The sequence below is a fragment of the Marichromatium sp. AB31 genome (genome assembly GCF_003718685.1).
GTDB lineage: Bacteria > Pseudomonadota > Gammaproteobacteria > Chromatiales > Chromatiaceae > Marichromatium > Marichromatium gracile.
The window spans coordinates 1-53,294 of the sequence record NZ_RHFI01000022.1 but is presented as its reverse complement, the minus strand read 5'-3'; the positions used below and the strand labels follow the sequence as shown (position 1 = coordinate 53,294).

Below are 53,294 nucleotides of genomic sequence, written 5' to 3'. Positions count from 1 at the left end.
GGCCGCGCCGCGCGCCGGGTCGCCCGCGCCCGCACCGCGGCTGCCGCGACGCCGGGTCTGGCCGGACTGATCCGAGCCGTCGCCAGGATGCGCGGCCCGGCATCCATCCGTCAGCGCAGCCATCGGGGTGCCCCATGTTCGATCCCATGCTCAACCTCGTCCGTCATGTCAGCCTGCGTCAGTTGCAGGTGTTCGAGGCCATCGCCCGGCTCAAGAGCTTCACCAAGGCCGCCGACGAGCTCTATCTCACCCAGCCGACGGTCTCCACCCAGATCAAGCGGTTGAGCGATGCCATCGGGTTGCCGCTGTTCGAGCAGATCGGCCGCCAGGTCCATCTCACCGAGGCCGGTCGCGAGCTGGAGGTGGCGGTCAAGGAGATGTTCGGCACCCTCGACCGCTTCGAGATGAAGGTCGCCGATCTCAAGGGGCTCAAGCGCGGCTATCTGCGTCTGTGCGTGATCAGCACCGCCAAGTATTTCGCCCCCGAGGTGCTCGGACGCTTCTGCCAGCAGCACGCCGGGGTCGACGTCTCGCTCAAGGTCACCAATCGCGATCGGGTGTTCGAGCGCTTGCTCGCCAACAAGGACGATCTCTATATCCTCGGCCAGACCCCGGATCGCGAGATCGACCTGTGCTCGCGGGTGTTCGCGCCCAATCCGCTCTATGTGGTCGCCCATCGCGACCACCCGCTGGCGCGCGAGCGCGCCATCCCGCTGGCGCGGATCGCCGAGGAGCACCTGATCATGCGCGAGCCCGGCTCGGGCATCCGCGACGTGGTGCTGCAGACCTTCGAGCGCGCCGGGTTGCGGCCGCACGTGCGCATGGAGCTCGGCAGCAACGAGGCGATCAAGCATGCCATCTACGGCAAGCTCGGACTGTCGATTTTGTCGCTCCACACCCTGACTCAGGAAGGTGCGCGCTCGCAGCTCGCGCTGCTCGATGTCGAGGGTTTTCCGCTGCAGCGCCAGTGGCACGTCGCCCACGCCAAGGGCAAGGAGCTGTCGGTGGTGACCAGCGCCTTCATCGAGTTCCTCGACGCCGAGAGCGAGCAGCTCATCCGCCAACTCGACAAGACCCGCGCGCGATTGAGCCGCTGGGACGCCGCCGCCTAGCGCTCCCTCGTTCGGGTGCTCAGCGCGCCGGGGCGGTCAGTCGTTCGAGCAGCTCGAAGTCGATCGCCCCGCGCGCGGGGTCTCCCCGGTCACGCTCGAAGGCGCGGATCGCCGCGCGGGTACGTGGCCCGATCAGCCCGTCGACCGGCCCCGGATCGAACCCCAGCGCGACCAGCCAGTGCTGCACCCGGCGCACCAGGGCGTTGCTCAGCTCGGGCGCGTCGAGTGTGCTGCCCTCGCTGTCGCAGCGGGGCAGTCGTAACAGGTCCTCGGCGTCGTCGGGGGCGGCGAGCAGGAAGGGGCGCGCCGGGTCGCAGGCGCTCGCTCCCGGCGTCGATCCCGGCTCGACCCGCGGCGTGGCCTCCGCCTCCTGTATGGACTCGATCTGCGGCGAGGGGTCATCCGGCGTGCTCTCGACCTCCGGCATGGCTTCGATCTCCGAGGTGGCCTCGATCTCCGAGGTGGATTCGATCTCCGAGGTGGATTCGATCTCCGAGGTGGATTCGATCTCCGAGATGGATTCGATCTCCGAGATGGATTCGATCTCCGAGATGGATTCGATCAGGGGGTCGGACTCCATGGGCCTGGCCGCGATCTCGACCGGCACACGCCACAGTGCGCCGATCAACAGCAGCAGCAGGGTCAGCCACAGCGCCCCGGCAACCGGCCAGCGGCGTAGTCCGTGCTCGCCGTCGGCGACCGCCGGGCCGAGGGTGAGTGTGTCCTCAAGGCGGGCGACGAGAGGACGCGTCAGCGCCAGCCACGCTGTTGCCAGGCGCTGCCAGACGTGTGTGATGACACGCCACGGAGGAGCGAGCAGCGCCAGCAGGTCGCCGGGCGGGACCTGCCCGGCGAGACGGCGCAAGGGGCCGGGCCAGCGCCAGACCAGTAACGCCAGCACCACCCCGGCGCCGACCAGGAGGGCGTCCTTGAGTTCGGGGGGCGCCGGTACGAGCAGCGGGAACAGCACCACCAGCGCGACCAGCCCACCCCAGCTCGCCAGCGCCCAGCCCTGAGCGGGGTGGGGGCGCGCCTCGATCCCGGCCACCAACCACAGCAGCCGCGCCATCAGCAGGGTGGTCACCACCACCGAGGCGCTCACCAGGGTGAGGATCCACGGCCAGCGCGCGTGTTCGAGCAACGGCGCCACCGCCGCCTTGGCCGCGGCCCCGCTGGTCAGCGGCGCGCCGGCCATCGCCAGCGCCAGCAGCGCCATGCCGGCGAGGATCAGTGGCTGCGCCGGCGCGCCCGCCTTGCGCAGCCCCACCCCGAGGAAGAGGCCGCCCTTGACCAGGGCATGGTGGACGACATAGAGCGCCAGTGCGCCCACCCCGACCTCGGCCAGCGTCGGCTCGGCGAGCATCGCTCCGAGCAGCGCCGCCAGCAGCCCCATCTTGGCGATGCTCGAGTAGGCCAGCACCGTCTTCGCCTCGGTCTGCATCAGTCCGATCGGCAAGGCCAGCGCCAGGGTCAGCAGCCCGATGCCGGTCAGCAGCTCGCCCCAGCCGGGCAGGGCGATCACGCCCACCGGGAGATAGCGCAGCCAGCCGAGCAGCGCGACCTTGATCATGGTCGCGCTCAACACCGCGCTGGCCGCCGCCGGCGCCGCCGGGTGGGCGAGCGGCAGCCACAGGTGCAGCGGCATCAGCCCGGCCTTGACCGCGAGCCCGGCGAGCAGCAGTCCGATGGCCGCAGGTCCGAGCGTGGCGAGCTGTTGCGGCGCCGGGGCGAGCGTCCCGCTCTCGCTGGCGATCAGCACCAGGGCCGCGAACAGGGTGACCTCGCCGAGCAGCGCCATCGCCAGATAGACCCGCCCGGCACGCAGCGCGCGCGCGTTGCCCTCGTGGATCACCAGTCCGTAGGCGGCCAGCCCCATGATCGCGAAGCCGGCATAGAAGCTCGCCAGATCCTGGCCGACGATCAGCCACAGGTTGCCGGCCATGGCGAGCAGAAAGAGTGCGCGGAAGCGCCCGGCAGCGGGACCGAGACCGGCGCTGCCGGCATGGATCCCGGCGACCAGCCACAGCAGCGCGGTGAACAGCAGATAGGTGCGTCCCAGTGGATCGAGTCCGAGCTGGGTGCCGAGCAGCAGCCAGGGCAGCTCGATACGGGTGCCGAGCGGCACCACGAGCGTTGCGCCGAGCGCCGGCAGGGGGCCGAGCGCGGCGAGCCAGCGGCCATGGCGCGTGCTGGATGCGAAGGGGGCCAGCAGCAGCGGCCAGATCCAGGCGGCGAGCAGCAGCCAGGCGCTCATCGATCATACTCCCGGCGCGCGATCAGCTCGGCCCACTCCAGCGGGCTGAAGGGTGCGGCGGCGAACAGACCGGCGAGCAGACAGAGGGTCGCGGTGATCAGCGGCGGCCACAGCAGCGCCGCGCGGGTCTCGAGACGGCGCCGCGCGATCCGCTCCTCCGGCCAGTGTTCGGGTGGGGGGCGGAACCAGGCGCGATAGAGGATCGGCAGGAAGTAGGCGGCGTTGAGCAGGCCGCTGGCGGCGAGCACCGCCAGCACCCAGTCGGCACCGCCGTCGATCGCGCCGAGCCCGAGATACCACTTGCTGACGAAGCCGGCCAGCGGCGGGATGCCGATCATGCCCAGCGCGCCGGCGCTGAAGGCCAGCGTCGTCCAGGGCATGCGCCGTCCGACCCCGTCCATCTGGCTGACCCGGTGGATGCCGAGGGTCTCGGCATAGTTGCCGGCGCAGAAGAACAGGGTGATCTTCATGATCCCCTGGTGGACCAGATGGACCAGCCCGCCGACGGTGGCGATCGGGCCGAAGATCGAGGTGCCGAGCGCGATGTAGGAGACCTGGCTGACGGTGGAGTAGGCCAGCCGGGTCTTGAGCCCGTCCTGGACCAGGGCGCGCAGCGAGCCGTAGAGGATGGTGACGGAGGCCAGCGCGCCGAGCAGCGCGAGCAGCCCGAGCGCGTCGGCCAGCCCCACGCCGTAGACGTCATAGACCACGCGGACGATACCGAAGGCGCCGGCCTTGACCACCGCCACCGCGTGCAGCAGCGCGCTCACCGGCGCCGGGGCCACCATCGACTGCGGCAGCCAGCCGTGCAGCGGCACCAGCGCGGCCTTGACCCCGAGCCCGGCGAGCAGCAGCACGAAGATCACCTGGAACTGACCGTGCAGCGTCGCCGGCAGATCGCCGAGGATGCCGCCCTGGACGAAGTCGAGCGGCCCGGCGAGGGTCTGCAGCCAGACCGCGCCGAGCAGCAGCAGGGCGCCGCCGCCGACGGTGTAGTAGAGATAGATGCGCGCCCCGCGAGTCGCCTCCGGGGTGCCGCGATGGGCCACCAGCGGATAGGTCGCGAGGGTGAGGATCTCGTAGCAGATGACGAAGGTGAGCAGGTTGCCCGCCAGGGCGATGCCGACGGTGGCCGAGACGCAGAGACTGAAGAAGCCGAAGAAGCGGCTGCGGTTGGGGGTGCGCTCGAGATAGCCGATGGCATAGATGGTGGTCACCAGCCAGAGCACCGAGGAGAGGGTGACGAAGAGCACCGAGAGCGCATCGGCGGCGAACACCAGATCGAGTCCGGGGGCGAGGCTGATACGGCTCTCGTAGTCGTGCTCGTGATAGACCCCCCAGATCATCACCCCGACCAGCGCCAGCTTGGTCAGGGCGCCGGCCATGTTGAGACTGGTGCGCAGCAGATGGCTGTCCTCGCGCACCAGGAAGATCGCCGCCCCGGGCACCAGCGAGGAGCAGACGATCAGCAGCGGCAGCAGGGTGTCGAGCGCGCTGCTCATCGGTCGATCTCCACCGGCTCGAGCAGCCCCCACAGCGCGCCGGTCGCCAGCCCCAAGCCGGCCACCGCGAGCAACGCCAGCACCAGTCCCGGCAGCTCCGCGCGCACCTGGGTGACGAAGTGCAGCGGCGTGGGTTCCTGGTTGAAGGCGCGCGCCAGCACCCGGAACACATAGGCCGCGGCGAGCAGGGTGCCGGCGAGCACCGGCAGGATCCACCACCACTGGCCCTGATCGATGGCCGCCTCCAGGAGCAGCCACTTGCCGATGAAGCTGCCGCTCGGCGGCAGCCCGATCAGCGCCACCCCGGCCAGTCCGAGGGTGAAGGTGGTCGCCGGCAGTCGCTGCGCGGTGCCGCCGAGGGCATCGATGCGATCATGCCCGGCGAGCTGCTGGACCTGACCGGCGGCGAGGAAGAAGGCGGCCTTGGCGAACCCGTGGGTGAGCGCCATCAGCAACAGGGCGCCGAGCAGGGCGGTGCGCTCGGGGCCTGGGTCGAGCCCCTGGATCAGGGGGACGAAGAGGAACAGATAACCGATCTGAGCGACCGTGGAGTGGGCCGCGAGCAGCTTCAGCCGCTCGGCGCGCAGCGCCCGCCACGACCCCCAGATCACGCCGCAGGCGCCGAGCAGACCGAGCAGGGTGGCCGCGGCGGGTTGGGTCACCGCGGCGAAGGGGCCGAGCCAGAGCATCAGCAGCAGCCAGGCGGCGACCTTGCCGACCAGCGCCGAGAGCGCGGCGCTGACCGGCGCCGGGGCGTTGGCGTGAGTCGGCGGTAGCCAGAAGTGCAGCGGGAAGAGTGCGGCCTTGAGCGCCAGCCCCAGGCTCAGCAGCGCCAGCGCGGTGGCATCCACCAGCCCGGGGCCGAGCCGGGTGCCGAGCAGCGCGAGGTCGAGCTGACCGTGGGCGGCATAGATCAGCGCCACCCCGAGCAAATAGGTCATCGAGCCGAGCAGGCCGACGAGCAGATAGCGCAGGCTCGCGGTCAGCGCCGCGCGACCGCCGCCGAGCGCGGCGAGCGCCGCGCCGGAGAGCCCGAGGAGTTCCAGCCCGACATAGATGTTGAACAGATCGGCGGCGAGGAACAGGGCGTTGAGCGCGGCCCACAACAGCAGCCACAGCGGCCAGAACTGGCGCAACCGCTCGGGGTCGCGGAAATACCCTCCGGCATGGATGCTGATGGCCAGCGCGACCATCGCGGTCATCGCCAGCAGCGCGGCGACCGCGCCGTCGGCGGCGAGGGCGATGCCGAGCGGCGCCGACCAGCCGCCGAGGCTGGCGCGCAGCGGCCCCTGCTCCCACACCCCGACCACCAGCCAGAGCACGACCCCGCTGCTCGCCAGCGCCGCGATCAGTCCGAGCGCGCGGGCACGAGCGGGCGCGAGCGTGGTGGCCAGCGCGCCGAGCAGCGGCAGGCAGACCGCGAGCGGCAGGCTAGCGTTCATCCTCGGGCACGCCCCCCTGCTCATCGAGTCGTCGGCCGAAGACCAGGGCCAGCGCGGTGGCGCTCACCGCCACCACGATCCCGGTGAGTACCAGCGCGTGCGGCACCGGATCGGGGGGCGCGCCGTCGCGCTCGGCGAGCGCGATCAGCAGGTGGAAGACGCCGCTGCCCATGATGTTGATCGCGATCAGCTTGCGCAGCAGCGGCCTATGGACCAGGAAGGCCCAGAGCCCGAGCACGCAGAGCGCGACGCCGGCGCCGCCGTAGAGCAGTTGCGTGCTCATCGCCCCTCCCCCGGTGGCCGACCGCCGACATAGGCCGCGGCCAGGGTGGCGCCGATGGCCAGGGTGGCGGCGCCCTCGATGGCGAGGATCAGCCACTTCGACCAGTCCGTCGGATAATCGAGCAGGTCGCGCCCGAACGCGAGCACCGTCAACCCGACCAGCAGGAAGGCGCCGACGCCGAGCACCGCGAGCAGCCGCTGGAGCGACTCGCCGGGCAGCCCGGCGCGAGGGTCGCCGGCGAGACGCAGCACCACCCCGGCGGCGCCGAGCAGGGCACCGCCCTGGAAGGCGCCGCCCGGCACCTGGCCGCCGGCCCAGAGCAGATAGCCGCCGGTGAGGATCAGCAGCGGCACCACCCAGGCGACCATCGCCCGCAGCGCCGAGCCGGCGCGCTGATAGGCCGGGGCCGGCGGGCCGAGCGACCAGATCCCGAGCAGCGCGGCGAGCAGCACCGCCAGCTCGAGCAGGGTGTCGTAGGCGCGGTAGTCGAGCAACACCGCGGTGACCGGGTTGCCGACCCCGGTGAGCGGCAGCGCGGCGAACGCCGCCTCGGCGAGTGCGGGCTCGGGCCGCGCGGCGAGCGCGGTGGCCAGCACCCATAGCAGCAGCCCGCCGAGTGCGGCGGCGAGCAGGGCGACGAGCAGGCGTGCCGGGCCGTTCATCCCTCCCCCCCGGTCCGTTGCCGACGGCGTGCCGCGCGCCGCGCCGCGGCGAGCATCAGCGCGCCGCCGAGTCCGGCGCCGATCGCCGCCTCGGCGAGCGCCACGTCGGGCGCGCCGAGCCGCGCCCAGACCAGCGCCAGCCACAGCCCGAAGGCGATGAACAGCATCACCGCGCGGCGCGGCTCGACGCTGGTCAGGGCGGCCACGGCCAGGGTCAGCAGGGTGGCGATCAGCACCAGGTCGAACAGCAATAGGGTCATTGCAGGTCCTCGCCGTCGCCGCGCAGCGCGCGCTTGGCGACCAGATGGGCGCCGGTGGCGCCGGCGAGCAGCACCAGCAGCCAGATCAGCACCAGCTTGAGCCCCTGCCAGGGCGACTCGACCCAGGGCAGCAGGCCGCAGATCAGCAGGCCGAGACCGAGGTTGTCGGCCTTGGTCAGGGCGTGCAGCCGGGTGAACAGGTCGGGCAGGCGCAGCAGCCCGATGCTGCCGGCGGCGAAGAACAGACAGCCGAGCGGCAGGGTGATCGCGGAGAAGAGGAACGCGGCGGTCATTCGGGTGGCTCCTGGAGCCGGCGGCGGGTGAGCGCGGCGGCGGCCACCGCGGCGAGCAGCGCGAAGATCAGCGCGACGTCGATCAGCGCCGGCTGCTCGATGGCGACGGCGAGCAGCAGGAGTACGCCGATCCCGCTGGTGCCGAGCAGTTGCACGCCCATCATCCGGTCGGCGGCGCCGGGGCCGCGCAGCACCTGGATCAGGCCGAGCGACATGCTGGCGAGCAGGGCCAGGGCGGCGAGCAGCGCGAGCGTCCTCATCCGTGACCCTCGCGCGCGAACAGCGCCGCGACCCGTTGCTCCAGCGCGATGAGCTCGGGGCGGACGTCGACCCCGGTGTCGATGGCGTGTACCCGCAGCCGTTGACCGTGCATGTCGGCCCCCAGGGTGCCGGGCAGCAGGCTCACGGTGTCGAGGAAGATCACCCGTGCGGCGGGATCGGTGAGCCGGGAGTGGTAGTCGATGAAGCCTGGGGCAATGCGTGGTCGCGGCGCCAGCACCCGCAGTGCGACATCGAATCCGCCGCGCAGCGACTGGGCGACGAAGTAGGGGATGAAGGCCAGTAGCGCCAGGACCCGCGGTCGTCGTCGGCGCGGGGGCGAGAGCGCAAGGCTGGCATGGGTGGCGAGCGCCACGCTCGGCAGACCGATCAGCCAGGACCAGGGGTCGGTCCCGGCGAGGATCAGCCAGAGCAGTGAGAACAGTGCGCCTCGGGCGAGGACGGTGGTCCAGTGGCGATGCACGATGGCTGGCATCCTTGTGCGTTGGGTTCTGGGCCTGGATATGTTCGGCGCTCCGCGCCGGTGATCCTCATCACTGACCAGTGGGGCGCGCCCCGAGTTCCGTCCCGGGGCGCCTTGGCGGTTCGAACCAACTTCCAGCGATCAGCTTCCAGCCTCCAGTCGGGGAGGCTGGTGTGCATGATCGGCGATTGACGGGCAAGACGGTATCTTGGCGGTCAGACCTTGAAGCGACCGACGCGTTCCTGCTGACCGGCGGCGAGCTCGGCCAGTTCTCCGGCGGCGTGCTTGATCTGGGTGGCGCCGGCGCTCACCCCCTCGATCGCCTGGGTGGTGTTGATGAGATTGCGGTCGACCTCCTGGGAGACGGCGGCCTGTTCCTCGGCGGCGCTGGCGATCTGGCTGTTCATGTCCTTGATGGTGCTCACCGAGCGGGTGATCTGCTCGAGCGAGCTGCCGGCCTCGCCGGCCATGGCGACGCTCTCCTGGGCCTGGGTCCGGCTCTCCTCCATCGCCGCCACCGCCTGGCTGGTGCCCGACTGCAGGCGCTCGATCATCTGCTGGATCTCGGTGGTCGAGGCCTGGGTGCGGCTGGCCAGGGTGCGGACCTCGTCGGCGACCACCGCGAAGCCGCGCCCCTGTTCGCCGGCGCGCGCCGCCTCGATCGCGGCGTTGAGCGCGAGCAGGTTGGTCTGGTCGGCGATGGCGCGGATGACGTCGAGCACCTTGCCGATCTCGGCCGAGTCCTCGGAGAGTCGGGCGATGACCTCGGTGGCGCCCTCGACGCGCTGCGAGAGCACCTCGATCGAGGCGATCGAGCTGGCCACCACCTGACTCCCGGCACTGGCGTCCTGGTCGGTCTGCAGGGTCGCGGCGGCCGCCTCGGTGGCGTTGCGCGCGACCTCGGCGACGGTGGCGGTCATCTCGTTCATCGCCGTGGCGACCTGTTCGAGCTCGGCCTGCTGACGCCGGACCTGGTCGTCGGTCTGCTGGCTGGTGGCGGAGAGCTCCTCGGCGGCGGCGGCCAGTTGCTGATTGCCGCCGGCGACCTCGGCGATGAGGTCGCGCAGCTTGCTCTGGAACAGGTTGAAGGCGGCGGCCAACTCGGCCAGCTCGTCCTTGCCGTGGATATCGATGGTGCGGGTGAGGTCGCCCTCGCCCTCGGCGACGTCGCGCATCATCCCGGTGAGCCCCTGGATGCGGCGCACGATGGCGCGTGTGACCATTAGCATCAATAAGATACCAACCGCGATGCTCGTTACCGAGACCGCGACCATCACCATCGCAGAGTGCTGCGCGGCAGTGGCAGCGCGATCAGCCGTCTCGGTGATCGCCTTGAGTGGTACCGCCACGACAATGCCCCAAGGTCGGTCGTTGACGCCGAGCTGGATTGGAGTGAAGGCGAGCAGCTCGCGCTCGTTCTCGATCAGTAACGGGTCACCGCTGCGCATGTTTTTGAGGACGCGATCACTGGTGTCGATGAGTTCAGCGAGCTGTTTTCCGACCAAGTCCGGACGGCGGCTCGAGCCGATGATGGTGCCATCGTTGGCTATCAGCGCGACCTCGGCTTGTCCGTCGTAGAGGCCAGCGGCGGTTTCCTCGGCGAGGCGTTGGAAGTGGCCAAGTTCAATGTCGATAGCGACGATGCCACGGAATTTTTCTCCTTGCAGCACGGGCGCAACCATTGACGTGATCAAGCGTTCCTCGCCCTGGACTGGATAGAAGTAGGGGTCAATGACCTGCTCCTGACGCGTCTGGCGAGGCAGCATGTAGTAATCCCCCGCGCCTAGCGTCTCGTAGTCAACCAGGGGCTCGACCTGTGGGGTACCAGTGGCGTCGAGGCTCCAGTAGGGGATGAAGCGGCCGCTGGCATCATGACCTGCCGTCTCGGCATAGTCGGAGTCGGCGCCGTCGAATGCATTGGGCTCCCACCCAGTAGTGATGCCGAGGAAGTCAGGGTGCTCCAGCAATACGGTACGCAGTATCTGATTGACGTCGCTGCGCGAGAAGAAGGCCATCTCGTCGAGCCATAGTGAGGAGGCGACGACCCAGTTCCATTCAGGTACCAGGCGCGCGAAGGCGAGCTTGGGGCGGGCGGTGTCCTCGCCCGGCGGTGTCCAGTCGTAATGGATGTGGCCCTCGCCGTCGTCGGCGACCTGCTCGTCGATGGCGACGAACAGGTTCTTGTCGACATCCATGGCGGTGTCGTAGCTCGGGTCGTCGAGCACGCGACCGTCGAGTGCGGGTGCATTGGGGTCCATCACCATCCGCGGATAGGGGCTGGAACGGTCCTGGATCCAGATGTAGTCGCCCTCGTCGGAGTGCATCCGGCGGATCGCGGCGATGGCCTGTTGCTGGGCCTCGGCGCGGGTGAGTTCGCCACGCCGCGCGGCGGCGACATAGTCGGCGATGGTGGCGCGCGCGATGGCGGTGGTCGCCTCGATCTGGCGATAGCGTTCGCTCAGCCGTTTCCAGTCGGCGTCGGTCATGGCGTCGGCGTCCTTGCGCGCGGCCACTCCGAGCGTCTGGGCAAGGGTGCGGACGACGCTCAGTGGCTCCTCGGTGTCGGCCTCGATGATCGCGGCTTGTTCGTGGGTCGCTTTAACGATCAGCTCGCGCGCGGCCTCGATCGCGGCTTGGCGTTGCCCTTCGGCCATCGTGCGCATCTGTGAAAGTGCATAGAAGGTGATCCCGAACCCGAGTATCACCAGGATCGAGCCCGACCACAGCGCGATCCTGAAACCGATCGAGTGCCTGTTGAGCAACGTCATGCCTGTCCCCCTTTGCTTTGCCTATACCGGATCGGCGCGGGACATACGCAAGGGTCGCCACGCCTGGCTTGGGTGTGCGGACCGTTCGCGGCAGTTATTGATGGTCGACGAGCACAGTCTTGAGTGTGCTCGCCTGGATGGTGACCGGTAACGGCTTGCTGTTCGAGTAGTTGGGGTGATCTCCCGCGGATCCAATGGAGCATGCGCGGACGCCGAGGGTCGGGCGCGGCCTGCTGTGAGCCTGTTCTTGTCGACCGGCTCAGGCGGCGCTCCGATCGATGGTGGCCGTGGGCGTTTGTTGTTCGATGTCGGCGCGAATGCTGTCGAGGATGAGAAACACCTGACGGCTGTCGTCCTCCATCTCCTCGAGCGCGGCGCGTAGCGCGGCATAGTCGAGCGGCGTCTGGGCGAGCAGCTCGAAGATCTGGCCGGTGGCCTGGTGTACGCGCGCGTGCGGCGGCTCGAGATCGCGGTAGTGTGCGGCGGCGGAGAAGAAGGCCTCGCCGTCGCCGTGCTCGTACCATTGGCCGAGACGGCAGTGGTGATGGTCGACGAAGTCGAAGGCCGGGGCACGCGCGGCGACCGAGGCATAGGTGTTGACCTTCCAAAGCACGTGATCGAGCTTGGCGAGGCTCATGAAGACGCTGTCGGAGACCCGACGAACGTCACCGAAGGCGGTGTCGACCTCGCCGTACAGACGATCGAGACGGTGCTTGAAGCCGCCGACCTTGCCATCGACCTCGCGCACGCCGTCGACCAGGGTGGTGGAGATCCGCTCGACGCTGCCGACCGCCTCGATCATCTCCTGGATGTCGTCATGGGTCTCGGTGATCGCCGCGCGGGTCTTGTCGGCGAGCGCGCGCACCTCGTCGGCGACCACCGCGAAGCCGCGCCCGGCCTCGCCGGCGCGCGCCGCCTCGATCGCGGCGTTGAGCGCGAGCAGGTTGGTCTGCTCGGAGATGGTGCGGATCAGACCGAGCACGGCGTTGATGCTCGCAGCATGGGTCGAGAGCCGGCCGACGACCTGATTGGCCTCGCCGGCGGTCCCGGCGAGGCTGGCGAGGAAGCCGGAGATGCTCACCAGCTCGTCGGCGACACCGGTGAACTCGTCGGTGACGCCGGTCACCGTCCTCAGGGTGTGCTTGGCGTCCTCGACCGAACCGGCGAGATTGCCCTGGATGTCCTGCAGGCTGGCGCGGGTATGGGTGTTCTGGCTGGCCATCAGGGTATTGAGCTGGTCCTCGCGAATGCTCGCGTCGCGGGCCTCGGCGAGCGCCGCGCGGGTCTGTTCGAGCTCCTCGCGCAGCCTGCTGTTCTCGGCCTGCAGCGCCGCATGCTCCTCGCGCAGTTGCTGGACCATGCGCTGGTGGGTGGATTTGGCGACGAACATCCTGCCTCCGGTGGTCTCGTTGCTATGATTGAAGCGGCGGCCGCGGGGCCTGGAGCTGTGGTCGATGCCCGTCGGCGAGCGCATTCCGGCTCGATGTGTCGGTGTTTTCGACCACGTCTGGTGTTTGGGGCGCGGCGGGGATTGATTGCGAAAACGCAATTACGCCCCGGATTCTATATGGTTTTTTGGCCGTCGCGTACTCGGGCCGGGGATCCGCCGGGACGCGACGGAAAGGTCACCGACCGTCGTGGTCGTTGTCATCTGGTCCAGCTGGATGCTGACTGGTGCGCGGGAGTCGCCCCAGCCGTTCCCGCTCGGGGCCTGTCTAGCTGGAAGCCTTTCTCATCTCATGAAACTGATCGACAACGCGAAGGTGAGCACCAAGCTCGCGGTCCTGGCGCTGATTCCCATCGTTGCCATGGTGGTCTTGACCTGGGGGGCGACGACCTTGCTGCAGCGCGTCAATGGCGGGATCGACCGTATCTACCAGGATCGGGTGGTTCCCCTGCAGGGGCTCAAGGACATCGCCGACGACTATGCGGTGTTCGTCATCGACGCCGTCAACAAGGCCAATGCCGGGCGTTTCACCGCCGAGCAGGCGCTCGCCAGCATCCGCGAGGCGCGCGCCGAGATCGAGGGCAACTGGACGGCCTATCTGCAGACCGAGCTGACCGAGGAGGAGCAGCGGCTGGTGGCCGAGGCGAGGTCGCTGTTCACCGTGGCCGATCGCGCCATCGGCGCGCTCGAGCGTGAGCTGGGCGGGATGCGCGGCGTGGTCGCCGGCCGGCTCGATGCCTTCGACGGCCCGCTCTACGAGCAGATCGACCCGATCAGCGCCAAGATCACCGAACTCGTCGAGCTGCAGCTCGCGGTCGCCGGCGAGGAGCGAGAGCGCGCCAATACGCTTTATGCCAACTCGCGACTGCTGTTCATCGGTCTGGCGGTGCTGACCACCCTGGTGCTGGTGGTGCTCGGCTGGGTCACCTATCGCTCGATCACCAGCCAGCTCGGCCAGCTGCGCGCGACCATGGTGCATATCGCCGAGCACTCCGATCTCTCGGTCGCCATCGATCTGCGCACCGACAACGAGATCGGTCAGATCGCCCATGCCTTCGCGCAGATGCTCGAGCACTTCCGCGAGCTGGTCGAGCGTCTCGGCGGGTCGGCGATCAGTCTCTCGTCGGCCGCCACCCAGATGTCGGGCAGTCTGGTCGAGGCCCGCGAGGGGGCGGCGCAGCAGAATGTCGAGTCCGAGCACGTGGCCACCGCGATGCAGGAGATGACCGCCTCGGCCGAGGAGGTCGCGCGCAACACCGCCAGCGCCGCCGACTCGGCGCAGGGGGCCAAGTCGCTCTCCGATCAGGGGCGTACCCAGGCGCACGAGACGGTGGAGGCGATCACCGGTCTGGCCGCGCGCATCGAGACCGCCGCCGGGGTGCTGCACTCGCTCGAGAACGACGCCCAGGACATCGGCAAGGTGCTCGACGTCATCCAGAGCATCACCGAGCAGACCAATCTGCTCGCGCTCAACGCCGCGATCGAGGCGGCGCGTGCCGGCGAGGCCGGGCGCGGCTTCGCGGTGGTCGCCGACGAGGTGCGCACCCTCGCCAGTCGCACCCAGTCCTCGGCGCGCGAGATCGAGGCGATGGTGGCGCGACTGCAGCAGAGCTCGCAGCAGGCCGCGCAGGAGATGGGGCAGAGTCAGGAGGCGGCGGCACTGTCGGTCGAACGGGTCGGGCGCGCCGGCGAGTCGCTCGAGGCGATCACCGGCGCAGTCGACGGGATCTCGGAGATGATGAATCGCATCGCCACCGCCGCCGAGGAGCAGACCGCGGTGGCCAACGAGATCAACCAGGGCGTGGTGGCGATCAGCGATGCCAACCACAGGTCCAGCGAGAACATGACCGAGCTGGAGCACGCCGGTCAGCAGCTCGAGCGGCTGGCCGAGGAGCTGCAGGCGGAGGCAACCCGATTCAAGACCTGAGCCCGCGCACGACGCCGGGCGGGGAGGGTGGATGGAGGTGTTCATCGGCAACCTGCCGGGGCGCGCGACCCTGCAGGAGCTGCATGGCTGCATCGGCGAGGTCGGGCTGCGCGCCGATTTCCGGCGCCATGTCGGCGAGGACCGTGGACGGCGTCGCTATCACTTCTTCGTCGCCCGGACCGCCTCGCGCGTCGAGGGTGAGGCACTGATCGCGCGGTTGCACGGACGCTGTCTCGGCGGACGTGCTCTGGTGGTGCGGGAGTATCGCCCGCGCTCGCCCGATCCGGCATGGCGCGGCGCGGAGCGGCGGATCAACCCCTGGTGACGCTCAGCTGAGCACGCGCAGCGCCGCCTGCAGCGGGGCGAGCAGGGCGGCGCGATCGAGTGTGGGGTTGCTGATCGCACGCGAGGCCAGCCCGTCGAACAGCGCCATGATGATCTCGGTGGCCGCCGCCTCGTCGCCGCGCGGCGTCCCCCGGGCGCTTGCCAGCAGCCGACAGAGCCGCTCGCGCTTGGCCGCATCGGCCGCCTGTACGATCGCCGCGACCCGCGGGTTGCGCGCGGCCTCGGCGAGGATCTCCAGCTCCAGCGCGGCATGGTCGAGGTCGGTGCGCTCGTTGACGCCGGTGTCGACGCGCTCCTGCATCGCCTGATGCACGTCCTCGGCGCGCTCGAACTGCTGCACCATGCTCAATGACTGTTCGAGCTTGTGCTCGACCAGCGCGGCGATGATCGCCTCCTTGTTCTCGAAGAAGTGATAGATGTGCCCAGGGCTCATCTCCGCGGCCCTGGAGATCTTGGCGATGCTGGCGCCGTGGAAGCCTTCGCGGGCGAAGCAGACGGCGGCGGCCGCGAGGATCTGTCTGCGTCTGGCCTCGCAGCGTGGCTCGGGTGTCGCCGTTGGTTGCGGCATCGTCCTCTCCTCCCCTCTATCGGTCGGCTGGTGTCGGGAATGTCTCGGCGCATTCTACGCTTGACGTCGGCCGGACGGCTGACTAGATTGAACGCTCATTCTAGAATGAACGTTCAATCCACTTCCTCCCGAGGTTGTCATGACACTCGACGGTCGCCGTCTGGCTCCGGTGCTCCTGTACCCCTTCGCACTCGCCCTGTCGCTGACCGGGTGCGGTCCCGCCGGTGCCCCGGGTGGGACACCCGGCGCCAGTGGCGCCCCCCCCGAGGTCGGCGTGGTGACGATCGCGGCGCGTCCCACCACCCTGGTCACCGAGCTGCCGGGACGCACCAGTCCCTATCGCATCGCCGAGGTGCGCCCGCAGGTCGGCGGCATCATCGAGGCGCGGCTGTTCGAGGAGGGCGGTGACGTTACCGCCGGGCAGGTGCTCTACCAGCTCGACGCCGCGCTCTATCAGGCCGCCTACGACAGCGCCGAGGCGGCGCTCGCGCGCTCGCGTGCCTCGCTCGAGCGCGCCCGGCTCAAGGCCGCGCGTTATGCCGACCTGCTGACCGCCGATGCCGTCAGCCAGGAGGATCACGACGACGCCCAGGCCGCGCTCAAGGAGGCGATCGCCACCGTCGCGGTCGACGAGGCGGCGCTCGCCACCGCCCGTATCAACCTCGCCTATACCCGGGTGACCTCGCCGATCGATGGCCGGGTCGGTCGTTCGGTGGTGACCCAGGGCGCCCTGGTCACCGCCAACCAGTCGCTGGCGCTGGTCACGGTGCGTCAGCTCGACCCGATCTATGTCGACATCACTCAGTCGAGCGCCCAGCTGCTGAGATTGCGCCAGGCGCTCGACGATGGTCGGCTGTCGCGCCCTGAGGGCGAACAGCCGCGGGTGCGGTTGATCCTCGAGGATGGCTCGGAGTACCCGCTGGCCGGCCGTCTCGCCTTCTCCGAGGTGACGGTGGATCCGGGCACCGGCGCGGTGACCATGCGCGCAACCTTCCCCAACCCCGATCATCTGTTGTTGCCGGGGATGTTCGTGCGCGCCCTGGTCGAGGAGGGGGTGCGCGAGCAGGCGATCCTGGTGCCCCAGCAGGGGGTACGACACGATCGGCGCGGATTGCCGACGGCGCTGGTGGTCGATGCCGCCGGGCAGGTCGTCAAGCGCACCCTGACCGTCGATCGCGCGATCGACGGGCAGTGGCTGATCGATGCCGGGCTGGAGGACGGCGATCGGGTGATCGTCGAGGGCGTGCAGAAGGCGCGTGCGGGCGCCGAGGTGCGCGCCGTCGAGATCGACTCGCCCGCGCCGGCGGGCGACTAAGCCCCGTTCCGTCCGCTGACGGCGTCGGTCCCGGCGCCGTCAGCCCTTGCATTCGCGCATTCGTCCATCCTGGAGCAGAGGTCGCCCGTCATGGCCCGTTTCTTCATCGATCGCCCGGTGTTCGCCTGGGTCATCGCCATCGTCATCATGCTCGCCGGCGTGCTCTCGATCCTGGGGCTGCCGGTGTCGCAGTATCCCAACATCGCCCCGCCGGCGATCACCATCACCGCGACCTATCCGGGGGCCTCGGCGCGCACCCTGGAGGACTCGGTCACCCAGGTCATCGAGCAGCAGATGAACGGGCTCGATGGTCTGCGCTACATGTCGGCGACCAGCGAGTCGACCGGCATCGCCGCGATCACCCTGACCTTCGACAACGACATCGACCCCGATATCGCCCAGATGCAGGTGCAGAACAAGCTGCAGCTGGCGTTGCCGATGCTCCCGCAGAGGGTGCAGCAGCAGGGCATCCAAGTCGCCAAGTCGGTGCGCAACTTCCTCATGGTGGTGGCCTTCGTCTCGCGTGATGGCCGGCTCGATCGCACCGATCTCGGCGACTTCGTCGCCAGCCGCATCAAGGACCCGATCAGTCGGGTCAAGGGCGTGGGCGAGGTCACCGCCTTCGGCTCGCAGTACGCGATGCGCCTCTGGCTCGACCCCAATCGGCTCAACCAGTACGGCCTGACCCCCGCCGACGTGGCCGCTGCGGTGCGCGCCGAGAACGCGCAGATCTCGGCCGGCGAGCTCGGCGCGCAGCCGGCGCTGCCGGGGCAGCGCATCACCGCCACCATCAACGTCCAGGACCGGCTGAGCACCCCGGAGGCGTTCGGCGCCATCCGGTTGCGCACCACCAGCGATGGCGCCACCGTCCATCTGCGCGACGTCGCCCGCATCGAGCTCGCCGGTGAGACCTACGGCAAGATCGCGCACCACAACGGTCAGCCGGCCTCGGGGCTGGGCATCCGTCTGGCCACCGGCGCCAACGCGCTGGAGACGGCCGACGCGATCAGGCACAAGCTCGACGAGCTCGCGGCCTTCTTCCCCGAAGGGGTTGAGGCGGTCTTCCCCTACGACACCACGCCCTTCGTGCGCATCTCCATCCACGAGGTGATCAAGACCCTGCTCGAGGCGGTGCTGCTGGTGTTCGTGGTGATGTATCTGTTCCTGCAGAACCTGCGCGCCACCCTGATCCCGGCGATTGCGGTGCCGGTGGTGCTGCTCGGCACCTTCGGCGTGCTCGCCGCCTTCGGCTACTCGATCAACACCCTGACCCTGTTCGCCATGGTGCTGGCCATCGGGCTTCTGGTCGACGACGCCATCGTGGTGGTGGAGAACGTCGAGCGGGTGATGCATGAGGAGGGGCTGGAGCCGCGCGAGGCGACCCGGCGTTCGATGGACCAGATCACCAGCGCGCTGATCGGCATCGCCCTGGTGCTCTCGGCGGTGTTCGTGCCGATGGCCTTCTTCGGCGGCTCGACCGGGGTGATCTATCGGCAGTTCTCGGTCACCATCGTCTCGGCCATGCTGCTGTCGGTGGTGGTCGCCCTGACCCTCAGCCCGGCGCTCACCGCGACCCTGCTCAAGCGCACCGATCACGCCCCGGATCGCGGTTTCTTCGGTTGGTTCAACCGCAACTTCGAGCGCAGCGTCGGCGGCTATACCCGCAGCGTCGGCGGCATCGTCCGCCGACGCTGGGTGTTTCTCGGGCTCTATCTGGCGCTGGTCGGCGTGCTCGCCATGCTCTACATGCGCATGCCCACCGCCTTCCTGCCCGACGAGGATCAGGGCATCCTGGTGGTGCAGGTGGTGCTGCCCTCGGGGGCGAGCCAGGAGCGCACCCTGGAGGTGGTCCGCGAGGTCGAGCACTACTTCCTCGAGGATGAGCAGGAGACGGTCGAGCAGCTGATCACCGTCGCCGGCTTCAGCTTCGCCGGTCAGGGGCAGAACATGGCCATCGGCTTCGTCCAGCTGAAGGACTGGGAGCTGCGGTCGCGCCCGGATCAGCAGGTCAAGGCGTTGGCGGGGCGGGCGATGCAGCGCTTCGCGCGGGTCCGCGACGCCCAGGTGTTCGCCTTCGCGCCGCCGCCGGTGATCGAGCTCGGTAACGCCACCGGCTGGGATCTGCAACTGCAGGACCAGGGCGAACTCGGCCACGAGGCGCTGATGGCCGCGCGCGGCCAGCTGCTGGCGATGGCCGCCGAGCACCCCGCGCTGGTGGGGGTGCGGCCCAACGGTCGGATGGATGAGGCGCAGTACCAGATCGAGGTCGATCGCACCAAGGCCGGGGCGCTCGGGCTGTCGCTGGCCGATATCAACGACACCCTGTCGAGTGCCTGGGGCAGCGCCTATATCGACGACTTCGTCCACGCCGGGCGGGTGAAGAAGGTCTACATGCAGGCCGATGCCGGCTTCCGCATGCAGCCCGAGGACCTCGATGCCTGGTACGTGCGCAACGAGCACGGCGAGATGGTGCCCTTCTCGGCATTCGCCGCGGGCGAGTGGACCTATGGCTCGCCGCGCCTGGAGCGCTACAACGGCCTGGCCTCGGCCGAGGTGCTGGGTCAGGCCGCCCCTGGGGTCAGTTCGGGCGAGGCGATGGCGGTGGTCGAGTCGCTGGTCGACAAGCTGCCGCCGGGCATCGGCATGGAGTGGACCGGGATCTCCTTCGAGGAGCGCGCCGCCGGCGCCCAGGCCCCGGCGCTCTACGCGCTCTCGGCGCTGGTGGTGTTCCTCGCCCTGGCCGCGCTCTACGAGAGCTGGTCGGTGCCCTTCGCGGTGATGCTGGCGGTGCCGCTCGGGGTGCTCGGCGCGGTGCTCGCCGCCACCGGGCGCGGCTTGCCGAGCGATATCTACTTCCAGGTCGGGTTGCTCGCCACCATCGGTCTGGCGGCGAAGAACGCCATCCTCATCGTCGAGTTCGCCCGCACCCTGCAGGAGCAGGGCAAGAGTGCGATCGAGGCGGCGATCGAGGCGGCGCGGATGCGTATCCGTCCGATCGTGATGACCTCGCTGGCGTTCGGCTTCGGCGTGCTGCCGCTGGCGCTGAGCAGTGGCGCCGGCTCGGGCAGCCAGCACGCGATCGGCACCGGCGTGCTCGGCGGCGTGGTCGCCAGCACCCTGCTCGGGGTGCTGTTCGTGCCGCTGTTCTTCGTGCTGGTGCGCGGGCGGATGAACCGACGCGCCGCGCCGCGCTCCTGAGGGCATGACGCCGGGTCGGTCATCGACCCGGCGCGGCGCGGCTCAGTCGAGCCCGTTCTCCTGGCGCAGTCGGCGCAGCTGCAGGGCATGGATGTGACGCACGATCGCCTCGCGGTCGGCATCGCGCAGCTGCTCGAACTCGATCGCGCTGGGGCCCTCGTCGCGTTCGAGCACCCGTCCCAGGGTGAGGATGCGGTTGCCCTCCGGGAGCAGCTGCAACTCGATCTCGAGCAGGCTGCCCGGCGCCGGTGGCGGGTCGAGCGCGAGACACATCCCCTGGGCGCTGAGGTTGACCTCACGCGGTTCGAGTTCGCCGCCGTGCTGGCGCGACTCGAAGGCGATGGTGAGCATCTCGATCTGACGCTCGACCACCTTGATGTAGGCGGCAACGGTGGGGAACTTGTATTCGAGCTTGCGCCGCTGGGGCAGCGCCTGGTCACGGATGGCGTGCAGCTCGTTGAGCAGGCCGACATCGCTGCTGCGCTCGGTGAAATCGGTGAGTGCTTGCGCCTCGGCGGCGGGCGGGATCGGGCTCAGGCGCAGGCCGACGGTGTCGTCGATGCGGAAGAAGCGGCGCCGATCCTGCTCGTGCTGTTCGCGATCACCTCGTTCATGCATGGTCATTGTGGGATGGTTTCCTCGCTCCCGATCGCCTGCAGGGCGTTCTCGAGCAGCAGTTCGGTGCTGCGGTCGCCGAGCACGATGATCTCCACGCGCCGGTTGGTGGCGCGTCCCTCGGCGGTGTCATTGGATTCGAGCGGGTGGTTGTCGGCATGTGCGCGGATCTCCACGCGCTGCGGGTCGATCCAGCCGTTCTGGGTCACGGCATGGGCCACGGCTGCGGCGCGCGCCGCCGAGAGCACCCAGTTGGAGGCGAACTCGCGGGTCTGGATCGGGATGTCGTCGGTGTGTCCGGCGACCAGGATCTTGCCCTCGACCTTGCTCAGCGCCTTGGCGATCTTCTGCAGCACGGCGAGGAACTCGGCGCTGACCTGCGCCGAGGCCGAGGGGAAGGAACCCTTCTCGCGGATGCGCACCACCACCTGGTCGTCGATGGTAGTGACCTCCAGCAGCCCTTTCTTGATCTCCAGTTCGAGCGCCTTCTCGACCTCCTCGGCCTTCTTCTGGGCGTCGATGATCGCGGGGTCGATGATGCGCAGTTCCGACTTGAGGTCATCGGCGGTCTGTTGTCGCACCTCGTTGACCACCGTCGGCTGAGGCTGCGCCGGAGAAAACTCCTGGGCGATGATGCTGGTGCCCTTGGGGATGTCGTCGGCCTCGACCATGCGCTGCACGCCGAAGGCCATCTTCATCGAGCCGGCGATCTGCTTGTACTTGAGGACATCCATCTCGGAGAAGGACAGCAACAGCACGAAAAAGACCATCAGCAGCGACATCAGGTCGGCGAAGGTCGACATCCAGGCCGGCGCGCCGGCCTCGCACTCGACCTCTTCGCATTCACATTCCTCGGCCATCGCCCGCTACCTCCGCTTGCTGTTGTGCGGACGGCATCAGCCGTCCTTGCCGGCGCTCTGGCGCTGATTCTCGGGCAGATAGGTCATCAGCATCTGCTCCAGCACGCGCGGGTTGACGCCCTCCTGGATTCCCGAGATCGACTCCAGGATCAGTGATTTGTTGAGCTTCTCCTCGATGCTGCGCAGCTTGAGCTTCTCGGCGATGGGGATGGCAAAGGCATTGGCGATCACCGCACCGTAGAGGGTGGTGAGCAGGGCGACGGCCATCGCCGGGCCGATCGCCTTGGGGTCGTCCATGTTGGCGAGCATCTGCACCAGTCCGATCAGGGTGCCGATCATGCCCATTGCCGGGGCGACGTCGCCGGTGGCCTTGAACACGCTGTAACCGGCTTCCTGGCGTTGGATGGTGAGGTTGATGTCCTTGCTGAGCACCTTCTGCACCACCTCCGGCGGGTGGCCGTCGATGCACATGCTGATGCCGGTCTCGAGGAAGGGATGGGAGATCTCGCGCCCCTCGAGCGCGAGGATGCCCTCCTTGCGCGCGACATTGGCCAGCTCGACGGCCTCCTCGATCAGGGTCTGCGGCGGCACGTTCTTGCTGAAGAAGGCCCCCATGGCGACCTTGAAGCTGCCGATGAACTGGCTCATGGTGGCGCGGAACATCACCGCAAAGGCGGTACCGCCGATGACGATCAACAGCGAGGGCACGTTGATGAAGAGCGTGATGTCGCCACCGAGCGCGATTGCGCCGATGATGACGCCGCTGGCACCGATCATGCCCAGTAAGGTCGCCAGATCCACTTCGTCTTCTCTCCTGTTACGCCCGTGTCGAGGTGTGTCGCCATCACCGGGCGGCGTGCGCCCTGGGTCGGTCGTGTCCCGTCATCATCGTGTGGCCGGTGCGCGGGGCGTGGACCATGGCCGAGAGCCCTGGCTGGTTCCGCGCGGGTGGCCGCGGTGGTGGTGTGTTCGACTACCGGAGGTTGATGGCTTGTCGTCCCGCGAAACGATCGACATGGTGCGACACGTCGCGGCTTTCCAGGGGAAAACGATGATTTTCAGGGTGTCGATCACGTTTTCCGCGTGAGCCGGCCAATGAGCGCGCACCTTTGGGGCGTGTCGGATCGGTGGCCCGAAACCACAGATTGTCAGCGATCGGTTGCCGACGGTCCAGCCCGTGATGACCGGACGATGACCATGGGCTCGGTGCCGTTCGCTGCGAGGTTATAAAATGAACGATTGCCCTGAGTCATGCCGCCAGTCGTTGATGAACACCCCCCAAGATATCTTCTCCTACCGCCGCTACTGGGCCCACAAGTTCGGTACCGCCCCGGAGCTGCCGATGAGCCGCGCCGAGATGGACCTGCTCGGCTGGGACAGCTGCGACGTCGTCATCGTCTGTGGCGACGCCTATGTCGATCACCCCTCCTTCGGCATGGCCATCATCGGCCGGGTGCTCGAGTCGCAGGGCTTTCGCGTCGGCATCATCGCCCAGCCCGACTGGACCACGGCGGAGGATTTCCGCCGGCTGGGACGACCGAACCTGTTCTTCGGCGTCACCGGCGGCAACATGGACTCGATGGTCAATCACTACACCGCCGAGCGCCGGTTGCGCTCGGATGACGCCTACACCCCTGACGCCGTACCCGGACGGCGTCCGGACCGTGCCGCCGTGGTCTACGCCCAGCGCGCGCGCGAGGCCTTCAAGGGCGTGCCGGTGGTGCTCGGTGGGATCGAGGCGAGCCTGCGCCGTATCGCCCACTACGACTACTGGTCGGAGACGGTGCGGCGCAGCGTCCTCGCCGACTCCAAGGCCGATCTGCTGCTGTTCGGCAACGCCGAGCGGGCGCTGGTCGAACTCGCCCACCGGCTCGCCGCCGGCGAGCCGGTCGAGACCATCCGCGACCTGCGCGGCACCGCCTTCATGACCAAGGGGGCGCTTGCCGGCTGGAGCGAACTCGACGCCAGCGTGCTCGACCGTCCCGGGCGGGTCGATCCGCACATCAACCCCTATGCCGAGCAGCCGCCCTGTCCCGAGACCCCGCCGCCGCGCCCGCCGGTGCCGGCGCGCGCCGAGCGCGCCCATACCGTGATCCGGTTGCCCTCGTTCGAGCAGGTCCGCGACGACCCGGTGCTCTACGCCCATGCCTCGCGGGTGTTCCACCTCGAGACCAACCCGGGCAACGCCCGCGCCCTGGTGCAGGCGCACGGCGCGCGCGACGTCTGGCTCAATCCGCCGCCGATCCCGCTGAGCACCGCCGAACTCGATCGCCTCTTCGAGCTGCCCTTCGCGCGTCGTCCGCACTCGAGCTATGGCGCAGCGCGGCTGCCGGCCTGGGAGATGATCAGCTGCTCGGTGAACATGATGCGTGGCTGCTTCGGCGGCTGCAGTTTCTGCTCGATCACCGAGCACGAGGGGCGCATCGTGCAGAGTCGATCGGAGGCCTCGGTGCTGCGCGAGGTCGAGGAGATCCGCGACCGCACGCCGGGGTTCAAGGGGTCGATCTCGGACCTCGGCGGTCCCAGCGCCAACATGTGGCGGATGGCCTGCAAGAACCCTCGGGCGCAGGCCGCCTGCCGACGGCTCTCGTGCATCTATCCGCAGATCTGTCGCAACCTCGACGCCGACCACGCGCCGCTGATCGAGCTCTATCGCAAGGCGCGCTCGGTCTCCGGGATCAAGCGCATCCGCATCGCCTCGGGGCTGCGCTACGACCTCGCGTTGCGCTCCCCGGCCTATATCCGCGAGCTGGTCACCCATCATGTCGGCGGCTATCTCAAGATCGCCCCCGAGCACACCGAGGCCGGGCCGCTGGCGATGATGATGAAGCCCGGGATCGAGATCTTCGACCGCTTCAGCGAGCTGTTCGAGCGCTACTCGCGCGAGGCCGGCAAGGAGCAGTACCTGATCCCCTATTTCATCGCCGCCCACCCCGGTACCACCGACCTCGACATGGTCAACCTCGCGCTCTGGCTCAAGCGTCACGGGCTGCGCGTCGATCAGGTGCAGGCCTTCCTGCCGACCCCGCTGTCGCCGGCCTCGACCATGTACCACACCGGTCTCAACCCGCTCAAACGGGTCCATCGCGACGCCGAGCGGGTGGTGGTGCCGCGCGGTCAGCGTCAGCGTCGGTTGCACAAGGCGCTGTTGCGCTATCACGACCCGGAGAACTGGCCGCTGCTGCGCCGCGCGCTCAAGGAGATGGGCCGCGCCGATCTCATCGGCAACGGCAAGCGCCACCTGGTGCCGAGCTTCCAGCCCGCCGGTACCGGCGGCGCCCCCGAGGGGCGGCGGCGTCCCGATGGCAGTGTGGCGCGCCCGGCTCAACGTCCCGCCGCCGCACCCCAGCGCAAGGCCGGACGCGGGTCGGTCAAGAGGAACGTCGGGACAGCTGGTCGGCACAAGACCGGGCAGGGAGACGGGGAGCGGCCGACGGGGCGTCGCCCCGCCGTCGGGCGCGGCGGCGGCAAGGGCCGCCGCCGCGATCGCTAGCCGTAGTAGATGTCGCGATAGGCCTGGTAGATGGCGATGACCAGCAGCGGGATCACCACCAGCAGGCCGAGCATCAGCGGGATCGAGCCGAGGATCAGCAGCCCGAAGGCCACCAGGCCATAGACCAGGAAGGGCAGGAGGTTGCGCAGACAGCCGGTGAAGCTCAGCTTGAAGGCGCGCAGCACCGCCACGCCCTCGATCGCCACCAGCGCCGGTGCGAACAGGGTCGCCATCACCAGCGGGATGATCAGCAGCGCGACCACCGCGACCATCCCCAGCACCACCCCGGGGGCCATGGTCGCCATCGGATCGACCGCGGCCGGGTCGAATGGTGCGCCGGTCATCGGGGTGAAGGCGGCGGCGCCGAGTCCGAGCCCGACCATCAGCAGCATGATCACCGCGACGATGGCGATGGTCAGGACGAGATAGAGCACCCCGATCAGCGCCAGGGGGCCGGGTCGAGTGCTGAAGCCGGCGAACAGATGGGCGACGCTGAAGCGCTCGCCGCGATATTGCGCATGGGCGCCGAGCATCAGCCCGCCGGTGAACATCGGGCCGAGCACGGTGCTGGCGAGGCTGCCGACCACCGGCACCAGGTTGGCGACGATCAGGATCAGATAGAACAACACCAGCGCGCCGATCCAGGGCAGCGGCTGGGCGCGGAACAGCGACCAGCCGTCGGCCACCCAGCCCCAGCCGCGTCCGGCGCCGACGGCGACCGGATCCTGGAGCTGGTCGTCGCCGGCGTCGGCGCGCGGCGGCGGGGTGAGGTCGGCCTGGGGCGGGGCATAGGGGTCGGCGGTCTCGGTGCGCGTCTGGTTGGCCTGGTAGCGCTCGGCGACCACCCCGCAGGCCTGGCAGACCCCGGTCACCGGCGAGACCTCCAGCGCGCCGCACTTGGGACAGCGTGTGGCGCCGCTCATCGACGGGCGCTCGTCGCGCGCCGGGACGGCGGTCTCCGGGGCCTCCTGCGGCGTGTCCTGGCGCTCGATGCGCACCATCAGCCCGATCGCCTCGAGCGCCTCGCGATAGCGCTCGGCCTTGTGTTCGGGCAGGTCGTGCTTGAGTGTCTGCTCGGCGCCGCCGAGGAGGATCTCGCGGGCCTGCTCCTTGCGCATGCGGAACTTGGCGGCGAGTTCGGGGACCACCGTCTGGACCTTCTTGCCAGGGGCGAGTTCACCGGTGAATACGATGCGATAGCGTGCTTCCATCGATACGGTTCCTGTGGTTGGACGCGGGAATCCGGGTCAGGCGGTGAGCCGCTTCAGCCAGGCGAGGATACCGGGTTCGGCGGCCCAGACATCGCGCATCGCCTCGCGATAGAGCCAGGCCTGATCCTCGCCGCCGGGGGTGATCCCGTGCGGGTCGAGCTGCGGGCGCTTGATGCGCTTGCGGGTGAGGTAGTGGGGGATGCGCGGCAGTCGGTGCATCGCCCGTCCCAGCGCCTGCCGGGCGCGCTCCTGGCGACCGAGTCGATAGAGTGCGAGTACCTCACCATAGGCGAGATCGGCCAGCAGGTCGTCGGGGAAGCGCGCGGCGAGCGCCAGCGCGCGCTCGTCGAGCCCTGCGCGCAGATAGTGGTTCATCAGCTCGGCGCGCACCCCGTGGTTGTCCTGGGGATTGAGTCGCAGCAATGCCTCGAGGGTGGCGATCGCGGCCTCCTGCTCGTCCTCGGCGCTGAGATAGAGATAGCGTCGGAAGAGCAGTCGCAGCGCTGGGCGATTGGCGGTGATCGACCACGGCAGGTGGTGATGCCCGTCGGCTGGCACCGCCGTGGTGATCATCGACCAGGCGCGTTCGAGCAGGGGACGCAGCAGGGCGTGCGCCATCCACGGCAGTGCGCTCTCGGGATGGGCGTAGAGCGCGGTGGCGAGATCGTCGAGCACCTCCAGGCTGTCGGCCAGCTCGGGGTGGCCGAGCAGGTGGTCGAGCCATGCGGTGTCTTCCCAGATCGCGTGGGCGTCATGGGGCGCGAGCTGGATCGAGACCGGCTTGTCGCTGGGGAAGCGGGCGCGCCAGCGGCTCTCGATACGGCGCACCGCGACCGGGGCGCGCAGTTGTGCCGGGCTGCTCCAGACCGGCTCGCCACCCGCTTCGGTGGGCGCGTGATCGGTTGGCGCGCCCTCGAACAGCGCGAGTTGGCCGCTCGCGACCTCTGGAGGGTGGTCGCGTACCGGGACCGCGTCGAGCCGTGGCAGCGGGCGTGCGGTTGCCACCGCCATCCAGTCGTGCAGGTCCACCAGGTCGGGGTCGATCGAGTCGGCGTGGGTGTCGACCAGTGCCGTCTGCGGGTCTTCGATGGCCTGGGCGAGGAAGTCGAGGAAGCTCGGTTCGACGTCGCCCTGTCGGCGGAAGCGGTGCAGCCAGAAACGCGCGCGCTCGCGCGCCAGTCGATCGCGGTGCTGGGCGGCGAGCAGGGTGATCTCGAGCAGTGCGGTGCCGGGCGAGTCGGGGCCGTTGCGCAGCGCCTCGGTGAAGGCCGCGGTGGCCTGCTCGAAGTCGCCCTCGTCGATCGCCATGGCGCTGCGTCGCTGCCAGGCCGCGGCGCTCAGCACGCGGTTGTCGCCAGTGCTCAGCCGTTCGAGGAAGGCGCGCTTCTTGCGCCAGTGATCGAGCCGGTCATAGGCGTCACAGAGCAGGTCGAGCGCCGGTTCGTAGCGCGCGTCGAGCGCGTCGAGCGAGCCGGCGAACAGGGGTTCGAGCAGATTGACGACACGGCGCGGATAGTCCTCCTCGAGCCAGCGGTCGGCGACCCGGGCCAGCAGCGGTCCGGGCACCGCATCGAGGCGCAGGGCCTCGCGCAGCTCGCCGTCCGAGAGCTCGTCGAGGAGGAACTCCCAGATCAGCTCGGTGGAGAGTTCGGGCAGCTCCTCGAGCGTGGCGCAGCAGTCGCGATAACGTTGTCCCGAGCCGCAGGGGCAGGGGGCATCGTCGGCGAGATCGGTCAGCGGGCTGGGCCGGAAGCCATTGGCCGGCGTCGGTGCGGCGTTCCAGATCGCCATCCCCAGCAGCCCGGCGAGTCGGCGGTGTTCGTCGTCGTCGAGGGGACCGACCGAGAGGCCGAGCAGGTCGGGGATCCGCGCCTGCGCCCAGGCGAGAAACTCCTCGGGACCGGCAGCGGCGAGGATACGTCGGATCGACTGGACGATGACTTGCTCGAAACGATCGGTTTCGGCGCTTTCTGGGTGGAACATGACGCGTTCCTCCGCGCAGTTCGGGGCGCATGCTCCACGATCGCGCCCCGTCGGTTCGGCGTCGCCCGGGCCGCGTACGGGTCCAGATCCGGCCCGGCGCGTCTCCGGGAGACATTGCTGAGAACCATTGTAACCCGTCACCTCGGCCTTGTGTGGGCGGCTGCCGGTGCCCTGCGCGTTATAGTTGAGGGGCGATCCATTGCGCTGCCCTCGTGCCCCCTTCATGACCGAGACCGACCTCTCAAACCACCCCACAGAGCGCCCCGCCGCAGCCACCCCGCGCCTGCGGGTGTTCGTCTCCTCGCCCTCCGATCTCGAGCACGAGCGGGCGCTGGTGCGCGATCTGATCCTCGCCCTGGCGCGCGAGTATCGCCCCTACTTCGACCTCTCGGCGGTGCTCTGGGAGGAGGAGGCGCTGACCGCGGCGCAGAGCTTCCAGGCCGGGCTGGTGCGCCCGGCCGAGTGCGAGATCGTGCTGGTGATGCTGTGGACCCGGCTCGGCACCCCGCTCGCCGAGGAACCCTATGGCGGCATGACCGGGACCGAGTGGGAGTTCGTCGACGCGGTCGAGGCCTCGGCGCGGGCCGGCTCCCCCGAGGTGCTGGTCTATCGCAAGCAGGCGCCCTGTCTGATCGACGTCAACGACGCCGCGCGCACCCGCGAGGCGGTGGATGAGCGCCAGCGGCTCGAGGCCTTCTTCCAGCGCCATTTCTTCAACCCCGACGGCAGCTTCAAGCGCGCCTTCCGCCAATTCGAGGATGCACGCGCGCTGCGCGAGCTGGTCGAGAGCCAGCTGCGCAAGCTGCTCAACCGTCGCATCAGCGCCGAGCGTCGAGCGAGCGTCGGCGCCGCCGACTGGCGCGGCTCGCCGTTTCGCCCCGAGCACGCTTTTGCGCTCGCCGACGAGCCGGTGTTCACCGGGCGCGAGAGCGAGGTGCGCGAGCTGGTCGCACGGCTCGAGCGGCTGCGCGCGCGCGGCCGTGGCCTGCTGCTGATCAGCGGTGCCAGCGGGGTGGGCAAGAGCTCGCTGCTTCAGGCCGGGTTGCTGCCCCGGCTGCTGCGCCCCTTCCTCTTCGTCGGGGTCGGCGGCTGTCGCTGGTGCGCCCCGGATCTTGCCGGCACGCGCCCGCTGCAGGCGCTGGCCGCCGCTCTCTGCGCGCCCGCGGTGCTCGGCGACGCGCTCGCCGGGGGCGGGCTCGACGCCGCGGCGCTGGCGCGGCTGCTGGCGCGTGACCCCGAACTCGGCGCCGGCCAGGTCGGCGCCGCGCTCGATCGGCTGCAGGGCGTCGAGGGGGGCGAGTGGCGCCTGGCGCTGCTCTGCGATCCGCTCGACCCTCTGCTGGCGCATGTCGCGGCGCGGACGGCCGAGGCCGAGGCCTGCGCCCGCGCGCTCGCCGCGCTCGCCCGCTCGGAGCGGATCTGGGTGATCGCCACCCTGCGCGACGACGCCCTCGCCGGGCTCACCGATCGGTCTGAGCTTGCTGCCCTGGTCGATGAGGAGGCCTGGTATCCGTTGGCGCCGATCGCCCCGGCGCGGATCCGCCAGTTGGTCGAGATCCCGGCGCGGGTCGCCGGGATCGAGCACGTCGAGGAGAGCGCCGTCGGCGAGCGTGGTCTGGTCGAACGGCTGGAGGCCGACCTCGCCGCGGTGCACCACTGGCCGCCGTTGCTCGAGCTGGTACTCGAGGAGCTGCATCAGGCCGCGGGGCGGCGTGGCACGCGACGACTGCTGGTGAGCGACTATCACGCCCTGGGCGGCCTCGATGGACTGCTGCGCGCGCGCGCCGACCGGCTCTGGGCGCAGCTCGATGAGCGCGCGCGCGCGGCCCTGCCGGTGCTCTGCCGTGCCCTGCTGGTGCTGGAGAGCGGTGAGCAGCGTCTGCCCGGCGCGCGTGATGGCGATCTCGCCACCCTGGCCGCCCACCCCCAGGCAATGGCGCTGCTCGAGTCCCTGGTCGCGGCGCGGCTGGTGGTGATCGAGCGCGACCCCGAGGGTGGGGGGACGGCGGTCGTGCCGCCGCCGGCGTTCGGTCTGGCGGCAGCGTTGCGCCGACTGCTGGCGCAGAGCCGCGAGGAATGGCTGGTGCGGGTCGGTGGCTGGCGCGAGACGCGTCCCGTCGACGAGGAGAGGCCGCCGGCCGAACCGTCTCTGGAGCGCCCCCCCTGGGCCGAAGGGCGCGCGGTGGCGCGATTGGTCCATCCGGCGCTGGCGCGCTGCTGGCCGGTGCTGCGCGACTGGGCGGGCATGCCCGAGCATGCCCGGGCGCTGCGGCTGCGCTATCGACTCTCACGTCAGGCGTGGCTGTGGCGGCGTACCGACTGCAATCGCGAGTATCTGCTCGGTGAGACCGGACACGCCGCGCTCGCCGCATTCGTCGCCGTCCACGAGGACGAGCTCGAAGCGCTCGAACGCGCCTATCTGGCGCACTCGCGCGCCCATCTGCTGGCGCAACGTCGGCGCAACCGCTGGGTGCGGCTGACCGGGGTGGCGCTGCTCGGGCTGCTGCTGGCGGCCAGCGCGGCCGCTTACTGGGCCTGGGACGCCTCGCGTCAGGCCACCCTCAACCTCCAGTACAGCCGGCTCAAGGAGGCCGCGGCGGCGATCGACCAGGGCAACACCCCGGAGGCGGTAGAGCTGGCGATCGGCGCTGCCCCGTATCTGCCGGCGGCGGCCACCGATACCCTGGCTGACGCCTTCACCCGCAACCATCTGCTGGCGCTTGCCGAGTCCCCGGGAGCCGATCCCGAGCGACCGCTGCCCCCGGCCTTCAGCGACGACGGCGCCTGGCTGGCGACCCTCTCGCGTGCCGACGGCGCGCGGCTGTGGCGGCTGCGCGACGGGCGTTTCGTCGCTGCCGGGACGCTCGCCCCGCCGGGTGCGGCGCTCGATGCGCTGCGGGTGACCGGCGGGGGGGATGCGGTCGAGGTCTTCGGGATCGGCGCCGAGGGCGTCTGGCGCCTGCCGCTGGAGGCGCCGGGCGCGCCGGACTGGCGCTGCGCCGGTGCGCCCGGCGAGGTGCTCGAACTCGCCCCGGACGGGCGTGGGCTGGCGCTCACCCGGGTCGTCGACGCGGGCGTGGCGGTGTGCATGGTCGATCTCGCCGCGCCCGGGCGGGTGCGCTGGCAGCGGGTCCTGCACCAGGCCGAGATCCGCAGCCTCGACTTCTCCCCCGACGGCGCGCTGCTGGTGAGCGCCTCGCGCGATGGCCGGGCGCTGTTGCTCGATGCCGCCAGCGGTGCCGAGCGGGCGCGGCTGCCGCGCGGCGGTGCGCTCGATCGCCCCGCCAACCGCGCCCGCTTCGATCATGCCGGCGAGCGGGTGGCGGTCGCTTCGGCCGACGAGCGGGTGCGTCTCTATGGGCTCGATGGTCGGCTGCAGACCACCCTCGGCGCCCTGGAGCGTGATGGACGCACCCTGCGGGTACACGAGAGCGCGGTGCGCGACCTCGTCTTCTCCCCCGATGATCGGTTCCTGGTGGCGGTCGACGACGCCGGTCAGGTGGTGCGCTGGACGCTGACGAACGGGGCGGCCGAGGTGCTCGGTCATCATGGGCTGAGCGTCGACCGGGTGGAGCTCGTCGCCGGGGACGAGGAGGCGCTGGTGCTCAGCGCCTCGCTCGACAAGACCGCACGGCTGTGGGGGCTGCGGACCGGGCGGGAGCTGGCGGTGTTCAGCCACGACGGCCCGGTCTCGGGGGCGCGCTTCAGCGCCGACGGGTCGCGGGTGCTGACCTACTCGGCGCGCGACGGCTCGGCGCGGCTGTGGTCGGTGGCGCCGGCCGACGGGCTGTCGTTCCGCCTCGAACAGGACGACCACGTCTGGCACCTGGCGCTGGCCGCGCCCGGCGACGGCGACGAGGTCTTGATGGCGACCGCCGCCTTCGACGGGCGGGTCGAGCTGTGGAGCCATGATCGCGCGCACCCCGAGCAGGCGCCACGGTTGCTGCACCGATTGCAGCACGCCCCGGAGGTCCGGGTGCGCCGGGTCGGCTTCTCGCCCGGTGCGCGCTGGCTGGCGAGCGCCGGGTTCGACGGTGCGGCGCGGGTCTGGGACCTCGAGGGCGGTGGGAGCTGTCGCGCCCAGGTCGATCGGCGTTGTGCCGACCCCGAGGCGGCGAGCTGTGGTGGCGTCCATCAGGTGTTGTTTGCCCCCGACGGGCGCTGGTTGTTGACCGCTGCCGATGTCCCCGAGACGCCGCTGCGGCTGTGGGATCCGGCCGACTGCAGCGCCCTGCCGTTGCCCAGCGCCTTCGCCCACGACGGCCACGGCGTGGTCGCCGCGGCGGTGGGTGCGAGCGCCGACGGTGCCCTGCTGGTGGCCAGTGGCGATGCCGCCGGCACCCTGCGGGTGATGCGTCGCGAGCCCGGGGCACGTTGGCAGCGTCTCTGCACCCTGGAGGCGCACCGGGCGGCAGTCACCGACCTCGCGCTCGCGCCCGACGGCACGGCCCTGGCCAGCGCCGGCGAGGACGGCCGGGTGGCGCTGGTCGAGCTCGACGGCGCCGGTTGTGTCGGGCCGCGTCGCCTCGATGCCGGTGCCGGGCTGGTCTACGCGGTCGGTTTCGCCCCCGATGGCGGCGCCCTGGTCAGCGCCGCGCAGGACGGGCGCGCCTATCTGTGGAGCCGCGCCGGGGCGCCGCTGGCGACCCTCGTCGGCCATCGCGACCGGGTCTACAGTGCCGAGTTCAGCCCCGACGGCCAGTGGCTGCTGACCGCCGCGCGCGACGGCGAGCTGCGGCTGTGGCGGCGTCCGCGCCGTGCCCAGGACGCGCCGCTGGCCGCCTATCTGGTGCTCGACGCCGCGCTCGGCGGGGTCGCCTATGCCCACTTCAGCCCCGACGGCAACAGCCTGGGCGCGGCCTACTGGGAGAACGCCGCGGTGTGGTGGCGGTTGTGGAACGAGTCCTCCGAGATCGCTCCGGCCTGGGTGCGTATCTGGGGCCCCGAGCGCGCCCGCCTGGCGCTGATCCGCGAGGCGATGCGCTTCCAGCGCGGCGACTGAGTGCGTCTCAGCCGAGGGTCAGTACCAGCACCCCGAGCAGCATGATGCTCGCCCCGAGCAGGCGGGTGCGCGGATAGGGCTCGGCGAACAGCCAGCGTCCGAGCAGCACCGAGAAGATCCCGGCGCTGCGCTTGACCGCCATCACATAGGAGGCGAGCGCCAGGCTGAGGGCGATCTGGTCGGCGATGCGCATCAGCGCGAACAGCACCCCGAGCAGCAGCAGCGGGCGGAGCTCGCGCAGCGCGGTGGCGCCGGTGAGCTCGGCGTAGAAGCGCCGGTCCTGCAGCCCGAACACCACCAGCAGCACCAGCGGATTGACCATCGCCACCATCACCGCGAACGACAGCGGATCGCTGAGCTGGATGCCGATACGACCGAACACGCTGGCGGCGGCGAAGCAGGCGGCGGCGAGCAGCGCCAGGCGTCGTCCCGGGGTGCGCAGCGGGCGGTGCCAGCGGATGCCTCGCTCGTCGATCCCCAGGGTGTAGCCGCCGAGGATCAGCAACCCCACCCCGAGCCAGCCGAGCGGTGCCGGTAGCGCGCCGGTGAGCAGCCACTCGATGGCGATCGCCAGCCCCGGGGTGAGGGTCATCAGCGGTCCGACCAGCGACACCTCGCTGCGGTGCAGCGCGGCGTTGAGCGCCCAGCCGCCGAGCCCGGAGAGCACCCCGCCGCACAGCACCGCCAGCACATAGGCCGGCTGGTGCAACGGGAAGTCGTGGTACCAGAGGATCAGCGGCAGGGTCACCGCGAGACTGGCGAGGTTGACATAGAAGGTCAGCGCGCGCGCCGAGAAGCTCGGGCTGAGGCGCTTGGTGACGGCCAGGCGCGAGGCGTGGAAGAAGGCCGAGGCCAGCGCGAACAGGATCCAGATCTGGGCGAAGGCGGAGAGGTCCATGGGCTCGGTTCAGCGCCAGCCGGTGGCCGCCCCGTGGAAGCGGGCGAGGGTCTGCGGTGCGACCGCGAGCTGGTCGCGATTGGCGCGCGCGAAGTCCTGCTGGAAGGCGAGACGCTGGCGCCACTGCGCCGGGCTCAGGGTGCCGACGCCGCGGACGATGCGCACGCAGGGCAGGGCGTCGATGCCGAGCAGTCCGGCCCCGCCGATACCGCAGAAGAGCTTGGGCTGGATGCCCAGCTCGATCTCGCGCGCGGCGAGCGGCGGCGTGGCGGTGCGGGTGCGTGCCGGTGCGCGCAGGGTGAGCGCGTAGCTCGGCTGGTCGAGGGTCATCAGCTGCTGGCGCCGCGCCGGGGTGGCGCGCGCCAGCCGCGCGGCGGTCGCCGGTGCGAGGTCGCGCAGCCGCTCGGCCAGCGCCGCCAGCTCGGCGCGGCTCGCCGCCGAGCAGTCGAGCGTCTCGAGCGCCGCGCGCCGCGCCGCCACCGGGCGCAGCCGGTGGCGGCGCCAGGGCGAGGGCGGGGTGCGCTGCCCGGTGAGGGCGTCGAGCAGCTCGCCGGCGAGCCCGTCGAGACACCGGTGGAGGCGTGCGATCAGGGCTCCGAAGGCGGGGCTCGCCAGGGTCTCCCAGCCGGGCAGGCGCAGGGTGCAGCCGAGCGGGTCGAGCCCGGCGAGCTGGCGCGCCGGGTCGACCGGCACGACCCGCGCGCCGGGGATGCCGAGCGGCAGTGCGGCGAGCCGCTCGACGATCAGCCGGGCGCCGGGCAGGGTCGCGGGGTCGAGCGCCTGGCGGCGATCGTGCGGCGCGAGGGTGGCGAGCGTGGGCTGGGGCGCGCTGAGCGGCGCCAGCTCGCTCGCGTCCCAGTGGATCAGGTGCAGGTGGAGTTGCTTGGACGCCTGCACGCTCTCGCGGTCGCGGGTGTGGGGGTCGCAGTTGAGGGCGAGATGGAGCTGTCCGCCGTCGAGCCCGAAGCGCTCGATCACCGCGGGGTCGGAGACGAAGCGCACGAAGTTCAGCGCGCAGCCCCAGAAGCGTGCGGCGCTCGCCGGGTCGAGCGCGTCCGGGGTGGCGCCGGCCCTGGGGGCGACCAGCATCAGATCGTGACGGGCATGGGGCGCGGTCTTGTCGATCAGCAGCAGTTCGCTGGTGTCGGCGTCGCCGATCCGCGCGATGGTGCGGCGGGCGAAGCGCACCCCGGGGTCGGGGTCGGTGAGCTCGCGCGTGCTCGGCGCATAGTCCGGTGGCAGCGCCGGGATGCGCACCGCCCCCCAGGCCACCGGCATGGTCGCGGCGGCGGCCGGCAGCAGTACGGCGAAGGGGTCGGGCGCGCTCATCGCCCCCCCGGTCGGTGCGCCGCGAGCGCCGTCACCGCCTGCTCGACCAGATGCGCGGTGAGTCGCTCGAAGGCCGCGGCCATCGCCGCCGGGGTGGATTCGGCGAGCGGTTCGTCGAGCGTCAGGCGGGTGCGCCACAGCGGCGTCCTCGCGCGTGCCCGCTGCAGGGTCAGGCCGAGGGTGGCGGCGACCCGGGGCGGCTCGGCCTCGGGCAGGTGCTCGAAGCGAATCAGTTCGCCGCTGAGGACGTAGTCGGCCTCGACCCGCTCGGCCGGGGCGTGTACCCGGGCGAAGGGACCGGCCGCGCGCAAGCCCTCGGCGAGGGCGTCGGCGAGCGCTCCGGGCAGCGGCTCCTCCCACAGCAGGCTGTCGTAGCGTCCGACCTCGCGCGGCTCGGCGCGGGTGCGATAGAGGATCTGGCGACCGCCGAGGAAGCCGCGCGCGGCCAGGTCGCGCACCTGCACGCTGGCGTCGAGCCGGGCGGTGGTGGTCGAGGGCGGTGGCGGTGGCGCGAGACGGTAGAAGCGGTCGCGCTCGATCGGCTCGCCGCCGGCGCAGGCGCCGAGCAGCAGGGGCGCGAGCAGCAGCAGTGTGCGGGTCAGCGGAACCATGGGGTGCGTTCCTCGGTGGGATGGCCCTGGAGCAGGCTGGCGGGGTTCTCGCGCAGCGCACGCGAGAGCGCCGAGAGGTTGCGGCTGGCATCCTCGATGTTGGTGAGGATCGGCAGCAGCGCGTTGTTCATGGTCTGCAGCAGCGCCTGGGTATCATCGAGGCTGTGGCGCAGCGCCGGGCGGTTGTCGGCGACCAGGGCGCGGACCTCGTTGGCGAGCGCACCGTAGTCGGCCACCGCGCGTTCGAGCGCGTCGCGCTGCGCGGCCACCGTGCCGCTGACCTCGGCGAGGTTGGTGGTGAGCGCCTCGACCGCCTCCAGGGTGGCGGCGATCGACTCGCCGTCGACCGCGGCGTCGAGCTTGGCGGTGAGCGCGCGCAGATGATCGAGCGCGCCGGCGAGCCGCGCCTGGTTGCCGGTGGCCGCCTCGCCGGTGCCGAGCAGCGCCTCGATGGTGGCGATCTGGCGGGCGATGCTCTGCAGCGCCGGGGTGATGGTCTCGGCGACCAGGGTGTCGAGGCTGGCGGTGAGCGCGCCGAGCTGGCCCATCAGGTCCGGCTCGGGGGCGAGCGTGGGGAGTTGCGCCCCGGCCGCGAGCCGGCTGGCCGAGGTGCCAGGGGCGATCTTGATCGCGCTGCCCTCGAGCAGCCCGGCCGAGCCGATCCGCGCCCGGCTGTCGGCGGCCAGCGGCCAGTCGTCGGCGATCCGCAGCAGCGCGCGGAAGCAGGGGCGCAGCGGCGCGCGCTCGCCGCAGGGGGCGGGCTCGGCGGCGCTGGCGAACACCGGCTCGACGCGCTCGACCCGGCCGATACGGTAGCCGTCCTGGATCACCGGGATGCCGGGGGCGAGCCCGGTGGCGTCGGGAAAGATCGCGACCAGACGGTAGCCCTCGCCGAGCCGCCCCGGCCACAGCACCACCAGCAGGGCGACGAAGGCCGCTGCCATCAGCACCACGAACAGCCCGGCGGCGCGCAGGTCGCGCCGCATCGCCCGTCCCTGGCGCTTGCCCGGGGCGTCGATCTCGGGCGGCGAGTAGAGCCGTTCGAGCCGCTCGCTCATCGCCACCCCCGCAGCGCCGCGCGCAGCTCGATCCGCGCGGCGGCGGTCTCGCGCAGCGCGGCGCTCGGTCCGGCATAGACGGCCCGACCGTGGTCGAGCACCAGCGCGTGCTCGCAGTGGGTGATGAGCGCGGCCGGGGAGTTGTCGGTGGCGATCAGGGTCAGTGCACGGTTGCGTCGCACGGTGTCGAGCATCTCCAGGATTTCGCCGAGTGCGCTGGGGTCGAGGCCGTCGGCGACCCCGTCCCAGACCAGCAGGTCGGGTTGGTGGATGAGCGCGCGGGCGAGCTCGACGCGCCGCCGCTGGCCCAGCGAGAGCGCGCGCGGCAGGTGGTGTTCGAGCCCGTCGAGCTGCAGCAGGGTGACCACCAGTCGCGCCGCGCGCGCCAGCTCGGCGCGGCGCAGCGGCGTCTCGCGCAGCGGCAGCAGCAGGTTCTCGAGCACGCTGCGATCGGCCAGCAGCGAGCCGCCCTGGAGCACCGCACCGAGGCGTCGGCGCAGCCGCCGCATCGCGCCGCCGTCGAGCCGCGCGAGGTCCTGCCCGAACAGGGCGATTGTACCCGCCGAGGGGTGGTCGAGTCCCAGCACCAGCCGACTGAGCAGGCTCTTGCCGGCGCCGTTGGGGCCGCAGATCAGCAGCCACTCGCCGGCGGGCAGGGTGAGGTCGAGGTCGGAGAGCGCGCAGCGCCCGGCGACGTGCTGGTAGAGCCCGGCGATGGCGAGCGCCGGTGGTGGGGTGGGGGCCGGTGACGGGGTGGACATGACGCGCTCAGCCGATCAGCAGCAGATAGAGCAGGTCCGCGACCAGGATCAGCCCGATCGCGCCGAGCATGGTGGCGGTGGCGGCGCGGGCGATGCCGCGCGGGTCGCGCCCGGCGGCGATGCCGTTGACGCAGGCCAGCGGCGCGACCAGCAGGGCAAACAGCGGTGGCTTGACCAGGGCGCCGATGAGGTCGGTCGGGCCGATGGCGTGGGCCAGGGTCTCGACCAGCCGCGCCGGGCCGAGCGCCACGCTCGCCCACAGCCAGGCCCAGGTGGTCAGTCCGGTGACCAGCAGGCTCCACACCGCGAAGGCCGCGCTCATCAGCAGCATCGCCAGCAGCGTCGGGGCGAGGGTGTAGCGGATCGGATCGATGCCGTTGACCAGCAGTCCGTCGAGCTCCCCGCTCACCGCCAGCCCGGCCTGACGCACCGCCAGCGCCACCCCGGCACGCCCGGCGACGAGGATGCCGATCAGCACCGGGAGCAGCTCCAGGGCGATGGCATAGGTCAGCGAGATCAGCAGCGCGTCGGGCAGGGCGAAGCCGGCGAGCAGCTGCTCGCCCTGACGCCCGAGGATCAGCCCGAGGACGACGCTCACCAGGGTCAGCGCCGGCAGGACCGAGAGTCCGGACTGACGCAGCGCGGCGGCGAAGGCCGGCAGGTCGAGCCGGGCGCGACCGCCGAGGATGCGCAGATAGAGCCACAGACAGTCGGCCAGGGCGATGGCGCCGAGGCCGAGTCGTTCGAGCACGCCGGCGGGGCCGGTGAGTGGGCGGTCGGGGTGGTGCATGGCGGGCTCAGTACTCGAAGTCCCAGACGAGCCGTCGGCCCTCGGGGGCGAGCCACAGTCGCTTGACCGGGCGTGCGGCCGTCTCCGGCGGCGCCGGGTGCCAGGCGATCTCGGCGCGCTTGGCGATCCACCCGGCCAGCCCCCCGGGGCCGAGCGGCAGGCGCCGCTCGGCCCGGGCGACCAGATCGAGCAGGGTCGTCCGCGTCGTCGGGTCGGGGCAGGCGTCGAGCTGTGCCGACAGCGGGCGCTGGTGCAGCAGCCACAGCCCGGTGGCGGGGTGCTCGATCGCCTGGGCGGTGAGTGCGCGGGTGAGCGTCGAGCCGAGGCTGGTGGCGAGCACCAGGGCGCGGTCGGGGTAGCGTGCGTGCAACCGCCCGAGTGCATCGTTGACGAGTCGGCGCGGTGGCGGGGGCGTCTCGCTGGAGGCGGGCTCGATCAGGGCGACGATCAACAGGCGCTGGATGCCGAGTCCGGCGCGCGCGAGCAGGGTCGGCACGCCGCGCACCGCGAAGCGGTCGAGATCCTTCATCGGTTCGCTGAGGGCGTCGTAGTCGACCAGTTGCGGGTGGTGCTTGCGTGCGTTGTCGCGCACCGGGGCGTGGGTCCAGCCGTCGAGGCGACGATCGGCGGCCCAGCGCCGGTGCTCGATGCGCGCGAGACGCTCGATCTCGGGTGCGGTGAAGGCGAAGCCGGCGACCCGCTCCTCGGGGACCGCGCGACAGTCGACCACGGCGAGCTTGGCGAGCATGTGGTCGGCCTGGTGGCGGTTGGCGCCGCGGAAGGACTCGGCCAGCTGCGCCCAGGGTTGGCCGCCGGGCTCGCCATCGGGGTCGCGACCCTGGGCGGCGACGCTGTCGCGATAGTGCTCGTGGATGGTGCGTGCGAGCTGGTCGGCGCGCCCGGCAAACAGGGTCGCGGGGGTGCAGGCATCGGCGATCAGCGAGAAGGGCTGGGTCTGGCCGTCCCAGTCGGCGCGTGCGCCGGCTGGCCAGGGCGCGGTGGCCACGGCGATCAGCGCTGGCGAGGCGCCGCTCGCGGCGGCGAGTCGTTGGCGCAGCCGGGCGGCGTGCGCGGCGGCCCGTGACGGGTCGCAGATCAGCGCCAGGCTCACCGGCGTGTCGGCATCGAGTGCCGGTGCCTCCGGGGTGGCGCAGCGCAACTCGGCGATCGTCTCGCCCTGGGGCTGGGTGGCGCGGAACCAGGCGGCGGCCGCCGCCGGGTCGGGGTCGAGCAGGGTGATGCGCAGGCGCCGCTCGCCATAGTGGGCGCCGAGCAGCGCCTGGCGCAGGAGCGCGGTGGCGGGCGTCGCGCGACCGACGAGCAGCAGGTGGGGGCGTTGTCCGGCGGCGACGTCGCAGCCGAGGTGCAGCGGCCAGCGCGCGAACAGGGCGCGCGCGCCGGTGGTGGCGAGGTCGAGGGTCTCGACCCGCAGCGGGCCATCGGCGGCGAGCGCCGGCAGTGTCGGCGCTCGTGGGTCGCGATGGATCAGGATCAGCCGGCGCGGTCGGCGCGCGCCGGCGAGCCGGTCGGCGAGCGCCGCGATCAGGGCGGCGGGGTCGGGCGGGTCGAGCAGGACCACCGGCTGGCTTGCCCGGGGCCGCAGTCGTGCCAGTTGCTCGGGGCTGACCAGCCGGGCGTTGAGCCGGTCAGCGAGCGTTGCGGCCAGCGGTGGGGCGCCGCAGACCAGGGGGCGGGGGCGCCAGATCATGCCGCCAGCCGTGCCGCGATCCGCGCGGCGAGGGTCGCTGTGGGTGCGGCGAGGTCGAGCGCCTCGATCGCGGCGCGGTGTTCGAGCCCGCCCCGGTGCCAGCGTGCGAGCAGCGCCGCGGTGCTGCCGCCGCTACCGGCGAGCAGCAGCAGCGGGGCGGGTTCGGCGAGGGCGAGTTCGAGGTCGAGCCGGGTGATCTCGCCGCCGCCGACGGCGAGGGTGAGCCGCGGTCGGGGCCCGGCGAGCAGCGCCGAGATCCGGCGGATCCACGGCGACTCGTCGCCCCAGCGTGCCCCCGGGATGAGGACCAGATGACTGTGGTTGGGTTCGGCGCGGGTGGTGCCGTGCGGCGCGACGGTGGCGCGCGGCGCCACCCCGAGCAGCGGGAAGCGGGCGTGGCAGACGGCCCGTGCCCGGCCCATCTGCGCCATCACCCCGCAGTCGGTGCCGCCGTCGACCACCGTGGCGTCGAGTGTCTCGAGCCGGGGCGCGAGCGCGCGCAGCAGCGCGCCGAGCGGCTCGGCGAGCGCGGGGTCGAGCCGCGCCGCGCCGCCGATCAGGGTGAGCACCGGGCGCGGTCGATCGAACCCCAGCGCCGCGAGCATCGCGTCGAGGTCCTCGGGGCCTGTGGGTTCGAGCCGCAGCGGGCCGGGGGCGGCGCGGGTCATCGCGGTCGGGGCCTGCTCACTCGGAGCGGTAGTAGACCTCGCCGGCCTCGTCCTCGACGGTGACCACCAGCGGAATGCCCTGGCGGATACTCGCCGAGACCACGCAGAACTCCTCGAACAGGTCCTTGCAGCGACCGAAACGCGGCGACTGGGTGACCGCCTCGGTGACGATCAGGCGCACCTCGAGCTGGCCGATGCGCAGGCGCTTCTGCGCGTTGCGGGTCATCACGCAGCTGGCCTCGGCGCGCAGACAGCCGGCGGGCGGGTCGTCCTTGAACAGACAGAACAGCAGGCTGGCGCCGAGGCAGTCGGCGGTGGCGGCGGTGAGCAGGCGCGAGGCGTTGGGCCCGCGGCACTCGCCCAGCGGCGGCTCGCCGTCGAGCAGCAGGTCGGGGGTCTGCGGCCAGTCGAAGGCGACCTTGACCTGATATCCCTCGCGCTGCTCGAGCGCGATGCTGAAACGGCCTTCCTCGGACATGGTGGCTCCTGTGATTCTGTTCGTGACGCCGCTCGGGCGACGCGGTCTGGTTGCAATCCGTGGGTCCGCCGTCCGGGCGTATGGCTGGCCCGAGCCGTGATCCGGGCCGCGCCGCGTGGCGGTGTGTCGTCGGGGCCGAGGGCCCGCTCAGGTCTCGATCCGGGTACCGAGCAGCTCGGCGAAGCGCCGTATCCACTCGGGGTGCGCGGGCCAGGCCGGGGCGGTGACCAGCTGACCGTCGACATAGGCGTTGGTGAGGGTGTCGTTGACCTCGCACCAGCTGCCCCCGGCGCGTTCGAGTTCGGGGCGCACGGCGGGGTAGGCGGTGCACTGCTTGCCCTCGAGGACCCCGGCGGCGGCGAGGATCTGCTGGCCGTGACAGATCGCGGCGATCGGCTTGTCGCCGGCGGCGAAGTGACGCACCAGCTCGATGACGCGCAGGTCGAGGCGCAGGTATTCGGGGGCGCGCCCGCCGGGGATGATCAGGGCGTCGTAGCGGCTGGGGTCGATCTTGTCGAAGTCGGCGGTGATGGCGAAGTTGTGGCCGGGCTTCTCGCTGTAGGTCTGGTCGCCCTCGAAGTCGTGGATCGCGGTGCGGACCTTGTCGCCGGCGGCCTTGTCCGGGCAGACGGCGTGGACGCTGTGCCCGAGCAGCTGCAGCATCTGGAAGGGGACCATCGCCTCGTAGTCTTCGACATAGTCTCCGACCAACATCAGGATCTTCTTCTCGGCCATGTGTTTCGTCCTCCTGAAACGGCGTCGCGTGGGGGTGGGCAGACTATAACACCGGGATCGCGCGGGGCGTGTGCGGCTGACCAACGATCCACGCCAATCGGGTATGATCGAACGTTTTGCGGGAGGATCCCGGTCCGTGGCAAGCGGTAACGACGGGCTGGCGCGCGCCGCCGGCTGGATGGGGTTGGCGCTCTTGTCCTTCGCCGCGCTCGCGGTCTCGGCGCGCGAGTCGCTCGCGGCGATGTCCCCGGCGCAATTCCTGTTCCTGCGCACCCTGCTCGGGCTGCCGCTGTTGGTCGGTCTGGGGGTGCTGCTCGCGCCCGGGTTCATGCGTACCCGGCGCTGGCGATTGCACCTGTTGCGCAACCTGTTCCACTATGGCGGCCAGCTCTGCTGGATCGGCGCGATCGGGCTGTTGCCGCTGGCGCTGGTGTTCGCGCTCGAGTTCACCACCCCGGTGTGGGCCGCGCTGCTGGCACTGGTCTTCCTCGGTGAGCGGCTCGGGCGTGGCCGCCTGGTGGCGCTGGTCGCCGGCTTGGTCGGTGTGCTGCTGATCACCCGACCGGGGTTGCAGCCGTTCGACGCGGGGATGGCACTGGGATTGCTGGCCGCGCTCGGTTTCGCCGTCACCATGGTCGCCACCAAGGGGCTGACCCGACACGACTCGGTCTTCACCATCCTGTTCTGGATGCTGACGATCCAGCTGCTCCTCGGCCTGCCCGTGGCGCTCTGGGTCTGGCAACCGATCGGTTGGAGCGAGCTGCCCTGGCTGCTGGTGGCGGCGGTGACCGGCATCAGCGCCCATCTCGGCGTGGCCAATGCCTTCCGTCACGCCGACGCCACCCTGGTGCTGCCGATGGACTTCCTGCGCCTGCCGCTGATCGCCCTGGTCGGCGCGCTGTGCTATGGCGAGGGGCTCGACCCCTGGGTGCTGGGCGGCGGTGTGCTGATCCTCGCCGGCAATCTGTACAGTCTGCGTCGCGAGCGGCGCGGCTGATGCGTGCGTCACCCGGAGGTGGCGCGCCCCTTCGCGTCCCGGGCGTCCGGTCGGAGAGGACCGGTCGTCCCCAGACCCCCTGAATTGACGAGGTGAATCGATGACGATGAGCGCCAATCCGCGCCGGGTGGCGGCATGGATCTGAATCTGTTGTGGCACTCACTGCGCCCGCTGGTGTTCCGCTTCGACCCGGAGCGCGCGCACCGCATGACCCTGGCGGCGCTGGCGCGCTGGTCGGAGCGTTTCGATGGTCGGCTGGTCGCCGGCGATCCGGCCCATGCCCATCCGCGCGAGGTGATGGGGCTGCGTTTCCCCAACCCCTTCGGTCTGGCCGCCGGGCTGGACAAGGACGCCGAGGCGATCCCCGCCTGGCAGGCGCTCGGTTTCGGTTTCATCGAGGTCGGTACGGTGACCGCGCAGGCCCAGCCCGGCAACCCGCGTCCGCGGCTGTTCCGCCTGCCCGAGGACGAGGCGATCATCAACCGCATGGGCTTCAACAACGCCGGCGCCGACCGGGTGGCGCGACGGCTGCGGCGGTTGCGCGAGCGCGACCTGCTGCAGGTGCCGCTCGGGGTCAATATCGGCAAGTCCAAGGTGACCCCGGCCGAGCGTGCCGCCGAGGACTATCGCTACAGCTTCGAGCGCCTCGGCGAGCTGGCCGATTATGTGGTGGTCAACATCTCCAGCCCGAACACCCCGGGGCTGCGCGATCTGCAGCGTGTCGACGAGGTCAAGCGCATCGTCGAGACCATCCAGGAGCCCAACCAGCGTCTCGCGCGGCCCCGACCGCTGCTGGTCAAGCTCGCGCCCGATCTCGCCGACGGCGATGCCATCGACTGCGCGCGCGCCGCGCTCGAGGCCGGTTGCGCCGGACTGATCCTGACCAACACCACCATCGCCCGCGAGGGGTTGCGCAGCCGCACCGAGGGCATGGCCGGCGGGCTCTCGGGGCGCCCGCTGCAGGCGCGCAGCACCGCGCTGCTGGCGACGGTGCGCGAGGCGCTGGGGCCGGAGCCGACGCTGATCGGGGTCGGCGGGGTGCGTGATGTGCCCAGCGCGCGCGCCAAGTTCGCCGCCGGCGCGGATCTGGCGCAGGTCTACACCGGGCTGATCTATCGCGGCCCGGGCCTGGTGCGCGAACTGCTCGAGGCGCTCGACTGAGCCACGCTCGTCGGGTCAGTCGTCATCCTCGCCCTGGCGCCATTCACTGGCGTCGAGTCGGGCGAGGACGGCGCCGCCGTGATGGTGCTGGATCGGCGAGACATGGATGGCGAGCAGGCGTGCCCCCTCGTCCGTTGAGGTGAAGTCGACCACGACCCCGGCGGAGTCACCCTCGAGTACCGCGCGGATCCCCGCACGCAGGTCACGCCCGCGCGGGTGTTCGTCGTCCGGCCCGAGCAGTCGCAACGCGCGCTCGTAACCGGCGCCGGGACCGGTGTCGCTGAGCGACGGGTCACCCGCGCCTCGCGCCGCCTCGCGCCAGCTGTGGTTGATCTGGGTGATGATGCCCTGGGGGTCGAGGACCGCGATCTGCTCGGGGAGTGAGTCGAGCACCGCCTGCAATCGCTCGATGTCGTGCAGGCTGGTGATGTCGACAAAGGTCGAGACCGCCCCGCGCGCCTCGCCTGCGCGCACCGCGTAGGGCAGCACCCGGGCCAGATAGATGCGGCCGTTGGCCGCGGCGATCTCGCGCTGCAGCATCTCGCCGCTGGCGATGGTGCGGCGCAGCTCATCGATGAAGTCCGGATACTGCAACAGGTTGGTGAAGTCGTCGATCGGGCGGCCGAGGTCGCCGTTGCGGATCTTGAACAGGGTGGTCGCCTCGGGGGTGAAGCGGGTCAGGCGCAGCTCGGCGTCGACGAACACCGTGGCGATGGCCGCGGCCTTGGCCATGCCGTCGAGATCGGCGTTGAGCCGGTTGAGGATCTCGATCTTCTCCTGGTTCTCGGCATTGACCGTGTAGAGTTCCTCGTTGACCGACTGCAGCTCCTCGTTGGAGCTTTGCAGCTCCTCGTTGGAGGCCATCAGCTCCTCGTTGGTCGCCTGTAACTCCTCGTTGGCCGTCTCCAGCTCCTCGATGGTCGCCTGCAGGCTCTCGCGGGTGGCCGCCAGCTCGCGCTCCAGGTTCTCGACCCGCTGTGCGGTCTCGTCGTCGAGATCGAGCGTCTCCATCCCCGGGCGCGACACGATCTCCTGCGGCTCGGACTCGAACGAGAGCAGCAGATGACGCTCGGACTGGGGCGCGTCATAGGGTCTGACCACCATGCGCAACCGCTCGCGCTCGCCCGAGGGCAGCTCGATGCCGAGCTGGTCCGAACGCATCGCCGTGCCGCTGCGCGCGCACTTGTAGAGTAGCGCCTGGGCCACCGAGACCAGCGGCCGGGGCAGCAGCTTGGCGATGTCGAGCGTGGCGCTGCCCTCGCCGATGCGCAGATAGCGCGCCGCCTCGCCGAAGACGTGCAGCAGCTCGCCGTGGGCGTTGAGCAGCAGGGTGGTGGGGGCGTAGTCGCGCAGCAGGATCGACTGACCGGCGTCGATGGCTGCGGCGTCGGTCGATTGATAGCGGCTGCGCGGGCTGTACTGGCGTGGTCCGGCGGCGCTGGTCGGCGGGCGCGATGGGGTGGCGGTGTCGAGCGGCAGCGAGACGTGGCGCAGCACGCGATAGATCTTGTGGCGCGAGTTGACCGCGGTGAAGTCGGTGTGCAGATCGGCCAGGGTCTCGCTCGGTCCGAGCAGCAGATAGCCGCCGGGGGAGAGGGCGTACTGGATGCGCCGCAGCGCCCGCTCCTGGGCCTGGGTGCGGAAGTAGATCAGCAGGTTGCGACAGGAGACCAGGTCCATGCGGGTGAAGGGCGGGTCCTCGAGCAGGTTGTGACGCGCGAAGACGATGTTCTGGCGGATCTCGTTCTTGACCACGAAGTGGTTGCCGCGCTTGTAGAAGAAGCGCTCGAGTCGTTCGGGCGAGATCTCGGCGGCGATCGCCTCGGAGAACACCCCGGCGCCGCCGACCTCGACGTTCTGTTGCTCGACGTCGGTGGCGAAGAGCTTGAAGCTCGGCCAGCGGCGCTCGCGATCGAAGGCCTCGGCGAACAGGATCGCCAGGGTATAGGCCTCCTCGCCGGTGGAGACGCCGGGCACCCAGACCCGGATCGGCTGGTTCTCGCCGCGTTCGCTGACGATCGAGCGGATCACCGTCTGGTCGAGGATCTCGAAGGTATCGGGGTCGCGGAAGAAACTGGTCACCGGGATCAGCAGCTCGCGGCGCAGTACCGCCAGCTCGCCGCGATCGCTGTCGAGCAGGCGCACATAGTTGTGCAGATCGGGGGTGTGACGCACCTGCATGCGCCGCTCGATGCGGCGCATCACCGTGGCCGGCTTGTAGTCGCGGAAGTTGATCCCGCCCTGGTGCTTGAGGAGATGCATCGCCTCGTCGAGGGCGTCGTCCTTGTCGAAGGTCGGGCCCTGGGGCGAGGTCTCGGTCTTGATCTGCGGGGCCTGGTTGATGAACTCGATCAGCCTGGGGCCGAGGTCGTCCGGCGACAGCGTGGCATCGACCAGACCGGTGGCGATGACGCTGCGCGGCATGCCGTCGAACTTGGCCGACTCCGGATCCTGGGCGAGCAGCAGGCCGCCGGCGTCGTTGATCGCCACCGCGCCACGGGTGCCGTCGGATCCGGTGCCCGAGAGCACCACGCCGATGGCGTGTTTGCCGAACTCCTTGGCCAGCGAGGTGAAGAAGAGGTCGATCGGCAGCGCCAGGCCACGCGGGTTCTTGGGGCTGAGGCGCAGCGCATCGCCGAGCACCGTCATCATGTTCGCCGGCGGGATCAGGTGGACGCGATTGGGCTCGAGCCGCATGCCGTCGGTGACGGTCACCACCGGCATCTCGGTATGACGGGCGAGCAGGTTGCCCATCATGCTCTTGTGGTCGGGCGAGAGATGCTGGATCACCACATAGGCCGCGCCCGAGTCCGAGGGCAGGCATTGGAAGAAGCGCTCCAGCGCGTCGAGTCCGCCGGCCGAGGCGCCGATGGCCACCACGTAGCCGTCGTGCCTGTCATTGCCTCGTGGACCGGGGGTGTCTTGGGTCGTCTCTGACACGCTGGACATCGTCAGCTCTCTCCTCGAGTTTGGGTGCGTCCGGCTGCGGTGGGCACCCGCCGATGATCCTGTGTCAGATCCCAGCATGACGCTGCCCGCTTCGGCAGCAAGCATGCATCAGCCGGGAGGTCGATGCTAGGTTCTCGCGGTCAGGCCGGCGATCGGCCGCCGGGGCAAGCCTAGCCAACCGCTACCGGACGCGGACGCCCGCCGATCAGCCTCTCGCCCCAGGCGATGCCTGGTCGTTCGATATGGCGATAACTCAGCCAAGAGAGCGCGAATAGCGGCACGGCGGTGATCAGCAGCGCACTGCCATAGGCCAGGCTGACATCGTCGATTTTCTGATACAGCCAGTGATAGACCGGGGCGAGCAGGAGAATCAGGGTCGGGTGCAGCAGATAGATCGAGTAGCTGATCTTGCCGGTGGCGACGCTAGCCCGGTTGACCAGTAGCCGGGTCGGCCAGGCGGCGAGACCGAGGACCAGCAACGCGTAACTCAGTGCTAGCCAGGTTGATAGCAATTCGCGTCCGGCCGGCAGCTTGCCGGTGAGCAGGCCGGTGTAGAGTGCGACGAAAAGTAGAAGCAGCAGCGCGCCGAGCGCGCGTTTGGTGGCCGTGCCAAGGCGTGGCAGGTGGTCGCGGAAGATACGGTAGCTGACCAGACCGAGGACGAAGGCGGGGAGGTGTCGCAGCAGACCGATGCTCTTCACGCTCTCGACCTGCTCGGGGCGCAGCAGGCCGCTACTCACCCCCAGGGTCGGGACCAATGCGTCCCAAAGCGCCGCGATCGCCGCCGCGACCGCGAGCAATCCGAGCGCCGCGGGCAGGGTGCGGATGCGGTGGTGGACGAGGGGGAAGACTAGATAGACCAGGACCTCGACGCCGATGGTCCAGCTTGCCCAGACGTAGCCGGCCATGTAGGTCGGCGAGAGGTTGAAGAGCAGCGAGACATTGATCAGCACCTCCTCGAACGAGTGTGCGACGTCGAACATCATCAGGTCGCGCCCGTAGTAGAGCAGCAGCATGCAGTAGAACAGCGGTGCAATGCGGAAGAAGCGGCGCAGATAGAAGCGGCGCACGCGGTGCGGCTCGTCGTGGCGGGCGTCGAGCGAATAGGCCAGGGCGAAGGCGCTGAGTACGAAGAACAGAGTGACGCCGGTGCCGCCGCTGGCGGCGTAGAGCGCCATCCAGCCGGGGAATTCGAGATGAGGGCTGGGGATCAGCGCGAGGTGGTAGACGAGGACGTAGCAGGCGGCGAAGCCGCGCAGCGCGTCGAGGAAATCGAGCCTGATGAAGGCGGGCGCGCTGCCTGCCGGGGGCGAGAGATGGGCCATCGAGCGGGCTTCCTGAACGGCGAACGCCCGCTGACGCGGGCGGACACGGGGCGCCGTCCATGGCGTGATCGCCACTGCTCGGCGACGCCCCGGGTGGATGAGGCGGACTCAGTCGGGTGACGGGCCCCAGTTCTGGCGCTGGTGCTGCGCCTGCGCGGCAGCGAACTCGTCGGCGTCGACGCGACCATCGCCGTTGCTGTCGACCTCCTCGAAGCTCGGTGCCGAGGCGAGGTTGCGCATCATGTAGCCCTGCTGCGAGCGCTCGGCGATACGCTGGCCGCGGCCCTCGTAGAACTCCTGCTCGTCGAGCCAACCGTTGCCGTCGCGGTCGAAGTCGGCCAGGTCCGGCATGTCGCGACCCATGCCGCCGCGCTGCCGCATCCGTGCCTGCTGACCGGCGGTGAGTTCGGCGGGGGTGAGCTGGCCGTCGCCGTCCTGGTCGAAGTCGGCGAACGCCGGCATGCCTGGGCCTCCACCGGGGCGACGCGTCTGGTGGAAGGCGTCGAACTCCTGTTGGCTGATCAGGCCGTTGCCGTCGCCATCGAGTGCGGCGAACGGCATGGGGCCGCCCATCGGTTGGGCGAGCGCCGCAAGGCTGACCCCGGCGCCGAGGCCGAGGGCAAGGGTGAACATCCGGATCTGTGATGGCATCTCTGGGGTCTCCGGTGAGTGTGCTGGCGTCGTTCCGGTACATGGCGCGTGGCCAGCGATTCCGCGCCCGGTCTCGCACCGTCCTGTGCGGTGCGTGTCATCGCCCAGGTCCCGACCGGCGATCAGTCCCGCCAGTGGCCGAGCCCGGGGATGCGGACCTCGTCGTCCTCATAGATACCCGATTCGGCGCGTGGATGACAGCCTAGACAGTCACCGAGCGCGGGGATCGCCTGGCCGGCGCTGTCCTGCAACCGTGCGAGTTCGGCGTGCTCGTGGCGGAACGCCGTGGTCTCGGTGATGCGAGGCAGCCCGTTCGTCGGTGGCGGGTCGAGCCGCGCGGAGACGGTCGCATTGGCCTGCAGATAGTCGCTGATGGCGAGGCGCCGCGTCTCGTCGAGTTCGAGGGTCTCGCCATAGTGCGCAGCCAGTGACTGCGGGATCATGATCTGGCGCCAGTCGCGCGCGCTCAGCAGTGCCGGCTGATAGACCAGGTGGCAGTCGCCGCAGACGGCGCGGGTCGTCGGGTCGGTGACCGCGCCGAGACGGTCGTCATCGGCCGGTGCGGCACTGGTGAGTGTCAGCGCGAGCAGGGCGAACAGTGGGGTGATGCGCTGGGGCATTGGTATGGCTCCTTGGGTCCGGTTCGTTACTCGCGCTCGACGCGCTTGCGGCCGCTGATCATCGAGCCGATCAGGTTCTCCTGGTGGGCGAAGCTCGAGAACAGCACCCCGGCGACGTGGAGCAGGACCAGCAGCAGGGTGAGGTTGGCGAAGAACTCGTGCGCCCCCTCGATCAGCTCGGCGGTGTCGTGCGAGAGCCCGGCGGTGAGCCCGGCCAGGGGACCGGCGAACTCCTCGGCGCCGTAGAGCGCGAGTCCACTGAGTCCGGTGGCGCTCACCGTCAGCAGCAGTGCGACGACCATGGCGCCGCCGGCCGGGTTGTGGCCGAGATGGCGTGGTGCGCGCAGCCGGGCGGCGTCGCGCAGATAGTCGAGGGTGGCGCGGGGGCCGCGCACGAAGTCGCCGAAGCGGGCGTGCGTCGAGCCGACGAAGCCCCAGGTCACGCGGATCGCGATCAGCGCCAGGATCAGATAGCCGATCCACACATGGAGCGCGAGCGGATGGTCCTCGATGATGTAGGCGGCGGCGAAGCCCGCGGCCAGCGACCAGTGGAAGAGACGGACCAGCGGGTCCCAGACCCGGGTCTCGCTCGCGGTTTCGGGTGTCGGTGTCGTCATCGGTGTGCTCCGGTTCGGGTGAGTGGGCCTCGGCCCTGGTGATGTTGGCGACCAGCCTATCCACCCGCTGCTGAACCCCGGCTGTCGAGGGTTGTCAGCAAACCGTCAGCCGGGTTCGTGGCATCATGCCTCCATGGCCAAAGTCCCTCACATGCGCCCGATCGTCCTGCTGCTGCTCGTCAGCGTCTCGGCCGTCGCCCCGGCCGACGGACTCGACGATGTCGCCGATCACGATCGTGCCCGGCGCGCGCTCGAGCGTGGCGAGGTGCGCCCGATCGGCGAGATCCTGCGTGCGGTCTCGGCGCGGGTGCCGGGCGAGGTGGTGGGGGTGGAGTTCGAGCGTGAGCACGGCGGTTGGCGCTATGAGCTCAAGCTCATCGCCCCCGATGGCCGGCGGCTCGAGGTCGAGGTCGACGCCGCCACCGCCCGCATTCTCGAGGTAGAGGAGGACTGATGCGCATCCTGCTGGTGGAGGACGACGCCCGGCTCGCCGCCTCGGTGGGTCAGGCACTGGAGGCCGCCGGCTTCGTCCACGACTGGGTGGAGGACGGCGAGCGCGCCTGGTTCCTGGGCGATACCGAGCACTATGCCGCGGTCATCCTCGACCTCGGTCTGCCGCGGCTCGACGGCCTCTCGGTGTTGCGACGCTGGCGTGGTGCCGGACAGCGCTTCCCGGTGCTGATCCTGACCGCGCGGGGTGAGTGGAGCGAACGTGTCGAGGGGATCGACGCCGGTGCCGACGACTATCTGCCCAAGCCCTTCCGCATGGAGGAGCTGTTGGCCCGGGTGCGCGCGCTGGTGCGACGCGCCGCCGGTCAGCCCTCGCCGGTGATCGAGTGTGGCGGGGTCAGGCTCGACACCTGCCGGATGACGGTGACCCGCGACGGGGTGCCGGTGCACCTCTCGCCCCAGGAGTACCGGCTGGCCTGCTATCTGATGCAGCATGCCGGGCGGGTGGTCTCCCAGGGCGAGTTGACCGAGCAGCTCTATGCCCAGGACTTCGAGCGCGACTCGAACGCGATCGAGGTGCTGGTCGGACGGGTCCGACGCAAACTCGGCAGCGAGTGGATCCAGACCAGGCGCGGTTTCGGCTATCTGGTCGAGCCCGACGCGGACTGACTCGGTGATCGGGCGGCGGTCGCTGCGGGCGCGGCTCTGGCTCGGTGCCGCGATCTCGATCGCCATCGCCCTGGTGGTGGCCGCCGCCGGGCTGTCACGACTCTTCGAGGCCCATGTCGAGCGTCGGCTCGATGCCGAGCTGGACGTTCAGCTCGATCAGCTGGTGGCGACCCTCGCCCTCGGTGTCGATGGGCAGCCGTTGCTGACGCCTCCGCCGACCGATCCCCGTTTCGATGTCCCGCTGAGCGGTCGCTACTGGCAGATCGATGGCATCTCCTCCCCCGGCATGCTGCGTTCGCGCTCGCTGTGGGACGGCGTGATTGCGCTCCCGCCCGATCCGCTGCGCCCGGGGCAGGTCCATGCCCATCGTCTGCCCGGACCCGATGGTCAACGGCTGCTGGTGCGTGAGCGCCTGGTCTTGCTGCGTGCCGGCGACGGGACGCAACAGCGGGTCCGGGTCGCGGTGGCGATGGCGCGTGCCGAGCTGGTCGCTGCACGCAACGCCTTCGCCGCCGACATGTTGCCCTATCTGCTGCTGATGGCGGTGGTGTTGGCGGTGGCCACCCTGGTGCAGGTCCATACCGGTCTCGCCCCGCTCGAGCGCGTCCGGCTCGGTGTCGAGGCGATCCGCTCGGGTCACGCCCGGCGCCTCGCCGAGCACCACCCCGAGGAACTCCGGCCGCTGATCGACGAGCTCAACGCGCTGCTCGACGCCCGCGCCCAGGCGCTCGAACGTGCGCGGGCCTGGACCGCCGACCTCGCCCACGGTCTCAAGACCCCGCTGAGCGCCCTTGCCGGAGACGCCGAGCGGCTGCGTGCGCGTGGCGAACCGGCGCTGGCCGCCGACCTCGAACAACTCGCCGAGACGATGCGACGCCGTGTCGATCGTGAGCTGATCCGTGCGCGGGTGCGATCCGGGGCGCGCCCGGCACCGGCCAGGGCCGAGGTGGGGGCCGCGGTCGATGCGTTGCTGCGCACCCTGGAACGCACCCCGGCAGGGCGGGGTATCGACTGGCAGGTCTGGATCCCCCCTGAGGTCGAGGTCGCGCTGACGCCGGACGATCTGCTCGAGCTGCTCGGCAACCTGCTCGAGAATGCGGCCAAGTGGGCGCGCTCCTCGGTGCGGATCGAGGTCGAGGCTGGCGAGCGGGTGTCGATCCTGATCATCGACGATGGCCCGGGGGTCGCCGCCGACCAGTGCTCGCGACTCGGCGAGCGTGGTCTGCGCCTCGACGAACGCAAGGAAGGGACTGGCCTGGGGCTCGCGATCGTACGCGATATCGTCGATGCCTATGGTGGTGGGATCGGGTTCGAGCCCGCCGAGCGCAGCGGGCTGATGGTGCGCCTGTCATTGCCGCAGCCGCCATCCTTAACTGAACGCCTGAGCGCGAATGACGCCTGACTCATCCTCGCGCATATAAATGAACGCGCGCGCGAGAGGAGGGCGAAGTGACGAGAGGATGAAAAAAGTGTTGACGTTTTTCGAGAAGCGTCTAAAATGCGCAGCTCGCTCAGGGCAGAGCGGCCCGGATCACCA

General features: G+C 70.6%; 44 protein-coding genes. 12 read left to right on the top strand and 32 right to left on the bottom strand.

What is annotated here, in order from left to right:
* The first annotated feature begins 134 nt into the window (after positions 1-134).
* Positions 135-1,112, top strand: coding sequence for a LysR family transcriptional regulator (locus EBL84_RS13770; RefSeq protein WP_123141344.1), 978 nt, complete (start codon positions 135-137; stop codon positions 1,110-1,112).
* Between the two features lie 19 nt (positions 1,113-1,131).
* Here EBL84_RS13770 and EBL84_RS13765 read toward each other — a convergent pair whose 3' ends face one another.
* The 11 genes from EBL84_RS13765 to EBL84_RS17595 form a co-directional block, all read right to left on the bottom strand.
* Positions 1,132-3,366 (bottom strand): proton-conducting transporter membrane subunit, encoded by a 2,235-nt coding sequence (locus tag EBL84_RS13765; protein WP_123141343.1) that lies wholly within the window; start codon positions 3,364-3,366, stop codon positions 1,132-1,134.
* Positions 3,363-4,868 carry a complex I subunit 5 family protein gene (locus EBL84_RS13760; protein WP_123141342.1) on the bottom strand — a complete coding sequence of 502 codons (1,506 nt, stop codon included), beginning with the start codon at positions 4,866-4,868 and terminating at the stop codon, positions 3,363-3,365. The genes EBL84_RS13765 and EBL84_RS13760 overlap by 4 nt, the downstream gene beginning before the upstream one ends.
* Complete coding sequence (locus EBL84_RS13755; protein WP_123141341.1) at positions 4,865-6,310, bottom strand: complex I subunit 5 family protein; 1,446 nt, start codon at positions 6,308-6,310, stop codon at positions 4,865-4,867. Before EBL84_RS13755 ends, EBL84_RS13760 begins: the two co-directional genes overlap by 4 nt.
* Complete coding sequence (locus tag EBL84_RS13750; protein WP_123141340.1) at positions 6,300-6,593, bottom strand: cation:proton antiporter subunit C; 294 nt, start codon at positions 6,591-6,593, stop codon at positions 6,300-6,302. Before EBL84_RS13750 ends, EBL84_RS13755 begins: the two co-directional genes overlap by 11 nt.
* Positions 6,590-7,255 carry an MnhB domain-containing protein gene (locus EBL84_RS13745; protein WP_123141339.1) on the bottom strand — a complete coding sequence of 222 codons (666 nt, stop codon included), beginning with the start codon at positions 7,253-7,255 and terminating at the stop codon, positions 6,590-6,592. Before EBL84_RS13745 ends, EBL84_RS13750 begins: the two co-directional genes overlap by 4 nt.
* Complete coding sequence (locus EBL84_RS13740) at positions 7,252-7,515, bottom strand: DUF4040 domain-containing protein (RefSeq protein ID WP_123141338.1); 264 nt, start codon at positions 7,513-7,515, stop codon at positions 7,252-7,254. Before EBL84_RS13740 ends, EBL84_RS13745 begins: the two co-directional genes overlap by 4 nt.
* Complete coding sequence (locus tag EBL84_RS13735; protein WP_123141337.1) at positions 7,512-7,808, bottom strand: monovalent cation/H(+) antiporter subunit G; 297 nt, start codon at positions 7,806-7,808, stop codon at positions 7,512-7,514. Before EBL84_RS13735 ends, EBL84_RS13740 begins: the two co-directional genes overlap by 4 nt.
* A complete protein-coding gene (locus tag EBL84_RS13730) occupies positions 7,805-8,068 on the bottom strand; it encodes a monovalent cation/H+ antiporter complex subunit F (RefSeq protein ID WP_123141336.1) in 264 nt (87 codons plus the stop codon). Before EBL84_RS13730 ends, EBL84_RS13735 begins: the two co-directional genes overlap by 4 nt.
* The gene (locus tag EBL84_RS13725; protein ID WP_123141335.1) at positions 8,065-8,550 is read right to left on the bottom strand and encodes a Na+/H+ antiporter subunit E; all 486 of its coding nucleotides are present in this window, start codon (positions 8,548-8,550) and stop codon (positions 8,065-8,067) included. The genes EBL84_RS13730 and EBL84_RS13725 overlap by 4 nt, the downstream gene beginning before the upstream one ends.
* A 215-nt stretch (positions 8,551-8,765) precedes the next feature.
* A complete protein-coding gene (locus EBL84_RS13720; RefSeq protein ID WP_123141334.1) occupies positions 8,766-11,318 on the bottom strand; it encodes a methyl-accepting chemotaxis protein in 2,553 nt (850 codons plus the stop codon).
* Between the two features lie 259 nt (positions 11,319-11,577).
* Positions 11,578-12,708 (bottom strand): methyl-accepting chemotaxis protein, encoded by a 1,131-nt coding sequence (locus EBL84_RS17595; protein WP_190287973.1) that lies wholly within the window; start codon positions 12,706-12,708, stop codon positions 11,578-11,580.
* A 349-nt stretch (positions 12,709-13,057) separates the two neighbouring features.
* Here EBL84_RS17595 and EBL84_RS13710 point away from each other — a divergent pair, with 349 nt between their 5' ends.
* Both EBL84_RS13710 and EBL84_RS13705 read left to right on the top strand, forming a co-directional pair.
* Positions 13,058-14,692: a methyl-accepting chemotaxis protein gene (locus tag EBL84_RS13710; protein WP_123141332.1), complete on the top strand. Its 1,635-nt coding sequence runs from the start codon at positions 13,058-13,060 to the stop codon at positions 14,690-14,692.
* Between the two features lie 31 nt (positions 14,693-14,723).
* Positions 14,724-15,017, top strand: coding sequence for a hypothetical protein (locus EBL84_RS13705; RefSeq protein ID WP_123141331.1), 294 nt, complete (start codon positions 14,724-14,726; stop codon positions 15,015-15,017).
* 3 nt (positions 15,018-15,020) lie between these two features.
* On the opposite strand, the gene EBL84_RS13700 is transcribed toward EBL84_RS13705, so the two are convergent.
* Complete coding sequence (locus tag EBL84_RS13700) at positions 15,021-15,605, bottom strand: TetR/AcrR family transcriptional regulator (RefSeq protein ID WP_062272996.1); 585 nt, start codon at positions 15,603-15,605, stop codon at positions 15,021-15,023.
* Positions 15,606-15,744: 139 nt separating this feature from the next.
* Here EBL84_RS13700 and EBL84_RS13695 point away from each other — a divergent pair, with 139 nt between their 5' ends.
* Positions 15,745-16,920, top strand: a complete 1,176-nt coding sequence (locus EBL84_RS13695; RefSeq protein ID WP_123141330.1) for an efflux RND transporter periplasmic adaptor subunit — start codon at positions 15,745-15,747, stop codon at positions 16,918-16,920.
* Between the two features lie 90 nt (positions 16,921-17,010).
* Positions 17,011-20,118, top strand: a complete 3,108-nt coding sequence (locus EBL84_RS13690; protein ID WP_123141329.1) for an efflux RND transporter permease subunit — start codon at positions 17,011-17,013, stop codon at positions 20,116-20,118.
* 42 nt (positions 20,119-20,160) lie between these two features.
* Here EBL84_RS13690 and EBL84_RS13685 read toward each other — a convergent pair whose 3' ends face one another.
* The 3 genes from EBL84_RS13685 to pomA are packed head-to-tail and all read right to left on the bottom strand — an operon-like array spanning position 20,161 to position 22,394.
* Positions 20,161-20,742, bottom strand: a complete 582-nt coding sequence (locus tag EBL84_RS13685; RefSeq protein WP_223806144.1) for a PilZ domain-containing protein — start codon at positions 20,740-20,742, stop codon at positions 20,161-20,163.
* Positions 20,739-21,593 carry a type VI secretion system protein TssL, long form gene (gene tssL, locus EBL84_RS13680; RefSeq protein WP_123141328.1) on the bottom strand — a complete coding sequence of 285 codons (855 nt, stop codon included), beginning with the start codon at positions 21,591-21,593 and terminating at the stop codon, positions 20,739-20,741. Before tssL ends, EBL84_RS13685 begins: the two co-directional genes overlap by 4 nt.
* A 36-nt stretch (positions 21,594-21,629) precedes the next feature.
* Positions 21,630-22,394, bottom strand: coding sequence for a flagellar motor protein PomA (gene pomA, locus EBL84_RS13675; protein ID WP_123141327.1), 765 nt, complete (start codon positions 22,392-22,394; stop codon positions 21,630-21,632).
* Positions 22,395-22,824: 430 nt separating this feature from the next.
* Here pomA and EBL84_RS13670 point away from each other — a divergent pair, with 430 nt between their 5' ends.
* Positions 22,825-25,086 (top strand): YgiQ family radical SAM protein, encoded by a 2,262-nt coding sequence (locus EBL84_RS13670; RefSeq protein ID WP_369957980.1) that lies wholly within the window; start codon positions 22,825-22,827, stop codon positions 25,084-25,086.
* Here the strand turns inward: EBL84_RS13670 and EBL84_RS13665 are convergent.
* Complete coding sequence (locus tag EBL84_RS13665; protein WP_123141325.1) at positions 25,083-26,297, bottom strand: BPSS1780 family membrane protein; 1,215 nt, start codon at positions 26,295-26,297, stop codon at positions 25,083-25,085. The two genes, EBL84_RS13670 and EBL84_RS13665, sit on opposite strands and share 4 nt — an antisense overlap.
* 36 nt (positions 26,298-26,333) lie before the next feature.
* Entirely contained in the window at positions 26,334-28,280 is a 1,947-nt protein-coding gene (locus EBL84_RS13660; protein WP_123141324.1) for an SEC-C metal-binding domain-containing protein, read from the bottom strand.
* Positions 28,281-28,503: 223 nt separating this feature from the next.
* On the opposite strand from EBL84_RS13660, the gene EBL84_RS13655 reads away from it, so the two are divergent.
* On the top strand, positions 28,504-33,282 hold the full coding sequence (locus EBL84_RS13655) for an AAA family ATPase (protein WP_123141323.1): 4,779 nt from the start codon (positions 28,504-28,506) through the stop codon (positions 33,280-33,282).
* A gap of 7 nt (positions 33,283-33,289) precedes the next feature.
* On the opposite strand, the gene EBL84_RS13650 is transcribed toward EBL84_RS13655, so the two are convergent.
* The 10 genes from EBL84_RS13650 to EBL84_RS13605 all read right to left on the bottom strand — a co-directional run bounded on the left by EBL84_RS13650 (position 33,290) and on the right by EBL84_RS13605 (position 42,318).
* Positions 33,290-34,180 carry an EamA family transporter gene (locus EBL84_RS13650; RefSeq protein ID WP_123141322.1) on the bottom strand — a complete coding sequence of 297 codons (891 nt, stop codon included), beginning with the start codon at positions 34,178-34,180 and terminating at the stop codon, positions 33,290-33,292.
* A 9-nt stretch (positions 34,181-34,189) separates the two neighbouring features.
* Positions 34,190-35,509, bottom strand: coding sequence for a hypothetical protein (locus EBL84_RS13645; protein ID WP_123141321.1), 1,320 nt, complete (start codon positions 35,507-35,509; stop codon positions 34,190-34,192).
* Positions 35,506-36,120, bottom strand: coding sequence for an ABC-type transport auxiliary lipoprotein family protein (locus EBL84_RS13640; protein WP_123141320.1), 615 nt, complete (start codon positions 36,118-36,120; stop codon positions 35,506-35,508). The genes EBL84_RS13645 and EBL84_RS13640 overlap by 4 nt, the downstream gene beginning before the upstream one ends.
* Complete coding sequence (locus EBL84_RS13635; RefSeq protein WP_123141319.1) at positions 36,108-37,178, bottom strand: MlaD family protein; 1,071 nt, start codon at positions 37,176-37,178, stop codon at positions 36,108-36,110. The genes EBL84_RS13640 and EBL84_RS13635 overlap by 13 nt, the downstream gene beginning before the upstream one ends.
* A complete protein-coding gene (locus tag EBL84_RS13630; protein WP_123141318.1) occupies positions 37,175-37,939 on the bottom strand; it encodes a cell division ATP-binding protein FtsE in 765 nt (254 codons plus the stop codon). Before EBL84_RS13630 ends, EBL84_RS13635 begins: the two co-directional genes overlap by 4 nt.
* Positions 37,940-37,946: 7 nt before the next feature.
* Entirely contained in the window at positions 37,947-38,729 is a 783-nt protein-coding gene (locus EBL84_RS13625; protein WP_123141317.1) for an ABC transporter permease, read from the bottom strand.
* 7 nt (positions 38,730-38,736) lie between these two features.
* Positions 38,737-40,437 (bottom strand): RyR domain-containing protein, encoded by a 1,701-nt coding sequence (locus tag EBL84_RS13620; protein WP_123141316.1) that lies wholly within the window; start codon positions 40,435-40,437, stop codon positions 38,737-38,739.
* Positions 40,434-41,105, bottom strand: a complete 672-nt coding sequence (locus EBL84_RS13615) for a hypothetical protein (RefSeq protein ID WP_123141315.1) — start codon at positions 41,103-41,105, stop codon at positions 40,434-40,436. Before EBL84_RS13615 ends, EBL84_RS13620 begins: the two co-directional genes overlap by 4 nt.
* A 16-nt stretch (positions 41,106-41,121) precedes the next feature.
* Positions 41,122-41,583, bottom strand: a complete 462-nt coding sequence (locus tag EBL84_RS13610) for an OsmC family protein (RefSeq protein ID WP_123141314.1) — start codon at positions 41,581-41,583, stop codon at positions 41,122-41,124.
* Between the two features lie 147 nt (positions 41,584-41,730).
* Positions 41,731-42,318 carry a DJ-1/PfpI family protein gene (locus EBL84_RS13605; protein ID WP_123141313.1) on the bottom strand — a complete coding sequence of 196 codons (588 nt, stop codon included), beginning with the start codon at positions 42,316-42,318 and terminating at the stop codon, positions 41,731-41,733.
* Between the two features lie 136 nt (positions 42,319-42,454).
* Here EBL84_RS13605 and EBL84_RS13600 point away from each other — a divergent pair, with 136 nt between their 5' ends.
* Both EBL84_RS13600 and EBL84_RS13595 read left to right on the top strand, forming a co-directional pair.
* Positions 42,455-43,315 carry a DMT family transporter gene (locus EBL84_RS13600; protein WP_123141312.1) on the top strand — a complete coding sequence of 287 codons (861 nt, stop codon included), beginning with the start codon at positions 42,455-42,457 and terminating at the stop codon, positions 43,313-43,315.
* Between the two features lie 135 nt (positions 43,316-43,450).
* Entirely contained in the window at positions 43,451-44,476 is a 1,026-nt protein-coding gene (locus EBL84_RS13595) for a quinone-dependent dihydroorotate dehydrogenase (protein ID WP_062273038.1), read from the top strand.
* Positions 44,477-44,491: 15 nt separating this feature from the next.
* Here the strand turns inward: EBL84_RS13595 and EBL84_RS13590 are convergent, their stop codons facing one another.
* The 5 genes from EBL84_RS13590 to EBL84_RS13570 form a co-directional block, all read right to left on the bottom strand.
* A complete protein-coding gene (locus EBL84_RS13590; protein WP_123141311.1) occupies positions 44,492-47,425 on the bottom strand; it encodes a chemotaxis protein CheB in 2,934 nt (977 codons plus the stop codon).
* 170 nt (positions 47,426-47,595) lie between these two features.
* Entirely contained in the window at positions 47,596-48,750 is a 1,155-nt protein-coding gene (locus EBL84_RS13585; protein ID WP_123141310.1) for an acyltransferase, read from the bottom strand.
* Between the two features lie 108 nt (positions 48,751-48,858).
* Positions 48,859-49,401, bottom strand: a complete 543-nt coding sequence (locus EBL84_RS13580; RefSeq protein ID WP_123141309.1) for an EF-hand domain-containing protein — start codon at positions 49,399-49,401, stop codon at positions 48,859-48,861.
* A gap of 122 nt (positions 49,402-49,523) precedes the next feature.
* Positions 49,524-50,021: a hypothetical protein gene (locus EBL84_RS13575; RefSeq protein WP_123141308.1), complete on the bottom strand. Its 498-nt coding sequence runs from the start codon at positions 50,019-50,021 to the stop codon at positions 49,524-49,526.
* 26 nt (positions 50,022-50,047) lie between these two features.
* Positions 50,048-50,638, bottom strand: a complete 591-nt coding sequence (locus EBL84_RS13570; RefSeq protein WP_123141307.1) for a cytochrome b/b6 domain-containing protein — start codon at positions 50,636-50,638, stop codon at positions 50,048-50,050.
* Between the two features lie 151 nt (positions 50,639-50,789).
* Here EBL84_RS13570 and EBL84_RS13565 point away from each other — a divergent pair, with 151 nt between their 5' ends.
* Genes EBL84_RS13565 through EBL84_RS13555 form a run of 3 tightly spaced genes read left to right on the top strand, consistent with a single transcriptional unit; the run spans position 50,790 to position 53,159 of the window.
* Positions 50,790-51,092, top strand: coding sequence for a PepSY domain-containing protein (locus EBL84_RS13565; protein ID WP_223806159.1), 303 nt, complete (start codon positions 50,790-50,792; stop codon positions 51,090-51,092).
* A complete protein-coding gene (locus EBL84_RS13560) occupies positions 51,092-51,757 on the top strand; it encodes a response regulator transcription factor (RefSeq protein ID WP_123141305.1) in 666 nt (221 codons plus the stop codon). Before EBL84_RS13565 ends, EBL84_RS13560 begins: the two co-directional genes overlap by 1 nt.
* 4 nt (positions 51,758-51,761) lie before the next feature.
* On the top strand, positions 51,762-53,159 hold the full coding sequence (locus tag EBL84_RS13555) for a HAMP domain-containing sensor histidine kinase (protein WP_123141304.1): 1,398 nt from the start codon (positions 51,762-51,764) through the stop codon (positions 53,157-53,159).
* Positions 53,160-53,294: the final 135 nt, after the last annotated feature.

Coding starts and splice junctions, on each gene's coding strand:
- EBL84_RS13770 (WP_123141344.1), top strand. CDS start 135: ATGTTCGATCCCATGCTCAACCTCGTCCGTCATGTCAGCCTGCGTCAG.
- EBL84_RS13765 (WP_123141343.1), bottom strand. CDS start 3,366: ATGAGCGCCTGGCTGCTGCTCGCCGCCTGGATCTGGCCGCTGCTGCTG.
- EBL84_RS13760 (WP_123141342.1), bottom strand. CDS start 4,868: ATGAGCAGCGCGCTCGACACCCTGCTGCCGCTGCTGATCGTCTGCTCC.
- EBL84_RS13755 (WP_123141341.1), bottom strand. CDS start 6,310: ATGAACGCTAGCCTGCCGCTCGCGGTCTGCCTGCCGCTGCTCGGCGCG.
- EBL84_RS13750 (WP_123141340.1), bottom strand. CDS start 6,593: ATGAGCACGCAACTGCTCTACGGCGGCGCCGGCGTCGCGCTCTGCGTG.
- EBL84_RS13745 (WP_123141339.1), bottom strand. CDS start 7,255: ATGAACGGCCCGGCACGCCTGCTCGTCGCCCTGCTCGCCGCCGCACTC.
- EBL84_RS13740 (WP_123141338.1), bottom strand. CDS start 7,515: ATGACCCTATTGCTGTTCGACCTGGTGCTGATCGCCACCCTGCTGACC.
- EBL84_RS13735 (WP_123141337.1), bottom strand. CDS start 7,808: ATGACCGCCGCGTTCCTCTTCTCCGCGATCACCCTGCCGCTCGGCTGT.
- EBL84_RS13730 (WP_123141336.1), bottom strand. CDS start 8,068: ATGAGGACGCTCGCGCTGCTCGCCGCCCTGGCCCTGCTCGCCAGCATG.
- EBL84_RS13720 (WP_123141334.1), bottom strand. CDS start 11,318: ATGACGTTGCTCAACAGGCACTCGATCGGTTTCAGGATCGCGCTGTGG.
- EBL84_RS17595 (WP_190287973.1), bottom strand. CDS start 12,708: ATGTTCGTCGCCAAATCCACCCACCAGCGCATGGTCCAGCAACTGCGC.
- EBL84_RS13710 (WP_123141332.1), top strand. CDS start 13,058: ATGAAACTGATCGACAACGCGAAGGTGAGCACCAAGCTCGCGGTCCTG.
- EBL84_RS13705 (WP_123141331.1), top strand. CDS start 14,724: ATGGAGGTGTTCATCGGCAACCTGCCGGGGCGCGCGACCCTGCAGGAG.
- EBL84_RS13700 (WP_062272996.1), bottom strand. CDS start 15,605: ATGCCGCAACCAACGGCGACACCCGAGCCACGCTGCGAGGCCAGACGC.
- EBL84_RS13695 (WP_123141330.1), top strand. CDS start 15,745: ATGACACTCGACGGTCGCCGTCTGGCTCCGGTGCTCCTGTACCCCTTC.
- EBL84_RS13690 (WP_123141329.1), top strand. CDS start 17,011: ATGGCCCGTTTCTTCATCGATCGCCCGGTGTTCGCCTGGGTCATCGCC.
- EBL84_RS13685 (WP_223806144.1), bottom strand. CDS start 20,742: ATGACCATGCATGAACGAGGTGATCGCGAACAGCACGAGCAGGATCGG.
- tssL (WP_123141328.1), bottom strand. CDS start 21,593: ATGGCCGAGGAATGTGAATGCGAAGAGGTCGAGTGCGAGGCCGGCGCG.
- EBL84_RS13670 (WP_369957980.1), top strand. CDS start 22,825: ATGAACGATTGCCCTGAGTCATGCCGCCAGTCGTTGATGAACACCCCC.
- EBL84_RS13665 (WP_123141325.1), bottom strand. CDS start 26,297: ATGGAAGCACGCTATCGCATCGTATTCACCGGTGAACTCGCCCCTGGC.
- EBL84_RS13660 (WP_123141324.1), bottom strand. CDS start 28,280: ATGTTCCACCCAGAAAGCGCCGAAACCGATCGTTTCGAGCAAGTCATC.
- EBL84_RS13655 (WP_123141323.1), top strand. CDS start 28,504: ATGACCGAGACCGACCTCTCAAACCACCCCACAGAGCGCCCCGCCGCA.
- EBL84_RS13650 (WP_123141322.1), bottom strand. CDS start 34,180: ATGGACCTCTCCGCCTTCGCCCAGATCTGGATCCTGTTCGCGCTGGCC.
- EBL84_RS13645 (WP_123141321.1), bottom strand. CDS start 35,509: ATGAGCGCGCCCGACCCCTTCGCCGTACTGCTGCCGGCCGCCGCCGCG.
- EBL84_RS13640 (WP_123141320.1), bottom strand. CDS start 36,120: ATGGTTCCGCTGACCCGCACACTGCTGCTGCTCGCGCCCCTGCTGCTC.
- EBL84_RS13635 (WP_123141319.1), bottom strand. CDS start 37,178: ATGAGCGAGCGGCTCGAACGGCTCTACTCGCCGCCCGAGATCGACGCC.
- EBL84_RS13630 (WP_123141318.1), bottom strand. CDS start 37,939: ATGTCCACCCCGTCACCGGCCCCCACCCCACCACCGGCGCTCGCCATC.
- EBL84_RS13625 (WP_123141317.1), bottom strand. CDS start 38,729: ATGCACCACCCCGACCGCCCACTCACCGGCCCCGCCGGCGTGCTCGAA.
- EBL84_RS13620 (WP_123141316.1), bottom strand. CDS start 40,437: ATGATCTGGCGCCCCCGCCCCCTGGTCTGCGGCGCCCCACCGCTGGCC.
- EBL84_RS13615 (WP_123141315.1), bottom strand. CDS start 41,105: ATGACCCGCGCCGCCCCCGGCCCGCTGCGGCTCGAACCCACAGGCCCC.
- EBL84_RS13610 (WP_123141314.1), bottom strand. CDS start 41,583: ATGTCCGAGGAAGGCCGTTTCAGCATCGCGCTCGAGCAGCGCGAGGGA.
- EBL84_RS13605 (WP_123141313.1), bottom strand. CDS start 42,318: ATGGCCGAGAAGAAGATCCTGATGTTGGTCGGAGACTATGTCGAAGAC.
- EBL84_RS13595 (WP_062273038.1), top strand. CDS start 43,451: ATGGATCTGAATCTGTTGTGGCACTCACTGCGCCCGCTGGTGTTCCGC.
- EBL84_RS13590 (WP_123141311.1), bottom strand. CDS start 47,425: ATGTCCAGCGTGTCAGAGACGACCCAAGACACCCCCGGTCCACGAGGC.
- EBL84_RS13585 (WP_123141310.1), bottom strand. CDS start 48,750: ATGGCCCATCTCTCGCCCCCGGCAGGCAGCGCGCCCGCCTTCATCAGG.
- EBL84_RS13580 (WP_123141309.1), bottom strand. CDS start 49,401: ATGCCATCACAGATCCGGATGTTCACCCTTGCCCTCGGCCTCGGCGCC.
- EBL84_RS13575 (WP_123141308.1), bottom strand. CDS start 50,021: ATGCCCCAGCGCATCACCCCACTGTTCGCCCTGCTCGCGCTGACACTC.
- EBL84_RS13570 (WP_123141307.1), bottom strand. CDS start 50,638: ATGACGACACCGACACCCGAAACCGCGAGCGAGACCCGGGTCTGGGAC.
- EBL84_RS13565 (WP_223806159.1), top strand. CDS start 50,790: ATGCGCCCGATCGTCCTGCTGCTGCTCGTCAGCGTCTCGGCCGTCGCC.
- EBL84_RS13560 (WP_123141305.1), top strand. CDS start 51,092: ATGCGCATCCTGCTGGTGGAGGACGACGCCCGGCTCGCCGCCTCGGTG.